Here is a 57,671-nt window from a genome sequence, read left to right on the forward strand (position 1 = left end):
GAACCCGGCCCGCGTGCTCAGCGAGGTCCGTCGCGTACTGGCGCCGGGCTCGCCGATCTACATCACCGAGGTGATGAACTCCTCGTTCCTGCTGCATCCGTATTCGCCGAACACCTGGCGCTACTGGATGGCGTTCAACGACTTCCAGTACGACAGCGGCGGCGATCCGTTCATCGGCGCCAAGCTGGGCAACCTGCTGCTGGCCGGCGGCTATCGCGACGTGGTGACGGAGATCAAGACCGTGCACTTCGACAACCGCGAGCCGGCACGGCGCAAGGACATGATCGCGTTCTGGGAAGAACTGCTGCTGTCGGCGGCCGATTCGATGGTCGACGCCGGGCGCGTCCCGCAGGATGTGGTGGACGGCATGCGCAACGAGATGCGCGACGTGCAGAACGATCCGGATGCGGTGTTCTTCTACGCCTTCGTGCAGGCGCGCGCGACGGTCTACTGACGAAGGTATACGCCGCGTAAACATGACCGCAGTCACCGTGCTTTCCGGCACTGGGGCCCGCCTGCGCGCAGCGTGAGGATGACCACGCCGGTTCCCCGCCGGCCTGCGATCCCCCGCAGCAGCAAGCGGTAATCACCTCCCGAGGAGGATGTCATGAACGTAAGAACCGCACTCGTCGTCGCCCTGTTGGCCGCGCCCTTCTCCGCGCAGGCCGGCGACACCATCCGGCAACTTTCGGAACATACCGGCCTGAGCGAACGCAAGGTGCAGATGATCCTGGGCAACCGCACTTCGTTTGCCGAGTATCCGTACACCTACCAGCGCTCGGCGGAACAGTTCCGCCATGCACTGGGTGAAGAGAACTACCAGCGCCTGATGAATGGCCAGGCCGTGGTACTGCAGGACGCGCCGGGCAAGGACGAGGCCATCCGCGTGGCACGCGAGGACGCCAGCGCACGCGCGAAGGACGTCCAGAAGCAAACGGTCACCGGCTCCTGAGTTGGGCGGGCGTGGAAGCCGCGCCCACCCACCGACGCGGCACACGATGCCCGGGCACGCTGCCGCGGTCCGGGCAACGCGTCAGAACGAACGCACCTGGCAATGCCCCTTTCGGTCGGACGCCATACGGCTCACGCCGACGCCATCCGCGGCGGCTAGCCGAGCGACGCGCGCACCGGTTCGCGCGTGGGTTCCCGGATGCGCTTCCACATGGCGGCCATGAGCGCCCGCACGCCCGCCATGCCGGAGACAGGAGCCGTCCACGGCTGCTGCACGGGGGCAATCGCCTGCCAGCCATCGCCGCGCCGGGTCGCGACTTCGAAGCTGAAGTTGTAGTCCGGCTCCAGCCCCATCCGCAGGTCCGACAGCACCAGCCGATCCTCCTGCACCTGCGCGCGCATGAAGCCGCGGTTGAACCATGCCAGGCGTTTCACCGTGGCAATGTCGCGCGCCTCGGCCAGCGCCTGCACGTTGGACGGATAGCCACGGAAATGCAGCGGGCCGTCGTCGACCAGCACCGAGCGCTCGGCTTCGACATAGCCTGACGGCGTCATCGCCACCACGCGCCACAGCAAGGTGTTGAACGGCATCGGCACCGAGAAATACGGCGCATCGCCCAGTCCCATCGAAGCGAGCGTCCGCTCGGCCTCGCGGTCCACCATCGACTTGGCCAGCAGCGACCACCCCAGGTAGGCGCTACTCAGCACCAGTCCGACCGCCAGCGCACGCTGCGCGGCCACGCGCTCGCGCAGGCACCATGCCGCGATGCACGCGACCAGCAGCCATATCGTGTAGAGCGGATCGATGATGAAAACGCTCGACCACATCGTCGGCGGCGGCGCCAGCGGCCACCACAGCTGCGTGCCGTAGACGGTGAAGGCGTCCAGCAGCGGATGCGTGACCAGCGCCAGCTGGATCGCCCAGAACCACCGCACCGGCGAGGCCGCCACGCGTCCGTTGCCGAAGCGCCTGAACAACCACCAGACCAGCCAGCCCACCAGCGGCAGCACGAACAGCGAATGGCTGAAGCTGCGATGCACGGTCATCAGCGTGACCGGATTGTCGGAGAACAACGCGATGGGCAGGCTGTCGAGATCCGGCAACGTGCCGAGGGCGGCGCCGGCGAGCAGGGCGGCGCGACGATGCGCGGCGGGGGCGATGAGGGCGGCGACGGCGCCGCCGAGAACGATCTGGCTGAGGGAATCCATCCGGCGATCCTAGCAGCCGGACGTGCGTTTGCTCACGCGGCGCGTTGGGCGTCCTGCGGCACCAGCCGCAGCCTGGGCGCCACTTCGCCCAGCACCTTGCCGGTGTGCGACAGCAGGCACAGCGTGCCGTCGGCCTCCTCGCTGAGTGCGGTCAGGCTCTCGACCCAGTCGCCGTCGTTCGCGTACAGCAGGCCATCGCGCTGCAGCAGCGAGGCGCGATGGATATGGCCGCAGACGATGCCGTCCAGGCCGCGGCGACGCGCATCGTCCAGGCCCGCCTGCACGAAGCGGCCGATGTAGCGCTCGGCGGCGTCGCTCTGCCGCTTGAGGTATTCCGCCAGCGACCAGTAGCGCAGGCCGAGGCGGCGGCGCAGCTGGTTGGTCAGGCGGTTGCCGGTGAGGATGCGGTAGTACAGCCAGTCGCCGAACTTTTCCTGCAGGCCGCCGAAGTGGGTGACGCCGTCGTAATCGTCGCCGTGCGTCACCAGCAGGCGGCGACCATCCAGCGTGGTGTGGATGGCACGCCGGCGCACCTGCATGGCCGGCAGCATCAGGCCGCAGAAGCGGCGGATCGGGCGGTCGTGATTGCCGGGCACGTAGATCAGTTCGGTGCCGTTGCGCGCCAGCGCATGCAAGGCCTCCACCACCCGGTTGTGGGCCGCATCCCAGGAGGCACGACGCTGCGCCATCCACCACAGGTCGATGATGTCGCCCACCAGGTAGAGCCGCTTGCACTGCAGGCCGGCGAGGAAATCGGCGAACTCGGCCGCGTGGCAATGCTTGGAACCCAGATGGACGTCGGAGACGAAGACCGCGCGCCGCATCGGCGATGGCGCGGCCCGCGGGCTCATGCCGCCGCCTCCACCGGGCGCCACGCATCGCCGAGGTAACGCTCCCGCTTTCGCGGCCGGATCCGGTGCAGGTCCACTTCGATCAGACCATCGAGGGAATCGCTGAAATCCGGATCCACGCCGAACGCGAGGAAACGCGCGCCGCCGGGTTCGCACAGGTCGGTGTACTGCTTGTAGAGCATCGGCACGGTCGCCCCCAGCGTATCGAGGTTGGTCTTCAGCACGCGGAAAGCGGTCTCGGCATCCAGCGCATCGAAGCACGGCGGCGTCGCCGTGTAGCGGAACGGATGGCGCGACCGCGCCTCGCCGCTCGGGTCGCCGTAGTAGTGCGCGTAGTACGCGACGATCTGTTCGCGCGCATCCAGCGGCAGCGCGGCACTCATCGACACCGCCCCGAACAGGTAGCGCACGCGCGGATGCCGGCGCAGGTAGGCGCCGATGCCCTGCCACAGGTAGTCGATGCTGCGGCTGCCCCAGTATTCGGGCACCACGAAGCTGCGGCCCAGCTCCATGCCGGCGGCCAGCCGCGGCAGCGCATCGTCGGCGTAGTCGAACAGCGACGCGGTGTAGAGCCCCTTCAGCCCCTGCGCGGCCAGCACCGGCGCGCCGCGGGCGATGCGGTAGGCGCCGGCGATCTTCCGCTGCGCCGCGTCCCACAGCACGATGTGCTCGTACCAGGTATCGAAGGCGTCCACGTCCATGCGCTTGCCGGTGCCCTCACCCACCGCACGGAACGTCAGTTCGCGCAGGCGGCCGATCTCGCGCAGCAGCGGCGAGCCGCCGGCCAGCCTTCCCACGCAGATGCGCTTGCCGTCGGTGGTCTCGCCCAGCACGTCTAGCGTGTCGATGCAGGCCGCCAGGACGTCCGGCGCCAGCGCGCCCACCAGCGGTTCGGCGGTGTCGGCCGGTTCCGGTGACGCCGCCTTCGCGGGCCGTCCGAGCGCATACAGCGCCGAACGCACCCGCTCGATCACGGTGACGGCGGCTTCTTCCGCATCCACGCGCAGCACCTGGCCGACATGCAGATGCAGGCGCCGCTGGCTGCGGCGGAACATCTCGCGTGCCAGCAGCGCGGTGCCGGCCGGCTTGAACAGCGCCGAGGCGCCGTAGAACAGCGGGGAGTTGCGCGCCTGCACCCGGATCGGCAGCACGGGTGCCCCGGTCGCCCGCGCGAAGCGCAGGAAGCCGCGGCGCCAGCGCGTATCGCGCACGCCACGCGGCCCCAGCCGCGACACCTCGCCTGCGGGGAACACGATCACGCACTGCTCGGCCTCCAGCGCCCGCTCGACGGCGCGCACGCTGTCCACGCCCGGCGCGCCGCCCAAGATGCGCACCGGCAGCAGCAGTTCGGCCAGCGGCGCGATGTCCATCAGGAAGTCGTTCGCCACGATCCGGACGTCGCGGCGCACGCGGCCGACCAGTTGCAGCAACGCCAGGGCATCGAGCGCCCCGGACGGATGGTTGGCGACGATCAGCAAGCGGCCCTGCGCGGGAATGCGGCGCTCGCCTTCGGGTTCGACGGTCGGGCGCAGGTTGAGGTGGTCGATGGCGGCGTCGACGAAGGCCAGCCCTTGCAGGTGACCGTGGTCGGCGAGGAAGGCATAGGCCTGGTCGAGCTTCGACCAGCGCCCCAGCGTGCGCAGCAGCGGCTGGGTCAGCCGGGCACGACGGCCACGGAACCAGTGGGGATAGCGTTCGGCGATCTGGCGTTCCAGCGGGTGCATGGCAGGGGCCGGCGGCGGGGTTTCGCCGCGCAGCCTGCGCGCGTCCGGCGACAGCCCGGTTGCCGTTTTCTGGCAATCCGGTGACAGCAGGCCGTGACCCGCGCTTAACCCGCGGCGACCCTGAACGACGCAGAATGCACGCACCCTCCGCGGCGTGTATCATGCGCGCCCATCTTTTCATCCGAATCAAAGGATATAAGCCCGATGTCCAGCTACCTGTTCACCTCCGAATCGGTCTCCGAAGGCCATCCGGACAAGATCGCCGACCAGATTTCCGACGCCGTGCTGGACGCGATCCTGGCCCAGGACAAGCGCGCGCGCGTGGCCTGCGAGACGCTGGTGAAGACGGGTGCGGCCATCGTGGCCGGCGAAGTCACCACCACCGCATGGGTCGACATCGAGTCGCTGGCGCGCAAGGTCATCAACGACATCGGCTACGACAATTCGGACGTCGGCTTCGACGGCCACACCTGCGCCATCATCAACATGCTGGGCAAGCAGTCGCCCGACATCAACCAGGGCGTGGACCGCAAGAAGCCGGAAGAACAGGGCGCCGGCGACCAGGGCCTGATGTTCGGCTATGCCTGCAACGAGGCGCCGGAGTTCATGCCGGCCCCGCTGTACTACAGCCACCGCCTGGTCGAGCAGCAGGCCAAGGTGCGCAAGAAGGGCAAGCTGAAGTGGCTGCGCCCGGACGCCAAGTCGCAGGTCACCCTGCGCTACGACGGCAACAGCATCCTCGGCCTCGACGCGGTGGTGCTGTCCACCCAGCACGACCCGGACATCAAGCAGAAGGACCTGATCGAAGCCGTGCGCGCCGAGATCCTGGTGCCGGTACTGCCGAAGAAGTGGCTGGACGCGCTGCCGAAGAACAAGGTGCACATCAACCCGACCGGCAAGTTCGTCATCGGCGGCCCGGTGGGCGACTGCGGCCTGACCGGCCGCAAGATCATTGTCGACAGCTACGGCGGCATGGCCCGCCACGGCGGCGGCGCGTTCTCGGGCAAGGACCCGTCGAAGGTCGACCGCTCGGCCGCCTACGCCGCGCGCTACGTGGCCAAGAACATCGTGGCCGCCGGCTTGGCCGACAAGTGCGAAGTGCAGGTCTCCTACGCCATCGGCGTGGCCGAGCCGACCTCGATCTCGGTCACCACCTTCGGCACCGGCAAGGTCGGCGACGACCTGATCGAGAAGCTGATCCGCAAGCACTTCGACCTGCGCCCGTACGGGATCACGAAGATGCTGGACCTGGAGCACCCGATCTACCAGCCGACCGCCAGTTACGGCCACTTCGGCCGCAAGCCGAAGGAGATCAGCTACACCGACGGCGCCGGCAAGAAGCACACCGCGACCGCCTTCTCCTGGGAGAAGACCGACCGCGCCGAAGCCCTGCGCAAGGACGCCAAGCTGAAGTGACGGTCCGGCGCGCCTGCGCACGCGCAGGCGCCTTTGCCGGCCCGTCATCCCCGCGAAGGCGGGGATCCAGCGTCTTGCCTCTTCGCTCCAGCTCCAAAAAAACGGGCCGCTCACGCGGCCCGTTTGCCTTTCCGCAGTAGCGCAGAGCTCGCTCCGCTGCTTGCACGCACGTCCCCGCACCCCATCAGCCAAGCAAGCCCGGCTCTACAACGCAGGTCGGTGCGACGTGGACGGAATGCGTTAGCCTGCCCACCAGTTCCCCCGCGAACCCACGCCATGGACACCCTGAAAAGCCACCAGCTCACCATGACCGTGCTGATGACCCCGGACATGGCCAACTTCTCCGGCAAGGTCCACGGCGGCGCCATCCTCAAGCTGCTCGATCAGGTGGCCTACGCCTGCGGCAGCCGCTATGCCGGCAAGTACGTGGTCACCCTGTCGGTGGACCAGGTGATGTTCCGCCAGGCCATCAACGTGGGCGAACTGGTGACCTTCCTGGCCTCGGTCAACCACACCGGCACCTCGTCGATGGAAATCGGCATCAAGGTGGTGGCCGAGGACATCCGCAAGCAGAGCGTGCGCCACGCCAACAGCTGCTTCTTCACCATGGTAGCGGTCGATGACGAGGGCCGGACCACTCCGGTCCCGCCGCTGGAACCGTCCACGCCGGACGAGGTCCGCCGCTTCGCCGCCGCGCGCCTGCGCCGGCAGTTGCGCGAGGAAATGGAACGGCGGCACGCCGAGCTCGGCAGCCTGGCGGCGGAAAACGCCTGATCGGCCGCTGCGACCGGCGCGCGCCGGCTACAATGCGCGCATGTCATTGATGCAATTCCAGCGGGTCGACTTCAGCGTCGGCGGGCCGCTTCTCCTCGAACACGTCGACCTGTCCATCGAAGCCGGCGAGCGCGTCTGCATCGTCGGCCGCAACGGCATGGGCAAATCCACCCTGATGCGGCTGATGGCCGGCGAACTGAAGCCGGACGACGGCGAGATCCGCGTGCAGAACGGCGTGGTGGTCGCGCGCATGGCGCAGGAAGTGCCGCAGGACACGCAGGGCACGGTGTTCGACGTGGTCGCGCAGGGCCTGGGCGACCTGGGCCAGTTGCTGGCGCGCTACCACCACGCGCTGCACGACGGCGACATGGACGCGATGGGCGAAGCCCAGGCGCAGATCGAGGCCCAGCACGGCTGGGACCTGGACCTGCGCGTGCAGCAGGTGCTGACGCGTCTGGAACTGCCGGAAGAGACCGACTTCGCCGCGCTGTCCGGCGGCATGAAGCGCCGCGTGCTGCTGGCGCAGGCGCTGGTGCGCAACCCCGGCATCCTGCTGCTGGACGAACCGACCAACCATCTCGACATCGAGGCGATCGCCTGGCTGGAAGGCTTCCTCAAGTCCTTCGGCGGCAGCATCGTGTTCGTCACCCACGACCGCAGCTTCCTGCGCTCGCTGGCCACGCGCATCCTGGAGATCGACCGCGGCCAGCTGACCAGCTGGCCCGGCGACTACGACAACTACCTGCGCCGCCGCGAAGAACGGCTGCATGCCGAAGCGCAGGAGAACGCGCGCTTCGACAAGCTGCTGGCGCAGGAAGAAGTGTGGATCCGCCAGGGCATCAAGGCGCGCCGCACCCGCAACGAAGGCCGCGTGACCGCACTGAAGGCGATGCGCCGCGAGCGCGCGCAACGCCGCGACCTGTCCGGCAACGTCAGGATGGAAGCCGCGGCGGCGCAGTCGTCAGGCAAGAAGGTCATCGAGGCCACCCACATCACCCAGGCCTACGACGGCCGCGTGCTGCTGGACGACGTGTCGGCGACGATCATGCGCGGCGACCGCGTCGGCATCGTCGGGCCCAACGGCGCCGGCAAGTCGACGCTGCTGAAGATCCTGCTGGGCGAACTGGCCCCGCAACACGGCGAGGTGAAACTGGGCACCGGCCTGCAGATCGCCTACTTCGACCAGCACCGCAGCCAGCTGGACGACACCCGCACCACGCTGGAGAACGTGGCCGAGGGCAGCGATTTCGTCGAGATCAACGGCAGCCGCAAGCATGTGATCGGCTACCTGCAGGACTTCCTGTTCTCGCCCGAACGCGCCCGCGCACCGATCACCCGCCTGTCCGGCGGCGAGCGCAACCGGCTGCTGCTGGCCAAGCTGTTCGCGCAGCCCTCCAACCTGCTGGTGATGGACGAACCCACCAACGACCTGGACGTGGAAACGCTGGAACTGCTGGAAGAGCTGCTGCTGGACTACAAGGGCACGCTGCTGCTGGTCAGCCACGACCGCGATTTCCTCGACAACGTGGTCACCAGCACGCTGGTACTGGAAGGCGAAGGCCGGCTGGGCGACTACGTGGGCGGCTACTCCGATTGGCTGCGCCAGCGGCGCACGCCTGCCGCAACCTCCGCCACGCCTGCCAAACCGACGCTGTCGCACCAGCCCGAACCCGCCGCCGCCAAGCGCAAGCTCGGCTTCAAGGAAGCGCGTGAGCTGGAACTGCTGCCCTCGCGCATCGAAGCCCTGGAAGGCGAGGTCGCCAAGCGCACCGCCGCGATGAACGACCCGGCCTACTACCAGCAATCCCCTGCCGACCTGCAGCGCGCCAACGACGAACTCGCCGCCAAGCAGGCCGAACTGGACCACGCCTATCAGCGCTGGTCGGAGCTGGATGGGTGAGCAGTGGCTTCACTGTAGGAGCGACGTGAGTCGCGACCGCACGCACTGACGGCCGACCAACGTCGACGCATCTGCCGACCCCGCCAACCTGCATTTCGCCACCTCGCTCCATCGCGACCGGACAACGTGCGGTCGCGACTCACGTCGCTCCTACAACGGGCGGCAGCAGCGCGATCACCCGGTGTTCTGCACACCCTGCGACACGCCGTTGATGCTGGCGACCAAGGCATGCAGCAGCGTGTCGTCCTCGCGGTCGCTGTCGCGCCAGCGCTTCAGCAGGTCGGCCTGCATCACGCTGATCGGGTCGATGTAGGGGTTGCGCAGGCGGATCGACAGCGCGAGGCGCTGGTCGTGCTGCAGCAGCCATTCGTTGCCGTTGAGCGCCAGCACCCAGCGCACGACGGTGGCGTGCTCCTGCTGCACCTGCGGGAAGAACTCATCGTGCAACGCGCCGGACATCCTTGAATACATCTCGGCGATGCTCAGGTCGCCCTTGGCCAGCACCATCGACACGTCGTCGAGGAAGGTCTTGAAGAACGGCCAGTCGCGGGCCATTTCCGCCAGCGCGTCTTCGCCATACGCGTCCACCGCCGCCTGCAGGCCGGTGCCCACGCCGTACCAGCCGGGAATCACCGCGCGCGCCTGGCTCCAGGCGAAGACCCACGGGATGGCACGCAGGTTGCCGAGCGCGGCGTCCTGCCCCAGCCGCCGCGAGGGCCGCGAGCCCAGCGTCATCCGTTCGATCACGTCGATCGGCGTGGCGCTGCGGAAGTAGTCCATGAAGCGCGGCGACTGCACGAAGGCGCGGTACGCCTGCGAACTTTCCTCGGCCACCCGCGCCATGATCTCGCGCCAGCGCGCCTCGCGCGGCTCCGGCGGGCGCGGCCGCAGGCTGGACAGCAGCACCGCGCCGACCGACTGCTCCAGCGAGCGCAACGCCAGCGCACGGATGCCGTACTTGCGGTGGATCACCTCGCCCTGCTCGGTCACGCGCAGGCGTCCGTCCACGCTGCCGCGCGGCGCCGCTTCCAGCGCGCGCGAGGTCTTGCCGCCACCGCGGATGATGGAGCCGCCGCGACCATGGAAGAACGTCAGCTTGATGCCCAGGTCCTGCGCGGCGTCGACCAGGTCCACCTGTGCGCGCTGCAAGCCCCAGCGGGAGGCGGCGATGCCGCCGTCCTTGCCGCTGTCGGAGTAGCCGAGCATCACCATCTGCACGTTGTCGCGCGCGGCCAGGTGGGCGCGGTAGACCGGATCGGCCAACAGATCGCGCAGCACCTCCGTGCCATGGCCAAGGTCATCGATGGTTTCGAACAGCGGCGCGATGTCGAGCGGCACCTGGCCGGCGTCGTCGACCAGGCCACCGCGCCGCGCCAGCGCCAGTACAGTCAGCACGTCGGCGCGGCTGTGCGCCATGCTGATGATGTAGGTGCCCAGCGCATCGGTGCCGTGGCGCGTGCGTGCATCGGCCAGCGCGCGGAACACGGCATCGAGTCGGTCGTTGCCCTCTTCGCTGCTGGCCGGCAGCGTCGCCGCACCGCTGGCGTGCGGACCCAGCAGGGCCGCGCGCTCGACGGCGTCGCGGTCTTCCCACTGGGAATCGCCCAGTGCGGCGGCGACGGCACGCGCGTGCACGCTGGACTCCTGGCGCACGTCCAGCCGCGCAAGATGGAAACCGAACGTGCGCACGCGCCACGCCAGCCGGCGCACGGCGAACCAGCCGGCATGCAGGCCGCGGTTGGCTTCCAGGCTGTGCAGGATCAGATCGATATCGGCCGCCAGTTCCGCGGGTGAGGCGTAGCCTTCGGGGCGATCGTCCAGCGTGGCCTGCAGGCGCGCGCGCATCAGGTCGTTGAGCAGGCGGTACGGCATGTCGCCGTGGCGCGGGCGCGATTTCTTCGCCGCCTCCGGCATCAGCGCGCGGTAGGCCTCCACGCGCGCGGTGACCTCGGGCGACACGCCGATGATGGCGCTTGACTGGCTGAGCAACGTGGTCAGCTGGCGCAGTTCCTTCAGGTAGCGCGTGAGGATGGCGCGGCGCTGCGCGTCCAGCGTGGCGCTGACCGTGCGCGCATCCACATTCGGATTGCCGTCCATGTCGCCGCCGACCCAGGTGCCGAAGCGCAGCACGCGCGGCAGGTGCGTGGTGACCTCCGGTGCGGGACCGTAGACGTCGGTGATCGCGCTTTCCAGCGTTTCGTACAGCACCGGGATGACGCGGTAGAGCACTTCGATCAGGTAGAAGCCGACGTGCTCGCGCTCGTCCTCCACGCCCGGGCGCACCGGCGACGAATCGGCCGTCTGCCAGGCCGAGGTCAGCGCCATGCGGAAGCGCGCGGTGTCGGTCGCCAGTTCACCCGGCGTGCGCGTGCCGTCCAGCCCGTTGATCAGGCTGGCCACCATCAGTTGTTCCTTCTCCAGCAGCGCGCGGCGCACGGCTTCGGTCGGATGCGCGGTGAACACCGGTTCCACATCGATGCGCGGCAGCCACTGCGCGAGTTCCTGCAGCGTCACGCCCTGTGCCTTCAGCTTGGACAGCGTGTCGTGCAGGCCGTCCGGCTGCGGACGGGTGCTGCCGGCACGCTGGTACTCGCGCCGGCGGCGGATGCGGTGCACGCGCTCGGCGATGTTGACCACCTGGAAGTAGGTGCTGAAGGCGCGGATCAGCGATTCGGCCTGCGCCGGGGCCTGGCCCTCCAGCAGGCCGGCCAGCGACTGCGGCGGATCGCCGGCCTGCCGACGGGCGATGGCGGTGGTGCGCACGCGCTCCACCTCGGCCAGGAAGGCCGGCGAGACCTGTTCGGCCAGCATGTCGCCGACCAGCGCGCCGAGCCGGCGCACGTCTTCACGGAGAGGGACATCGGGCGGAGCGAATTCGAGGCTGCGGGGGCTGTTCATGCGTGGCGCGGGGTCCCGTCGTTCATTGGGCCTGGATTGGTATGGTCGCAAAGGGCAACTGGTCTGCTGCAAGGCAGCAATCCGAAGCCTACCCGATCACGTGAACGGCGGCGTCATCGTTTCATCCGGAACAAGCGATATAATGGCCGCCCTTCGCCGAGGGGCGCTGCGACCGTGACATGTGCGGATCCTTCCGCAAGAGCCTGCACATCCCTGTGCAGACTTTCCACATAGTCCGGCCAGGCTCGGCGGAATGAACCTGCAACGGCGCCCGGATACCCTGCGACCCTGATCGCACAGACCGGAGCAACAGCCATGAACGCAGTACGCACGTTTTCGACCGAAGGCGACTACAAGGTCGCCGACATCTCGCTGGCCGATTGGGGCCGCAAGGAACTGGACATCGCCGAGCACGAGATGCCGGGCCTGATGTCGATCCGCCGCAAGCACGCCGCCGCCAAGCCGCTGAAGGGCGTGCGCGTGACCGGCTCGCTGCACATGACCATCCAGACCGCGGTGCTGATCGAGACGCTGAAGGACATCGGCGCCGACGTCCGCTGGGCCTCGTGCAACATCTTCTCGACCCAGGACCACGCCGCCGCCGCGATCGCCGCGACCGGCACGCCAGTGTTCGCCTGGAAGGGCGAGACGCTGGAGGAGTACTGGGACTGCACGCTGGACGCGCTGACCTTCACCCTGCCCGACGGCACCCTGACCGGCCCGGAGCTGGTGGTGGACGACGGCGGCGACGTCACCCTGCTGATCCACAAGGGCTACGAGCTGGAACAGGGCGACACCACCTGGGTGAACAGCGCCGCGGGCAGCCATGAGGAGCAGGTGATCAAGGACCTGCTGAAGCGCGTGGCCAAGGAGCGTCCCGGTTACTGGACCCGCGTGGTCAAGGACTGGAAGGGCGTGTCCGAAGAGACCACCACCGGCGTGCACCGCCTCTACCAGATCGCCGAGCAGGGCAAGCTGCTGGTGCCGGCGATCAACGTCAACGACTCGGTCACCAAGTCCAAGTTCGACAACCTGTACGGCTGCCGCGAGTCGCTGGCCGACGGCCTGAAGCGCGCGATGGACGTGATGCTGGCCGGCAAGGTCGCGGTGGTCTGCGGCTATGGCGACGTGGGCAAGGGCTCGGCGCATTCGCTGCGCGCCTACGGCGCCCGCGTCATCGTCACCGAGATCGATCCGATCTGCGCGCTGCAGGCGGCGATGGAAGGCTTCGAGGTCAACACGGTCGAAGACAGCCTGGGCCAGGCCGACATCTACGTCACCACGACCGGCAACAAGGACATCATCACCCTCGAGCACATGAAGGCGATGAAGGACCAGGCCATCGTCTGCAACATCGGCCACTTCGACAACGAGATCCAGGTGGACGCGCTGTACGCCTCTGAGGCCAAGCGCATCAACATCAAGCCGCAGGTGGACAAGTTCGTGTTCCCGAACGGCAATGCGATCTTCCTGCTGGCCGAAGGCCGCCTGGTGAACCTGGGCTGCGCCACCGGCCACCCGAGCTTCGTGATGTCCAACTCGTTCGCCAACCAGACGCTGGCGCAGATCGACCTGTGGGCCAACAAGGACGTGTACGAGAAGACCGTCTACCGCCTGCCCAAGCAGCTGGACGAGGAAGTCGCGCGCCTGCACCTGGAGAAGATCGGCGTGAAGCTGACCACCCTGACCAAGGACCAGGCCGACTACCTGGGCGTGGCGGTCGAAGGCCCGTACAAGCCGGACCACTACCGCTACTGATCGCCTCCGCGGTCACGATGCAAAGGAACGGGCGCCCCAGGGCGCCCGTTCCTCATTGCGTGACGGGCATCCGCTCCTGCCACCGCGCAGACGCGCCTCTGCGCTTGCCTCACCGGCGCGATCATCGCAAGCTTGGCCGCCGTTCCGATCGCCACCGGCCAGCGCTCCGCGCGGCCCGTCGCACCACGGAACACTCCGGGAGTGGACATGCCACGCGATGAAGGGAGCGCGGACACCGCGCGCGCCGCCAGCCGCACGACCGATGCCGCGGCGCCGCGCCTGCGCGAGAAGGTCGGCTACGGGATAGGCGATTTCGGCTTCAACCTGTACTGGGCGAACATCTCGGCGTTCCTGCTCATCTTCTACACCGACGTGATGGGCCTGGCCGCCGCCGCGGTCGGCACGATGATGCTGGTCACCAAGCTGGTGGATGCCATCACCGACCCACTGATGGGCGCGCTGGCCGACCGCACGCGCAGCCGCTTCGGCCGCTTCCGTCCCTATCTGCTCTACGGCGCGTTGCCGCTGGCGCTCACCGGCGTGCTGACCTGGACCGTGCCCGACCTGGGCGATGGCGGAAAGCTGGTGTGGGCCTATGCGACCTTCACCCTGATGATGCTGGCCTATACGGTGCTGAGCATTCCGTACTCCGCACTCTCCGGCGTGATCACCGCCGACAGCCAGCAGCGCACGCAGCTGATCAGCTTCCGCTTCATCGCTGCCTTCGCCGGCACCATGGCGGTCAACTGGCTGACGATGGACCTGGTGCGCTGGCTGGGACGCGGCGACGAGGCGCTGGGCTGGCAGCTGACGCTGTCGCTGTACGGCGTGGTCGCGGCGGCGGCGTTCGTCACCGTGTTCCTGACGACGCGGGAGCGCGTGCTGCCGCCGCCGCAGCAGCGCAGCGCGGTCCGCCAGGACATGCTGGACCTGCTGCACAACCGGCCGTGGATGGTGCTGTTCGCGCTGGCGCTGATCATCATGGTGACCATCGTGATGCGCGGCGGCTCGCTGGCGTACTACCTGAAGTACCACCTCGGACGTCCCGAGCTGACCGGCCTGTTCCTCGGCACCTACGCGCTGGCGCTGGCGGTGGGCGCCGGCCTGACGCCGCTGATGACCCGCTACGTGGACAAGCGCCGCCTGATGGCGTGGCTGATGGCCGGCGTGGGCGTGGTGAGCTGCGCCATGTTCTTCGTTCCCGCGGAATCGCTCTGGACCATGTTCGCCCTCAACCTGCTGGTCGGCCTGATGCTGGGGCCCAAGTCGCCGCTCGCGTTCTCGATGTACGCCGACTGCGCCGACTACACCGAATGGAAAACCGGCCGCCGCGCCACCGCGATGACGTTCGCCGCGGCGACGTTCTCGCAGAAGCTCGGCGGCGCGCTGGCCTCGGCGACCATCGCGTGGATCCTGGCGGGGATGGGCTACGTAGCCAACGAAGCGCAGTCGGATGCGTCGCGGCTCGGCATCGTGCTGCTGCTGACGGCCATCCCCGGCGGCGTCGCCCTGCTGGCGGCGTGGGTGATGCGGTTCTATCCGCTGGATGACACCGCGCTGGCGCGCATCCAGGCCGACCTGCATGCGCGACGGGAGGCGTCGGCATGACGGACGTACCCTACGGTTTCGAGGAACAGGGTCGCCGCTTCGTGCTGACCAGCCCCACGGCGATGCCGGCCGCGTCGACGTTCCTGTGGAACCGGCAGATGCTGCTGCAGCTCAACTGCCGCGGCTTCGCCACCGCGCAGTTCATGCAGCCGGAACCGGCCAAGTACGCGCATGCGCCGACGCTGGAGGCCAAGACCTTCATGCAGCCGGAACAGCCCTACTACGCGCACCACCCCGGCCGCTTCTGCTACGTCAAGGACGAGGAAGACGGCGCGCTGTTCTCCGTGCCGCACGAACCGGTGCGCCGCACGCCGGAGGCGTTCGCGTTCTCCGTGGGCCTGGCCGATGTCGCGTGGCGGGTGTGCTGCGACGGCATCGAGGTGGAGATGGGCGTGGTGCTGCCAGTCGACGACGTGGCCGAGCTGTGGACGGTGCGCGTGCGCAACCGCTCGGGGCGACGACGACGGATGAGCCTGTATCCGTATTTCCCGGTCGGCTACATGTCGTGGATGAACCAGTCCGGCCGCTACCGTGACGACCTGGGCGGGATCGTCTGCGACAGCATCGCGCCGTACCAGAAGGTCGAGGACTACTTCCGCCAGCGCGACTTCAAGGACCGTACCGTGCTGCTGCACGAGCGCACGCCGGACGCCTGGGAAGCGAACCAGGCGCAGTTCGAGGGCGAAGGCGGGCTGCATGCGCCGCACGGCATCGTCGGCGGCGAACACCTGGGCGGTGACGAGGCGGCCTACGAAATGCCGACGACCGTACTGCAGTACCGTGTGGCGCTCGACGACGACGAGGTCCAGGAATACCGCTTCCTGTTCGCGCCCGCGCGTGACGACGACGAGATCCGGCAACTGCGCGCACGGCATCTGTCGCCCGGGGGATTCGCTGCCGCGCATGCCGGCAGCGCTGCGCACATCGACGTTGGCGCGGGCTGCCTGCGCATCGAGACGCCCGACCCGTGGCTGGATGCGTTCGCCAACCACTGGCTGCCGCGGCAGGTGTTCTACCACGGCGACGTCAACCGCCTGACGACGGACCCGCAGACACGCAACTACCTGCAGGACCACATGGGCATGGCCTTCCTCCGTCCCGAGGTGGCGCGGGCGGCGTTCCTGCATGCGTTGTCGCAGCAGGAGCCGTCGGGTGCGATGCCGGACGGCATCCTGCTGACCGAAGGCGCGGAGCTGAAGTACATCAACCAGATCCCGCACACCGACCACGCGGTGTGGCTGCCGGTCTGCCTGCGCGCCTACCTGGACGAGACCGGCGACGACGCCCTGCTCGATACCATGGTGACCGACCGGGAGGGCCATGCCGCCCCGGTCGGCGAACGCATCAGCCGCGCCATGCGCTGGCTGCTGCAGGCACGCGATGAGCGCGGGTTGAGCTACATCGCCCAGGGCGACTGGTGCGACCCGATGAACATGGTCGGCTGGCGCGGACGCGGCGTATCCGGCTGGCTGACGCTGGCCAGCGCGTACGCGCTGACGCAATGGGTGGCGATCTGCGTGCGACGCGGCGACGATGCGCTTGCCGGCGAATTCCGCGCGGGCGCGGATGCCTGCAACGCCGCCATGAACACCCACCTGTGGGACGGCGACTGGTACGGCCGCGGCATCACCGACGACGGCGTCGCCTTCGGCATCAGTGCGGATCGCGAAGGCCGCGTCTTCCTCAATCCGCAGACCTGGGCCCTGCTCAGCGGTGCGGCGGACGACGACAAGCGCGCGCGCATGCTGGCCGCCGTCGACGCGCACCTGGTGTCGCCGTACGGCGTGACCATGTACGACCCGCCGTACACGCGCATGCGCGAGGACGTGGGCCGGGTGACGCAGAAGTTCCCCGGCAGCGCCGAGAACGGCGCGGTCTACAACCATGCGGCCGCGTTCTACCTCTACAGCCTGTACCAGGTGGGCGATGCCGACCGCGCCTGGCAGGTGCTGCGCGCGATGCTGCCATCGCCGGCGCCGGACGATTGCCTGCAGCGCGGCCAACTGCCGGTGTTCGTGCCCAATTACTATCGCGGCGCGTGGCGCCTGCACCCGCGCACCGCCGGCCGTTCCAGCCAGCTGTTCAACACCGGCACCGCCGCGTGGCTGTACCGCTGCCTGGTGGAGGAACTGTTCGGCCTGCGCGGCGACGGCGATGCGTTGCGGATCGCACCGCAGCTGCCCTCGCACTGGCCGTCGGCGCGCGCATCGCGGCGGTTCCGTGGTGCAACTTTCGAGGTGGAGATCGAACGCGTGGCCAGCCTCAAGCAGGCGCGCGTGGCGCTGGATGGCGTCTGGCAGCACGATGCGGTCATCCGTGACGTCGAAGCCGGCCGCACGTACCAGCTGCGGGTGGAAGTGCCGGCATGAACGGGCGCACGCGCGTGGTCGTGGTGATGGGCGTGTCGGGCAGTGGCAAGACCACGCTGGCACGCGCATTGGCCGACGCATGGCCGGCGACCTTCCTCGATGCCGACGATTTCCACAGCGAGGCCGCGAAAACGCGGATGGCCGGCGGCCATCCGCTCACCGACCGCATGCGCGCGCCCTGGGTGCGCCGCATCGCCGCCGACCTGCAGCGCCGCGTGGCAGCCGGCGAACGCGTGGTGCTGGCCTTCTCCGGCCTGCGTCGGCGCCATCGCGACCGTCTGCGCGCGACCGGATTGCCGCTGCGCTTCCTGTTCCTGCAGGGCGACCCGGCGCTGGTCGCCGCACGCATGCAGGCGCGGCAGGGCCACTACATGCCGCCGTCGCTGCTGGACAGCCAGTTCGACGCCTTGGAACTGCCGCAGGCAGAGCCTGACGTGACGCGGATCGCGATGGACGATACGCCCGCCGTGCAACTGCGCCACGCACTGGCGATGCTCGACTGACGACGCGGCCTGCGCGCGCCGGCTACGGGCGCCAGTTGGCGTTGTGTTCCCAGAACGCCACGCTGCGCCGATAGGCCGCCGCATCCAGCGGCACGCCCGATCCACCCTCCTCCACGCCCAGCGCATTGCGCATCATCGTGATGGGCGCCATCGGGATCTCCTCCGGCGTCTGCGTGTATAGGCAACCGACGACGCCCCAGTCGCCGGTGATCGGCGCCTTCTCCTTGGCCAGCTGTGCGGCGCTGTAGAGGATGACGATCAGGTACTCGGCGACCGGCGGTTCGACGCCTTCGAACCAGCGCACCAGCACCGGCAACTCCGCCGACGAGCGCGCTTCATAGCCTGATCGCAGCAGGTGGCGGTTGTCGTCGGTGATGGGCACGGTCAGGCAACGGGTCGAGGTCCAGTTGCGGTGCACATGCAGGCGGCAGAACGGCGCATAGCCATCGAGGACGTGCAGCGGCGCCTCCGCGTTGAGGCGCTGCTCGAAGGCCTGCGGCGTGCAGTCCTGGATGGCATTGCGGCGCCGGTCGGCCGGGAACAGGCGGGTGCGGGCGAACGGGGTCAGGACGATGGTCATGCGATGGCCGGGGACGGGAGGGCGACAGGGTACCCGCAGCCGAAGCCGGCGGCAGAGGGCGGGCGCTTCCGCCAACCGATGGCGGCCGCCTTGGCGATAAACATTCATCCGGATGAAGCGATACAATGCGGCCTCGACCCGAACGGCGCCGTCCATGCCCTCCATCAGCTTCGAGTTCTATCCGCCCAAGACCGATGAGCAGCGCGCGCAGCTCGACCGCACCGCGGACAAGCTGAAGGCCTACCGGCCCGAGTACGTGTCGTGCACCTTCGGCGCCGGCGGCTCCACGCTGAGCTACACCTCCGAGACGGTCCGCCACCTCAACCAGCACCATCGCTTCGATGCGGCGCCGCATCTTTCGTGCGTGGGCGGCAGCCGCGAGGAAATCCGCGAACTGCTGCGCCTGTACCGCGCCCTGGGCTGCAAGCGCATCGTCGCGCTGCGCGGCGACCTGCCCTCCGGCATGGGACATCCCGGCGACCTGCGCTATGCCTCGGAACTGATCGAATTCATCCGCGCCGAACAGGGCGACACCTTCCACATCGAAGTCGGCGCCTACCCGGAAACGCATCCGCAGGCCGAGAACGCGCTGACCGACCTGCGCCACTTCAAGGCCAAGGTCGATGCCGGCGCCAATGGCGCGATCACCCAGTACTTCTACAACCCCGACGCCTACTTCCACTTCGTCGATGCGGTGCGCAAGCTCGGCGTGGAGATCCCGATCATCCCCGGCATCATGCCGATCTCGAACTTCTCGCAGCTGCGTCGTTTCTCCGAAGCTTGCGGCGCGGAGATCCCGCGCTGGATCGGCAAACGCATGCAGGCGCTCGGTGATGATGCCGAGGCGATCCGCGACTTCGGCGCGGACGTGGTGGCGAACCTGTGCGAGCGTCTGGTCGCAGGCGGCGCGCCGTCACTCCACTTCTACACCCTCAATCTGGCCAAGCCGACCCAGTCCGTGCTGTCGCGCCTGGGCTGGTCGGCCTGACCCGCCAGCGGTTCCGTTCGTCCGGCAGGTGAACGATCGCCGATTCCGTGCGCGCGTGCCCTGACCCGGGTGCGCCCGCCGGATTAGGCTGGCGGCATGCGCTCCCTTTCCCTCTCCGTCCTCGTCTGCCTGCTTGTCTGCGGCGGTCTGCGGCCCGCCATCGCGCAGGCGCAGCAGCAGGGCGTGCAACGCTGCACCACGATGTCCGGCGACACGGTCTATACGGACAAGCGCTGCGAAGACGTCGGCGCGATGGATCGCCTGCCCTCGCCCTCCACCACCACGGCCGCGACCGGCGCGCTGTATCGCGGCGGCTGTTCACGCACGCTCAGCGACCTGGTGATGCAGGTGTCGTCGGCGATCCAGGCGGGCGACGTGAACCGTCTTGCCGGCGTCTATCACTGGGCCGGCACCTCGGATGCCGGCGCGTTGCGCATCCTCGACCGGCTGGACGTGGTGGCGCAGCGTCCGCTGGTCGATATCGTCCCCATCCGGCCGGCACCCGCACCGGTGCTCGACGCCGCCGGACAGGTGGTCGACGCCAACCGGGATGGCTACTACCCGCAGACGAGCACGCAACGGCAGCGCCCCGTCGGCCTGCGCATCGTGCAGACGCTGAAGAACAGCGCCACGCCCGCCGACACGACGTTCGGCCTGCGCCGGGCCTACAACTGCTTCTGGATCACGCTCTGACGGTGTCCTGGGCGCTCAGGCGCCCTGCGTGGACCCGCTGAGCGGTTCGTCGGGCATCACGCCGCGTTCGGGAGAGAAGCGCAACGTGGCCACCACGCCCTTCGGTTCGCCCGGGCGTACACCCACCTGCCAGCCGTACAGCGCGCACAGGCGGCTGACGATCGACAGGCCGATGCCACCGCCCTGCGAGTGGCCGGCGTGCGTGCCGCGGTAGCCGCGCTCGAACAGCCGCGCCGCGTCTTCCTTGCTGAGGCCCGGCCCGGAGTCGACCACTTCCACCGCATCCGGCAGCAGGCGCACGACCACCTCGCCTTCCTTGGTGTACTTCACGGCGTTGCCGATCAGGTTGCCCAGCGCCACCGACAGCGCGGCCTCGGGCGAATCGACCGTCACGCCGCCCTCGCCTTCCACGCGCAGCACCAGCGGCTTGCCGCCCAGCGTGGCGCGGTGCGCATCGAGCAACTGGTCGACCACCCGCGCGACATCGGTATTGCCGTGGCCGCGCTCGTTGCGCGACAGCAGCAGCAGCGCGCTGATCAGGTCGGTGCACTGCTGTTCGGCGCGCTGGATGCGCTGGATGCGCGTACGGGTCTTATCGTCCATGTCCGGACGCGACAGCATCAGCTCGACCGAACCGCGGATGATGGCCAGCGGCGTGCGCAGTTCGTGGCTGACGTCGGCGTTGAACTCGCGGTCGCGCTGGACCACGTCGGTCAGGCGCACGGAGTAGTCGTCGAGCGCCTTGGCCAGTTCGCCCACCTCATCCTCGGGGAAGTGCGGCGCCAGCGGACGCGGGTTGCTGCTACCGCGGTAGGCGCGCAGGCGTGCGGCCAGTTCGGAGACCGGACTCATGACGCGGGAGGCGGACCACCAGCCGATCAGCAACGAGATGCCCGTGAAGACGATAACGACGCCAACCAGTGCATTGTTGAACTTGCTTTTCGCCTTGACGGATTCCGTCTTGTCGTACGCGAGGAAGAACCAGGCTTCGGGCGTTTTCTGCACGGCGAGCCAGTAGGAAAACGGGGATCCGTCCTCGTCGGTGCCGCTTACGGTATGGATGCCGTTGGGAAGCTCATACCACTCCGGCTGGTCGATCTTGAGCTGGGCGAACTTGTCCGGGGCGAATGCATAAGCCCTCATCGTCTGGACGCGCAGATCGCGCTCCCGCCCATCACTCTCGACATACCGGCGCTGATACTCCGCGATGTTCTGGCTGATCGCATCGACCACCAGGTCTTCTTCGACACGGTTGCGGACCCAGTTGGCCGAGAACGCGAGCAGCAGCGTCAGGCCAAACCCCAACAGCACGAACGACAGGATGATGCGGGTACGCAGCCGCCGCCGGAAACGGCGGTGGCGGCGGGGTTTCGACGACTCAGCTGCTGGCATCGGGTGCGGCGATGCGGTATCCGATGCCATGACGGGTCTGGATGTAGGGCGAGTCGAACGGCTTGTCCACCACGGCGCGCAGGCCGTGGATGTGCACGCGCAGGGAATCCGAGTCGGGCAGCTCCTCGCCCCAGACGCGCGTTTCCAGTTCCTGCCGGGTCACCACGGCGGGCGACGCCTCCATCAGCGCCTGCAGGATCTTCAGCGCCGTGGGGTTGAGCTGCAGTAACTTGCCCTGGCGGCGGACTTCCAGCGTGTCCAGGTTGTATTCCAGCTCGCCCACTTCCAGCACGCGCGTCTGCACGCCCTTGCCGCGGCGCGACAGGGCGTTCAGGCGGACCTCGACTTCCTGCAGCGCGAACGGCTTGATCAGGTAGTCATCAGCACCGGAGTCGAAGCCGGCCAGCTTGTTGTCCAGCGAATCGCGCGCGGTCAGCATCAGCACCGGCGTCTGCTTGCGCGCCTCGTTGCGCAGCTTGCGGCAGACCTCAAGCCCGTCCATGCCGGGCAGGTTGAGGTCGAGGACGATCGCATCGAACTCGTGCACGACGGCCAGGTGCAGCCCGGTCACGCCGTCGGCGGCGAAGTCGACGGTATGGCCCCGCTCTTCGAGGTAGTCGCCGAGGTTGGCGGCGATGTCGCTGTTGTCTTCGATCACGAGGATACGCATCACGTGTTCCTTCAGCGCTGGGACGAAGTGGCCGAATCGCTCAAGTCCTTGCGGGCCTGCTCCGACTGGCGATTGCGCTGCAGCGCGGTCATGCATTGGGTCGTGGTGCGGTTGGAGCCGATCTGCTTTTCGCGACGGCAGATGAGCCGGCTGTCCGCGGCGGCCTGGGACAGGAGGGAATTGACCAGTTCCTGGTCGTTGAATACCCGCACCTTCTGCGCCTCGTCCAGCGCGGCCACGCCGCCCGCCTCATGCAGCAGGTTTCCCATCCTCTCCAACGCACCGGTCACTTTGGCCCGGTCACTGTCGGAAAGCTCGCTATAGGTCTTGCCGTTCGCCAGATCGGCTTCGATCGACTGCCGCTGCGCATCGAACGACTGGTGGACATCCATCACCGTGCGCTCACCGCGCGTGCTGTTCCCGGAACCGATACTGGCGACTGCACTGGCCGATACCAGCAACAAGGCCAACGCGGGAGTCCATGCGAACTTGTACATCCATTACCTCTCGTGGGGTGGGGTGCGAAGGCAGAGAGTAACAGCCGTTGCGCAATCAACGACGCTAGGCCCTGCGTTCCGGATTCTGACATGCCGCACGCGGGGGACATCGGCCAAAGGTCACCGACAAAAAGGCCCAGGCGGGTGGTTGCCCGCCTGGGCCAAACTAATGCCCCGATTACCGTAATCCTGTGCTTCCAGAGGTATCCACCGGAGGGACGCAGAGCTGCGGTCCGGGGAAGGCTACGCGGTTTTCGATTAAACCACCGTTAAAAACCGCGTTAAATCCATGTGAAATCAGCGCATACCGATACCCGGCGCCCGGGTCGCCGCTATTCAGCCTGCGCCGCCAGATGCTCCACGATGCACCCGGCCACGTCCACGCCGCAGACGGACTCGATGCCTTCCAGCCCCGGCGTGGAATTGACCTCCAGCACCAGCGGACCGCGCTGGGCCCGGATCAGGTCCACGCCCGCCACGCCCAGCCCCAGGACCCTGGCCGCGCGGATCGCCACGGCGCACTCCTCTTCGGTGGCGATGGCGTGCAGCGCGGTCCCGCCACGGTGCAGGTTGGAACGGAAGTCGCCCTCGGGCGCCTGCCGGCGCATCGACGCCACCACCTGGTCGCCCACCACGAAGCAGCGCAGGTCGGCGCCCTCGGCCTCGCCGATGAACTCCTGCACCACGAAGCTGGCATACAGGCCGCGCAGCGCTTCCACCACGCTGCGCGAGGCCGACGGCTTCTCGGTCAGCATCACGCCGGCGCCCTGCGCGCCCTCGTTCAACTTGATGACGTGCGGCGGCGGGCCGAGCATCGACAGCAGGTCGCTGGTGTCGTCCGGGTTGTCGCCGAAGACGGTGACCGGCAGGTCGATGCCCTGCGCCGCCAGCAACTGGTGCGCGCGCAGTTTGTCGCGCGCGCGCAGGATGGCGTCGGACGGATTGGGGCTGTACGTCCCCATCAGCTCGAACTGCCGCAGCACGGCGGTGCCGTAGCGGGTGATGGACGCACCGATGCGGGGAATGACCGCGTCGTAACCGGCCAGAGACCGGCCCTTGTAGTGCAGTTGGAAGCCGCTCGACGCGATGCGCATGTAACAACGCAGGGGATCCAGCACGCGGACGGTATGGCCACGCTGTCGCGCGGCCTCGACCAGGCGGCGCGTCGAGTACAACTTGCCGTTGCGCGACAGGATGGCGAGCTTCATGGGGAGTCGGTCACGGGAGGCAGGCACAGCATGCCACGCCCGCGGTGCGGGACGATGACAGGATCAGGGAAGGAAAGCGGAATGGAGCGGGTGATGGGAATCGAACCCACGCTAGCAGCTTGGGAAGCTGCAGTTCTACCATTGAACTACACCCGCACGATGGCGCGAGTCTATGCCGCGGCACGCGGCAAGGCAATGCGGCGCCATCCTCCGGCGCCGCATTGCCCGGCATGCATCAGAAGCCGCCGCTCAGGGTCATGAACGCGGTGGTATTGGTGCCGCCGCCCTGGTTGACCGTGGTGTTCACGCCGAGGTTGGCGTCGAAGCCGAACAGCTTGGTGCGCGCACCCAGCAGCAGCGTGCCGTAGCTGTCGTCGGTATCCAGACCCGGCACTGCGTAGGGCGCGGTGCCCGGCAGCGACAGCGACTGGGCGAACACTTCCGCCGCCGGATCCTCGAACTCGCGGTCGACCGTCAGGCGCGCATACGGCGCCAGGTGATCGTTGATCGCGTAGCTGACCTGCCAGCCGGCGCTGCCGATCAGCGAGTCGAAGTCCTGGTCCGGGTAGGCCAGCGCGGTCGAGTTGAGGTTGCTTTCGCTGTAACCATCCATCTCGATGGTCTGCGACACCACGCTGACCACGGGACCATGGCGGAAGGCGCCGTCGCCGAACTCGTAACCGGCGCTCGCGCCGACGGTCAGGTTGGTGCCGTCCGGCGAGCCGCTGTGCCGGCGCGACACCCCGCCCAACTGGACTTCGCGGTCAACGTCGTACGAGAGCCAGCTGTAGCTGACCTGCGCGTTCGCCCACAGGTGATCGCCGTACCAGCCGGCGAAACCGCCGAGGGTCGCATCGGATTCGTCGAAGCTGCCGCGGCGCAGGCCGAAGTCGTACTTCGCCCGGCCATAGCCGGCGAAGGCGCCGTAGACCCAGGAGCCGCTCGACCAGTCCACGCCGAAGGTGCCCGCAGGGCCGACGCCGTCGTACAGGTCGCCGTCGCCGTAGCGCAGGAAGTCGCCGCGCACGTCGCCCCACCAGCGCATGCCGTCCGCCTCGGGCTTGCCCGCCACGTGCGACGCCACGCGGTCGGCACGGGCGCGGCCGTGCACCGACGCGGTGTACGGCAGCAGCGCGATCTGGCGCGGCCCCTCCAGCATCGCCTGCGCGTACTGGGCCAGGATGCCGTGCGCCTTCGACGAGGGATGCACGCCATCGGCGAACGCATACACGTCCGGCGCATTGGCCGACGCATAGTTGAGCGGGCTGCAGGTGACCGAGGACGCTGTGATCTGCGGGTTGCAGGCGGTGCCGGTGACGTTGCCGAAGCCGTACTCGGCCGGGCTGGCCACGATCTCGCGCAGCAGCGTGAAGGTATCCAGCGGAATCACGCGCAGGCCGGCCGTGTTGAGCGCGCCGAACAGCGCGCTGTTGTAGGTCGAAGCCAGTTGCGTGCCACCGGCGGCGGCAGTCGGGCCCTGCGCGCGGAACGCCGGCGTCACGCCCAGGTCCGGCACGGTGGGCACCAGGATGTAGCGGGCACCGGCATTCTGCAGCGTGCCGATGATGCCGACCTGCGCGGTCACCGCGCCGCCGATGGTGGTGGCCGGGTCGGCGCCGGCGTTGGTGATGGCGAACAGATCGTTCGCCCCGCCCCAGACCGTGTACAGGGCGTTCGGATCGGCACGGCCGCCATTGGCGGACAGGTAGCTGGTCAGCTGCGTGGTCATCGACGGGATCGGACCCAGCGCACCCGACGTGTTGGTGCCCACGCGCGCGCCACCGACGGCGTAGTTGGTGCCGCCCTGGTTGGCGCTGGTGGCGCCGGTGCCGTAGTACTCGGCCAGGTATTCGGACCAGACCAGGCCGGGATTGGTGGTGAAGCGGCCCAGCAGGGCGCCGTTCGGGCCTACCGCCTGCACCAGCGCCGGGCGGAAATGGCCCGAGTCGGTCAGGCTGTCGCCGAAGAACACGGTCTGGGAATAGGGGCTGTCGCCGGCCAGGGCGGGAGCCGCCGCCACCGCCAGCGCGACGGCCAGCAGGGAACGGACGGGCGAAACGGAACGCTTCATGGGATCTCCGGGGCAAGTGTCGAGGGCTGCGTGCCGGCTCTGCCGTACGGCTGCGCATGGCGCGCATCGTTCCACCAAGCCCGCCGCTGTACACGCTGCAATGCGGCAAGCCGCCGGACCATCGGCGACAATGGCGGCATGGATATCCAGTTGAACGGGCAGCCGCACGCGCTGCCGGAACAGAGCACCATCGCCACCCTGCTCCAGCGCGAGGGGCTGGCCGAGCGTCGCGTGGCCATCGAGGTCAACGGCGAGATCATCCCGCGCGGGCAGCACGCGCAGCACGTGCTGCTGCCCGGCGACCGCGTCGAGATCGTCCACGCGCTCGGCGGCGGTTGAACGCACGACCGCGGCCACATCGGCGGGACGCACCGGCGCGACATGGGCGATAATCGCCGCATGTCCAACACCGCCCCCCATGACCCGCTGGTGATCGCGGGCAAGACCTACCGTTCCCGCCTGCTGACCGGCACCGGCAAGTTCAAGGATTTCGAGGAAACCCGCCTGGCCACCGAGGCCGCGGGCGCCGAGATCGTCACTGTCGCCATCCGCCGCACCAACCTGGGCCAGTCGCCCAACGAGCCCAACCTGCTCGACGTGCTGCCGCCGGACCGCTACACCATCCTGCCCAACACCGCCGGCTGCTACACCGCTGCCGACGCCGTGCGCACCTGCCGGCTGGCGCGTGAACTGCTGGACGGCCACACGCTGGTCAAGCTGGAAGTGCTGGGCGACCAGAAGACACTCTACCCCGATGTCGTGCAGACCCTGGCCGCCGCGGAGACGCTGGTGGCCGACGGCTTCCAGGTGATGGTCTACACCAGCGACGACCCCATCCTCGCCCGCCGCCTGGAAGAGATCGGCTGCGTGGCGGTGATGCCGCTGGCCGCGCCCATCGGCTCAGGCCTGGGCGTGCAGAACAAGTACAACCTGCTGGAAATCATCGAGAACGCCAAGGTGCCGGTGCTGGTCGATGCCGGCGTGGGCACCGCCTCCGATGCCGCCATCGCCATGGAGCTCGGCTGCGATGGCGTGCTGATGAACACCGCCATCGCCGGCGCGAAGCATCCGGTGCTGATGGCCAGCGCCATGCGCAAGGCGGTGGAAGCCGGCCGCGAAGCGTTCCTGGCCGGCCGCATCCCGCGCAAGCGCAACGCTTCGGCCTCCAGCCCGATCGACGGACTGATCGGCTGATGACGGACCCGTTTTCCAGCCCGGGCGCCAAGACACCGCCCAAGCCATTCACCATCAGCGAGGGCAGGCGCGAGATCCGCAGCTTCGTGTTGCGCCAGGGCCGCTTCACCGAGGCCCAGCAGCGCGCGTTCGACACGCAATGGCCGCGCTTCGGACTGGACTACACCGGCGCGCCGCGCGACTACGATGCGGTATTCGGCCGCGCGGCGCCGCGGGTGCTGGAAATCGGCTTCGGCAACGGCGAGGCGCTGCGCTTCGCCGCCGCCCGCGACAAGGACCGCGATTACTTGGGCCTGGAAGTGCATGCGCCCGGCGTCGGCCGGCTGTTGAACGCCCTGGCCGAGGACGGCAGCGACCACGTGCGCGTCTACCACCACGATGCGGTGGAAGTGCTGCAGCACGAGGTCGCCGACGGATCGCTGGATGAAGTCCGCATCTACTTTCCCGACCCCTGGCACAAGAAGCGCCACAACAAGCGCCGGCTGGTGCAGCCCGAGTTCGCCGCGCTGATCGCCCGCAAGCTGCGCCCCGGCGGCCGCCTGCACTGCGCCACCGACTGGGAGGCCTACGCCGAGCACATGTGGGACGTGCTGGATGCCACCCCGGGACTGGTCAACCGCGCCGGCCCGCGCGGCAGCGTGCCGCGCCCCGACTGGCGCCCGCAGACCCATTTCGAGACCCGCGGCCAGAAGCTCGGGCACGGGGTGTGGGATCTTGTGTATGACAAGCCGGGAATGGGGAATAGGGAATGGATGCGATGACCCGTCCACGTCCACCTGCATCTGTCGGGCCGCGGGGCCGAGGCGCCCTCGCCGATTCCCGATTCCCGACTCCCGATTCCCGCCTGCCGTAATGGACAACGCGCTGACGCTGACCAACGACATGAAGCTCGTCCTCGGGCTGGTCGGCTTCACGATGGCGATGTTCCTGTTCGAGCGCATCCGCGCCGACCTGGTGGCGCTGGTGGTGCTGGTGGTGCTGGGCATCACCGGGCTGATCGCGCCGGAGGAGATCTTCGGCGGCTTCTCCGGCAACGCGGTGATGAGCATCATCGCCACCATGATCCTCGGCGCCGGCCTGGACCGCACCGGCGCGTTGAACCGGTTGGCCTCGTGGTTGCTGCGGCGTGGCCATGGCATCGAGCAGCGGTTGCTGCTGATGACCGCCGCCATCGCCAGCCTCAATTCGTCCTTCATGCAGAACCCGTCGGTGATGGCGCTGTTCATGCCGGTCGCCTCGCGCCTGTCCTCGCGTACCGGCCTGTCGATGCAGCGGCTGCTGCTGCCGATCGCCGCCGCCATCGTCATGGGCGGCGCATTCACCATGGTCGGCAACTCGCCGCTGATCCTGCTCAACGACCTGCTGGTGTCGGCCAACAACAACCTGCCCTCCGGCATGGCGACGCTGGAGCCGCTGCGGATGTTTGCGCCGGCACCGATCGGCCTGGCGCTGGTGATCGCCTCGCTGGTGTACTTCCGCTACGTCGGCGACCGCAAGCTGAAGGACCAGGCCCAGGACAGCGACGGCGTGGTGACGCCGGCGCGCACCGAGAGCTACTTCGCCAACACCTACGGCATCGAAGGCGATGTGTTCGAGCTGGTGGTCAGTGCGGAAAGCCCGCTGGTGGGCATGTCGCTGGGCGAAGCCGAGGCCCTGCACAACGCACCCTTGATGCTCGCCCTGCAGACCGGCAACGACACCCGCCTGGCGCCGCCGGCGGACATGCGTATCTGGGTGGGCAGCGTGCTGGGCGTGATGGGCACGCGGCAGGAGATCAGCGATTTCGCGCAGAACCAGTTCCTGCGCATGTCCTCGCGCCTGCGCCACTTCGGCGACCTGTTCAATCCGAGCCGCGCAGGCATTTCCGAGGCGGTGGTGCCACCGACGTCGAAGTTCATCGGCAAGACCGCGCGCGAGCTGCGCCTGCGCAAGCAGAACGGTATCAGCCTGCTGGCGATCAACCGCGACAAGAAGGTCATCCGCGAGAATGTGCGCGAGGAAAAGCTGCGCGCCGGCGACATGCTGGTGTTCCACAGCATCTGGCAGGACCTGGGCCTGGCGGCCGAGAGCCGCGACTTCGTGGTGGTGACCGACTACCCGAAGGGCGAGCAGCGGCCGCACAAGTTCAAGATCGCGATGACCATCTTCGCCATCACCATCATCATCGCGCTGACCTCCAAGCTGCCGGTGGCGCTGACGCTGATGACCGGCGTGGCCGGCATGCTGCTGACCGGCGTGCTGCGCATGGACGAGGCCTACGGCGCGATCAACTGGAAGACCGTGTTCCTGATGGCCGGGCTGATCCCGCTGGGCTGGGCGATGGACAGCAGCGGCGCGGCCGCGTGGGTGGCGGGCCATACGGTGGAGCGGTTGCCCGAAGGCATTCCCATCTGGGTGCTGGAGATCGCCGTGGCGCTGCTGACCACGGCGTTCTCGCTGGTCATCAGCCATGTCGGCGCGACCATCGTGATGGTGCCGATGGCGATCAACCTGGCGCTGGCGGCCGGTGGCAATCCCACTGCGTTCGCGCTGATCGTGGCGCTGTCGGCGTCGAACAACCTGATGACGGCGTCGAATCCGGTGATCTCGATGATCGTCGGCCCGGCGAACTACACCTCGCGCCAGCTGTGGCGCGTCGGCGGGCCGCTGTCGCTGGTCTACACGATGGTGGTGGTGCTCGCGGTGAACGCGCTGTTCTGGTGGAGTGCGCGCGGCGGATGACTACCCCGTCACTGGACTTGTTGCTCCTGCCGGATCGCTACGCGGTCGCGCAACTGCCTGCCGACGCCGCCCTGCCCGTCTGGTGGCCCACCAGCGGCATGCGCCACGCCGGCTGGACCGACGACGAACTGTCGCTGGTCTGCGAGGAAGCGCATGTCCCCGACGATGTCCGCTGCCAGCGCGGCTGGCGTATGTTCAAGCTGCAGGGACCGTTCGACTTCGCCCTGACCGGCATCCTGAAGGCGGTGCTGGATCCGTTGGCAGCGGCAGGCGTGGGCATCTTCGCGATCTCCACCTTCGACACCGACTATGTGCTGGTGCAGGCGCACCAGTTGGAGCCGGCACGCCATGCCCTGATGACCTCAGGACACAGGCTCCTCCCATGATCTCCGGCCGGGCGCTTGCTGGTGCCATCGCCCTTGTTGCCATCCTGGTCCTTGCAGCCTGTCGTGCCCGGGAACCGCAGGCGCCGGTTGCCAATGCCGACGACGCCATGACGTGCCCCGTGTTGAAAGCGAAGGTTGCCTGGGACCTGACCGTACGCTACGGACCTGACTTTCTGGTGTGCGGATACCGTTTCGCCGCGACAAACGAACCTATCGCATCGATTTACGTCGGCAACCATCCCGACACGCCGACGTTGAAATTCGTCGGCTTTCATCCGGACGGTAGCGGCAGCGCATGGTTCGCTGACGCCAACGCGGGACGGGAGTGGCCACGTTCGTACTGGAGTTTTCGAGAAAACCCCTCACGCGCCATGGCAACGACGGTGATCCGCATCGAAGCGAACTCCTACGAAGACCTCAAGAAGAAAGCCCGGGTTGCACAAGCCTTCGAGCGATGAGGTCCTGACGGATTCAGCGCCTGCGCAACACGATCCGCGCCAGCACCGCACCGAAGTGCAACCAGATGGCACCGAACACGCCTGCCCGCGTGAGCGTGCCGCATCGCGCCGCCTCGAACTTGCGGAAGTAGCGCCACAGGCCGCGGTGCTTGTGCCATTCCACGAATACCGGGCGCGCGCGGCTCGATACGCCGCGGATGTGCAGTACACGGATGTCGTTGGCGACGGCGACCAGCGCAGCTTCGGCACGCGCGCGACGACACAGGTCCATGTCCTCGGCGTGCAGGCGATAGCCTTCGTCGAAGCCGCCGATCCTGTCGAACAGCGCGCGCGGCATCAGCATCAGCGCACCGGAGACGATGTCCACCGGCTGCAACACCTGCGCATCATCGACGGGTACGCCCAGTTTCGACGCCGCGCCCGGCGAGCGCAGCATCGCCGCGAACTGCGGATCACGGCGACGCGCGGCGACATCGCGCACGCCGTCTTCGTCGACCAGATCGACACCGAGCACCACCGCGCCCGCCATGTCGCTGGCATGCGCGCGCAGCCGCGACAGCGTGTCCGCTTCCACCATCAGGTCCGGATTGACGAACGCCAGCCACGGCGCGTCGGTGTCGCGCGCACCCTGGTTGCAGCCGACCGCGAAGCCGGGGTTGTCCGGATTGGCGATGAAGCGCAGGCGCGCATCCTGCAGCGCGTGCCGCTGCACGATCTCCATGGTGTCGTCGGTCGACGCATTGTCGACCACGCGGATCTCGTGCACGCCGTGCGCCACCCGCAGCCGCATCAGGCAATCGTCGATGCTGGACGCGCTCTCGTGCGTGACCACCACCGCGACGATGCCGGACATCTCAACCGAAGAGGTCACGCTGGCGCTCCGGTGATCCCGCGTCGGCATACAGGGCGTGCAAGCGCTCGCGCGGCTGGCGCAGCGGGTCGTCCATCAGGAAGGTCGCCAGCCGCGGCGTGAAGGTCGGCCAGCGCGCATTCAAGGCGTCCATGTCGCCGTCGGCGGGACCGCCTTCGCCACCGCGTGCGACGAACGCGGTCTCGCACAGTACGTTGCGCCAGCCCAGGCCGGCCAGGCGCAGCGACAGGTCGACCAGTGCGGCGTACCACGACCCGTAGCTCGCCGCGTCCAGCCCGCCGACGCGCTTGCGCGCGCTGCCGCGCAAGGCGACGGCGTGCGCGACGGCGGCGGGGAGTTCCGGATGCAGCGGCGACATCGCCGCGCAGGCGTGCGCAGTGCGCTCGACATCCGCGGGAGGCGGGCTCACTTCGCCCAGGCGCGGCCAGGCGGCGGCTTCGCCGGCATTGCACCAGGGCGTGGCGGTGGCGATGGCGGCGTCGCGCGCGAAACAGGCGGCCAGCTGCTGCAGCCAACCGGGCAGCGGCTGCGCGTCGGGCGCCAGCACCACCACGTCGGCATCGCCGCAGGCAGCGAGCATCTGGTCCACGTGCGCGACTTCGCCCAGCATGCGCGGGCGCCGCGTGTAGTCGGCCTGCAGGCGGGTGCGCGCCAGCCAGCGCTCGATGATGGCCAGCCCGCGCGGGCCGGCCTGCGCATCATCGGCCAGCCACAGGCGCGTGCCGGCCGGCGTGGCGGCGTCGAGGGCGCCGAGGCAGGCGTCGAGCGCGTCGTCGTCGCTGCCGATCGGCAACAGGACGATGGGCAGGCTCGAAGCGGGCGGCGTCACTTGCGCGGAGCGTTCAGCGGTTCCAGCGCGCGGAAGCGTTTGCCGTACTCGTCGGTCAGGTCGTTCGCCTCCTGCGGATTGCGCACGATGGTCGGCGTGAGCAGCACGATCACTTCGCTGCGCTCGGAGCTGGTGGTCTTCCGGCCGAACAGGCCGCCGATGATCGGAATCCGGCTCAGTCCGGGGATGCCCGCCGAACCGTTGGTGGCGCTGTCGCTGATCAGGCCCGCCAGCATGACGGTGTTGCCCGCCTGCACGGCCGCCTCGGTCTTGAAACGGCGGTTGTTGATGCGGACGTTGCCGTTCTCGTCCGGCACGTCGCCGGGCGTGCTGACTTCCTGCACGATTTCCATGAACACCACGCCGTCCTTGGTCACGCGCGGGCGCACCTTCAGGATGATGCCGGTGTCGAGGTATTGCACCTGGCTGAAGGTGCTGTCGCCGCCCAGCCCGGGATTGACGGTGACCGACGAAATCGGAATGCGGCTGCCGACGTTGAGCGTGGCTTCCGCGTTGTTGCGCACGAAGATCGACGGCGTCTGCAGCAGGCGGAGGTCGCTGACTTCGTCGAGCGCCGTGATGACGGCGGCTGCGTCGTTCTTGACCAGCGTCCACACCGCGCCCGCGCCGCCCACCCCGCCGATGCTGCCGGCCAGCGTGCTCCAGGCACTGGGCCCACCCGCGCCCGGCGCGGCGAAGGGACCCAGGCCGTTGTCGGTCATCGCACGCTCGAGGAACCAGCTGACGCCGTAGCTCAGGTCGCCGGTCAGCGACACCTCGGCGATCTGCGCTTCGATATGTACCTGCATCGGCATCACGTCGAGCTTGTCGACCACCTCGCGGATCGACTGCCAGGCGCTGGGGCTGGCGCGCACCAGCAGCGTATTGGTCTCTTCCACGGCCGCCACGCCGACGCGGCTGCCGTCGACCTCGAGCGTCACCGCGCCGTTGCCGCCGTCGCGCTGGTTGAGCGACAGCGAGCCACCGCCCAGCCCGCCGCTGCTGGAGCCCGTGCCACTGCTGCTGCCGAAATCGACGCTGCCGCCGCTGCTGTTCATGCCACCGTCGTTGATCTGCACGGACTCCGTGCCGGGCATCAGCGACACATTGCCCGGCCCGCCGGTCGAACGGCCGTCGCTGTCGCTGCCGCTGTTGCCGCCGGAGGAACCGAACACCTCCGCCAGCCGCTGCGCGAGTTCGCGCGCCTTGATGTACTTCAGTTCGTACGAGAACAGCCGGCTGCCCTCGCCCGCGCCATCGATGCGCTCCAGCCACTGCTGGATCTGGTCCAGGTACGCCGGCTGCGGCGTAATCACCAGCACGGCGTTCGCACCTTCCAGCGGCATGAAACGGAACATGCCGGCGCTGGGCGTCTTGCTGTCGTTGCCGAACACCTTCTCCAGGTCGGCGACCACGCGGGTGGCGCGGCCGGTCTGCAGCGGGAACACGCCCACCGACATGCCGGACAGCCAGTCGACGTCGAAGATCTCGACGGTGCGCAGGTAGTTTTCCAGCTCGGTCCGCGTACCGGCGAGGGTGATGACGTTGCGGGTGCCATCGACATTGACGATGGCGTTGGGCCGCGCGTACGGCTCCAGCACCTTCTTCATCTCGCTGGCGGAAATGAAACGCAGCGGCACCACGCGCACTTCATACCCGCGGGCGCTGGACGCAGGGCCCGTGCGCGGCGCCACGCTGCCGGCCAGCGCCTGGTCGGCCGGGATGATGTTGTAGCGGCCGCCGCTGTAGACCAGCCGCGCGTTGTTCCAGCCCAGCACCATCTCCAGCAGGTTCAGCGCCTCGGCCGGCGACACCGGCTTGGGTGTGCCCAGCGTGACCGTGCCCTGCACGCCCGGCGCGATCACATAGTTCTGCCCCAGCATGTCACCGAGGATCGCCTTGACCACGGCGTGGACGGACTCGCCTTCGAAGTTGAAGGTGGCCGATCCGCTGCTGGCGCCGCCGAGCGACGGCAGCGGCGACGCCGCCGCGCTGCGGTTGATCATCTGCCCGTTGCCGCGGCGGATCTGCGCCTGCGGCCCGGCGACCGGAGACTCGGCCTCCGGCAGCGGCGTGGTCTGTGCGGTGCCGGCCACGACCTCGCCCGTCTGGGTGCCGGCGGTGCGGCGCACGTCCGGCGACGGCGCGGTCGCGCAGCCGGCCAGCAGGCCCAGGCAGAGGGAAAACAGGATCACACGTAACGTCATGCCGGCACTCTACTGTGTCTTGCCGGGCGCTGCCGGCGGCGTGGTGGGTTGCGCCTGCTGCTGCCGCAGCTGCGCGCGGCGCTGCTCGATGCGCTGGCGGATGGCTTCCATCTGTTCGTCGGCGGTGGCGACCGGCACGGAGGGATCGCTCGACGACGAAGGCGTGGGCACGGCGACCGGCGCGGGTGCCTGCCCGGGCGCGGGCGGCGAGGCCACGGTCGGCATGGCCACCGGCGCGCTGTTGCCGCCGGTGGTACGACCGCCCGGCATCACCGGCGGAGCACCCGCCGCAGCGGGCGGCACCATCGGCGGCACGGTGGCGACCGGGGTCGGCGGCTGCCCGCCGGCGCCGTCGAAGACGCGCAGTTCCAGCTCGCGGCGACCTTCCGGTCCATCGAACACGGCGCGGCGCGGATCCAGTTCCGCCAGTTGCCAGCCGGGGAAGCCCGCCGGCGACTCGCCCACTTTCACCCGCAGCCCTTCGCCGCCTTGCGCGGGCTGCACGATCGCCAGTTGCAGGTACGGCGTGATCAGCACGCTGGTCAGCACCAGGTCGAAGGCCGGTGCCGCGGCTTCTTCGCCGGACAGGAAGAAAGGCTTGGGGCGGCGGTCTTCGGAGAACAGCGGCCGCGCGCCCACGTCGGCGTACTGGTCCAGCGCGCCCAGACGCTCCGGTGGACTCGGCGGCAGCCGCGGCAAGGCCTGCACCAGGGCCGGATCGGCCGGCAACGGCGTGATGCGGCTGCCCAGCCCGAACAGCGCGAGCAACGCGGCCAGCACGGCCCATCCCGCCACGACGGCCAGCAGCCAGGTGCGGACGCTCCAGGCATCAGCGCGCACCGGCAGGCTCCTGATTCACCGCCGGCGAGGGCTTGAGGTAACCGTACAGGTCGAAGTTCACGTCCAGTCCCCCGGCACCGCTCTCGCTGGCCTGGAAGGCATAACGCTGCGGCAGGATGTTGAGGTTCTCGACGAACAGGCGCGGGCTGCCGGATTCGATCTGGTGCAGCACCGAAGCGAGTTCGGGCGCGCCGCAGCGCAGGCGCACCTGCACCACCACGCGCGGGTAGACCTCGCGGCCGCCAACCGCCAGCGGCGACTGGTTGGCGATGGCACAGCTGCGGTTGCCCGGACTGGCCTGCTTGACGATGGTTTCCAGCCGCTGCACCAGGCCGGCGGTGGCCAGTTCCACCGTCGCTTCCGGCAGGAAACCGGGGCGCTGCGCCTGCTGCGCCAGCGCGGCCGCGAGTTCGCGTTGCACCTGCGGGGCCTGCTGCAACTGGGTGCGGATGCGCAGTTCGCGCCCGCGCAGTTCGTCGACGCGCGCACCGACGTCCTGCATCGGCACGGTCCACCACGGATGCACCAGCAGGAAATAGCCGAGCAGCAGCGCGGCCAGCAGCAGCGCCAGCGCCAGCCAGCGGTCGCGGTCAGTCACGGCCAGCGGCATTGGCGTCTCCCTGCGGGTTGGCGGCCGGGTCCTGCTTGCCCAGCAGTTCGGCGGTCAGGGTGAAACGGTCCATGCGCGTGCGCGGATCCGGCTGCAACGCCCCGCTCAAGGCGGGATTGCGCCACAGCGGCGAGCCCTGCAGGCGCGCCACCAGTCCGGAGGCTTCCGGACTGAAGCCGATCAGCGTGAGCCGGTCGCCTTCGATGGCGAGCTTCTCGAGATAGGTGTTGTCAGGCAGGCGCCGGGTGACGTCGTCCATCACTTCCAATGCGGTGGGGCGACGGGCGCTGGTCTGGTTGAGGACGGTTGTGCCGGTGACCAGGTCGACCAGCTGCTGCCGTTGCGCAGCCACCTGGCGTGCGGCGTCGGCCCGGCTGTCGACCTGGGCGGCGAAGGCGTCGGCGGCCGCGCGGCGGTTGTCCAGCACGGCCCAGGCCGCGAACACCAGCGCCACCACCGCCACCGCGGCGAGCGCCAGGTGCAGGCCACGCTGCGGCGCCTGCCGGGCCACGCGCGCGGCCTCGGGCAACAGGTTCAGGCCGAGGATCCCGCCCTCGGCGTCTTCCACATCGGCACCCGCCATGCCGTCCGCCAGTCCCCCCAGACGGGCCAGGCCGCTGGTGAAGGCGACCGTCGGCACCGCCGCCAGTTCGACCTCGAGCTGGCCGTCCTCGCGCACGCCCAGCACGCGCGCATCGAAGCAGGCCTCGTTGGCGGTGAACGGCGTCTGCCGGTCCAGCTCGAACGCCAGCACGTCGCGCAGGCGTTCTGCGGCGGCGGCGGGCAGCAGCAGGCGGCGACGCAAGGCCATGTCCGCCGGCACCAGCCACCAGCGCGGCAAGCCGGCCAGGCGGTTGCCGAGCAGCGCACGCAGTTCGTCCGCCGTGACGGTCGCCGGCAGGCGCGCGAGCAGGTGCCGCTGCGTGCCTTCGAGCCAGCTCATCTCGATCTCGTCCTCCTGCCGCTGGAACAGCAGGCGATCGCCGGTCAGCCCCAGCAGCACGCGCCAGCGCGCCGGCAACCAGGTCGCCAGCGCCTGTCCCCACCACGCCAGGAAACTGCGTGGCCCGGGGCCGAAGCGCGCACGGAAGCGCTGCAGGGTGTCGCGTACGCCGCTCATTGTGGTGACGCTCCCTCCTCCCAGCGCAACAAGGTATAGGCCGAACCCGGCACCGGGCTGGCTCCCGCGCGCACCACCGTCCTCAGCGCCGCCTCGCGGCCATCGGCCAGCCGCGCACGGCTCTCGATACTATACGTGCCGCTCCCGGTGCCGACGAGTTGCGGATTGCCGGCCGCACCGGTGGCGTTGCGCTGCGCCAGCCACGCCGCCGCATCCACGCCCATCGCTTCCAGCACGGGACCCTGCGCGTAGCTCGCGTCCGGTTGCCCGCGTCCCGAGTACAGGGTCAGGAACGGCGCCATCCGTGCGTACAGGTCGGGCGTCATGCCGAGGACCTGTTCGACCTCCGCGAGGGTGTCGAACGGCGCGTCCTTGGCGCCGTAGTCGCGACCGGCCGCCGCGTAGTCGCCGTCCTCGGCGCCGCCCACCGGCTGGCTGAGGTTGTCGGCGTCGCGCCAGTCGACGATCGCCGCCGCCAGTACGTCGCTGACATCGGCAGGCTGTCCGAGCGCCTGCATCAGGCGCGACAGCAGCGGCACGTCGGCCTGGTTCAGATCGACCTTGCCGGTCTCGTCGACGATGCGCACCTGCACCTCGTTGCCATCGAAGCTCCATGCGTAGGCACGGCCGTTGGGTTGCCAGTGGGTTTCCGGATTGCGGTCGGACACGCGCACCAGCGCGTACTCCATGCCGGCGCGCGCCACTTCCTGCGCCACCGCGCCGCGGCTGCCGACGCGCCCCTGCAACGCCTCCATCCGCGCGGTCAGTGCGTACGCGCCAACCAGCGCGGTGAGCAGCGCCACCAGCCACAGCACCAGCAACAGGGCAGCGCCGCGCGCACGGTTCATGGCAGCACCGGATTCGTGCCGCCCGGCAACAGGCCACCGCCGGCGCCGCCCTCGCTGCGCGCCAGCGTCACCACCAGGTCGGGCCAGCGGCCGCCGTGCACCGCTTCCGCTTCCATCTCCACCTTCACCTGCAGCGGCAGCATCTCCGAGGTCTCCCAGCGGTCCTGCCACGGCCCGAGCCGGTTGTCCGCGTCCAGTCCGCGATAGCGGAAGCGCACCGCGCGCAGGCCATCGGCGAGGCGTTCGGCACGCTGGCCGCGGGCGGCGTGCTCCACCTCTTCCAGCGACGCTTCCGGCCGCGCCACGGAGAACGCCACCTGCAACCGCCCCTGGTCGTCGGCGACCAGTTCGTGCAGGTAGGGCCCGCCGTAGCCGAGATAGTCCGGCAGATCCGCCACGAAGCGCATGCGCTGAGGCGAACCGATGAAGCGCGCCTGCCGCAGCGAGCTGCGATCGGTGGCGAACACGATGGGCTGCGCGGAGGCCAGCCGCGCGCGCAGGTAGCCGTGCACCGCGCGCATGCGTTCGCTTGCCTGCGCGATGTCTTCGCCGCGGGTCACCACGGCGGTGGACGAGCGCAGCGTGGCGAACGCCAGCGCCAGCCCGGCCGCCATCAGCACCAGCGCCACCAGCACCTCGATCAGGGTGAAGCCGCGGGCCTGCGCGCGCCTCACGGCACCACCGCCTGATTGATGTCGCGCGGCGCCAGCCGCAGCGTGCGCCATTGCATCGCCTGCCCGCGCTCGTCGCCCCAGCGCACCACCAGCCGCACGTCGAGCAGTTGCGGTGCGCCGGCATCGACCTGCGCGCGCGCCGCCAGCGGATCGGCGAACGGCGCCACCTCGAGGTGCCAGCGATAGCGGTCGCCCTCGAAGCTGCCTTCCTGCCGGCCCGGCTGCAGCACCTCACCCGCGCCCAGCTGTGCGAGCAGCGACTGTGCGTGCAGGGTGGCGCGACTGCTGTCCGCCGACTCCCGTACCTGCCGGCTTGCGCCGGACAGCGAGCCGAGCAACAGGGTCAGCGCGAGCGCCAGCAGGGCGAAGGCGACGATGACTTCGAGCAGGGTGAAGCCGTGCTGGTCGCGGCGTGCCGGCGGCGTCATGGTGCCCGCACCTCGTCGCGCAGCAGCCGGGTTTCACCGGTCAGCCAGGCCACGTCGGCGCTCCATGCCGCCGTTCCCGCCGACAAGGTCACGCGGCCACCGGTGGAGCCGCCATCGGGAAAGAACAGGATCGCGCCCTCGCCCGCACGCAGCTGCGCCTCGCGCACACCGGTGAAGCGGACCGACAGCGACCCGTCGATCTCGCCACGACGGTCGCCGGCGGCTTCCCAGGCATGCGCACGCGGATCGATCCGGAACAGCTGCGGCTGCCCGGTCGCGATGGCGCGCGCCCGCGTGTAGCGCAGCTGCGCCGCGATCTCCTTGGATTCGGAACGCAGCCGCATGCCGTCCATGCCACCGGTGAACACCATCGCCGCCAGGATCGCGGCCGCCGCCATCAGCGTCATGACCAGCAGCGTTTCCAGCAGCGTGAACCCTTCCGCTCGCGCACGCGCGACGGCGCGCCCGGAGGCGGACAGGTGCGCAGGGGCGAAGCGGCGTGCCACGACGGCGGGCGTCGCGCTTATTCGTTCTTGATGTCCGCGTTGACGCTGTCGCCACCGGCCTGGCCGTCGGCGCCCAGGCTGACCAGGTCGAAGCGCTGCGTCTCGCCGGGAATGCGGTAGTCGATCGGGTTCTTCCACGGATCCTGCAACTCGCTTTCCTTCGCATACGGCCCCAGCCAGCCGGGCGCGTTGCCGGGGTTGGTCACCAGGTCGGTCAACTGCGCCGGATAACGTCCGGTGTCCAGCTGGTAGGTTTCGATCTTGCCCGCCAGCGTCTGCACCTGCGACTGCGCCAGCTTGACCTTGCCGCTGTCGGCGCCGCCCATCACGCGGCTGCCCACCAGCACCAGGATGCCGCCGATCAGCACCAGCACGATGATGATCTCGAGCAGGCTGAAACCCTGCTGGGAACGCGGGGAACGGAACGCAGTCATCGAACGCATGCGGGACATGGTGGCGGACTCTCCAGTAAGGCTCAGTTGATGGCGCCGGTCAGATCGTACAGCGGGACCAGCACGGCGATGATGACCACGCCGACCACGGCGGCCAGGACCAGCGTGATGGCGGGGACGAGGGCGGCCAGCATACGGTCCAGCACCTGAGCGGTTTCCTGCTCGAAGGTCTCGGCGGTCTTCAGCAGCATGCCGTCCAGCGCACCCGACTCCTCGCCCACCTGGATCATCTGCAGCGCCAGCCGCGGGAACCGCTTGCTCTTGCCGAGCGAGGCGGACAGGCCATGGCCGTTCTTCACGTCCTCGGCGGCCACATCCACGTCGGCCGCCAGCGCCCGGTTGCCCAGCACGTTGCGGGCGATCCCCAGCGCGGTGAGCAGCGGCACGCCGTTCTTCAGCAGCGTGCCCAGCGTGCGTGCCAGCCGGGCGGTCTCCAGGCGTGCAACCAGCGGCCCGACCAGCGGCCGGCCCAGCAACCAGGCGTCCAGCCGCCCGCGGAAGGCGGCATCGCGGCGGCGGCGGTCGAACCACACCAGCGCCAGCGCCGGCACCGCGATCAGCACGAACCAGAAATCGCGCACGAAGGCGCCCACCCACAGCACGCCCTGGGTGAACCAGGGCAACGTCACGTCCAGGCTCTCGTACATCACCGCGAACTGCGGCACCACGTAGCCCAGCAGGAACAGAAGCGCAAAGCCCACCACCACCAGCAGGATGGCCGGATACACCAGCGCGTTGACCACGCGCCCCTTCAGCGCGCGGCTGCGCTCCAGGTAATCGCCGAGCCGCTGCAGGGTGTCGTGCAGGCTGCCGCCCGCCTCGCCCGCGCGCACCATGTTGATGTAGAGCCGCGAGAACAGGCCATGCTGCCGGTCCAGCGCCGTCGACAACGGCGCGCCGCCGCGCACGGCGTCGCGGATATCGGTGATGACGCGCCGCGCCTTCTCGTCTTCCGGCAGGTCGAGCAGGATGCCCAGTGCACGGTCCAGCGGCTGCCCGGCGCCGAGCAGCGTGGCGAGCTGCTGGGTGAACTGCACCAGCCGGTCGCCGGCGAACGCATTCGGCCGCCACAGCTGCCGCAGGCTGCCGCCGCCACCGGCGGAGGCCAGCGCGGCTTCGACCGGCAGGTGTCCCTGCTCCTGCAGACGCGCCACGACCTCGGCATCGCTGGCGGCGTCCATCTGGCCGTCCAGCATTTCACCGTGCGCGTTGAGGGCCTTGTAGCGGTAGAGCGGCATGCGGCAGGACGGTCGGGGAATGCGCCAACTTACCGTATTCGCCCGTCCAGCGTCATGGGCGGGCATCACGTCGCGACACGAAGCGGCCCCGGTGTCCCGGGGCCGCAGTGCCGTGCACTGCCGTTCGTGTCAGGGCGCGGTGAAGCTGCCCCGCACGCTGACGCCGGCGAACTTCGTCTTGCCCACCAGCGACACGTAGTACGTGCCCGCCTGCGGACTGGCGATGTTGATCACCTCGTTGTTGCCCGGCCGCGCCGACCGCAGGTCGTAGCTGGTCGCCGTGGCCGCGCTGCCGAACTTCACGTAGACATCGGCATTGCCGCTGCCGCCGTAACTGATGAACGACAGGTTGGTGGCGCCGGCCGGTACCACCAGCGCGTACTGCACCACCGCGTCCTTCGCGCCGGTGTTGCCACCGACCGCCACGTTGTTGGTCAGCGGCGTCGCGGTGGGCGGCTCGCCGCCGCCGATGACTGCCTGCACCGCAGCCGCCGCATTGACGATGCCGACGCCGATCGGCCGGTTGGCCGGCGGCGCCACCGGGAACGGACGCGCGGTCGCCTTCAGCGTGGCCAGCACCTGCGCCGGCGTCAACGGCGTCTCGGCGACGCTCTGCATCAGCGCGACCACCGCCGCCACGTGCGGCGCCGACATCGACGTGCCGCCCAGGCCGAAGTAGGTCTCGGTGGTGGGCACGGTGGTGCCCGCATTGCCGGCCGACCACACGTAACCACCCGGGTTGCCGTCGACGCTGCCGCCGCCACCCGGCGCCGAAATGTCCACGCGCGTGCCGTAGTTGGAATACGAGGCGATGCCGCCGGTGATGCGCGTCGCGCCGACGGTGATGACACCGGCGCAGTTGCCGGGCGAGAAACCGGTGACGTTGCTCGCGTCGTTGCCCGCCGCAACCACCACCGTGCTGCCGTTGGCGATGGCGATGTTGAAGGCGTTCTGTTCCGCCGCGCTGCAGGCCCCGGTACCGCCGAGGCTGAGGTTGATGACTTCCGCGGGGTTGGCATTGGCCGGCACGCCGGCGACGGTGCCGCCGGAGGCCCAGATCACCGCATCGGAAATGTCGGAGGTGTAACCGCCGCAGCGACCCAGTACGCGCGCCGGCACGATCTTGGCGTCGAACGCGCCACCGGCCATGCCCTTGGCATTGTTGCTGACCTCGGCGACGGTGCCGGCGACATGCGTGCCGTGCCAGCTGCTGTCCTGCACCGGCGAGCCGGCATAGCACTCGCCCGCGACCGGGTTCCAGTCGCCCTCGTCCTGCGGGTTGGCATCGCGCAGGTCGCCGTCGCGGGAAACGAAGGTGTCGCTGATGAAGTCGTAGCCCGGCAGGATGTTGGCATCCATGTCGCTGTGCGCGGTGATGCCGGTATCCAGCACCGCGACCACGACGCCTGCACCGGTCGCCTCGTCCCAGGCGGCCGGCAGGTTGATGCCGCCGACCGGATCCTTGAAGTGCCACTGATACTGGTTGTAGTAGGTGTCGTTGGGGACCAGGCGCGCATAGCGGCGCGCATCCACCTCGACGAACTCCACATCGGGATCGGTCGCCAACTGGCGCAGCAGGCTCTCGGCTTCCACGCGATCCAGCTTGCGCGAGGTCTTGACCAGTTCCGCACCGATGCCGAGGCGGCGCAGCTTCGCCGCACTGACGGCCTTGCCGTTCGACGGACCCAGTGCCGCGCGCGATACCGCGCCCAGCAATGAGCGCTGCAGCGTGGCGCTGCTGGTGCGCGCCGTGCTGCCATCGCGGTACTTCACGATGAAACGATCGTAGGTTTCGCCGTCGCGCAGACCGGCCTGACTGACATCGCCGGCCGATGCGGCGCCGGCGAAGGCTCCGAAAGCGACGATTGCGGCGAGTGCAGCAACGAGGGGGCGACGACGCGAACAACGGTATGAGGAATTTGAATTCACTTGACCTGCTCCATGTCTACAAGGATGAACGAACTGGTTAACGCGTTTACAACGTGCGTACTCAATGACTTGCGACTTCCCTTTCAAGCGGTGCGTGCAGGTACCCCTGTTTACCTGCCACGACACTCTTCACGCAGCGCATACACCCTCTGCACATGGCTTTAACGCCTTGTTTTCAGCTGTTTCGTCGCGCTGGGTCGAACGTAGCAAATCTCTCGCAAATTGCACAACGCGGATGTAGTGTTCGATCACACGGAGTTGTTTTGCATCATCTCGGGATGAGGGGATGGGGAATGCGGGAATTGTTTTTCGGCGAAGCGTCTTTCTGTTTCGCACCTCCACAAGCACGTCTTTTTCGCGCCGCCTCCGCGTCGTGTTTCCTGCGCCTGCGGCAGCACACCCCGGTGTTGCCGTTCGATGTCCGCACATCCTTCCCCCTCGCTTCCGTTGCTTCGTGCGACCCGGCCCTGCGTCTCCCCTGTCGCAGGCCGCGCTGTCTGTTTCCCTGAGCAGTCCGCCTCGAATCCCCGTGCCGCCTGAAGGCCCGGGTGCTGTCGTATTCCCCCGAAAACACAGAATGAAGGACGTGATCGATGAACAGGATTTACCGCAAGGTGTGGAACCCTTCCCTCGGCATGCTGGTGGTGGCCTCGGAGTTCGCGCGGCGTGCGCATGGCGTGCTGTCGTCCGGCGCGCCCGTGCGTGCGCGCCTGGGCGTGACGCTGTTGGCCACCGCGCTGCTGGCCTGCGTGTCGTCCGGCGCGGCATTCGCGCACGACAAGCAGAAAGGCAAGCCGCAGAACGACAAGCCACAGATCGGAACGGGTCCGGCCTTCTGCACGGATGCGCGCGGCAATCCCATCATCGATGGACGGCCCGGCGAGAATGCGGTGTCCTGCGGTGACGGTGTCGATGCGTCCGGCCGCCATGCGGTCGCGGTGGGCTACAAGAGCATCGCCAACAAAGCCGGCGCCACTGCGGTCGGCGGTCATGCCGAAGCCAAGGGCGTGAACGCGACCGCCGTGGGCTACGACAGCAGCGCGACCGCGCAGGGCGCGACGGCGCTGGGTAGCCAGAGCAACGCGACCGGCACGGATGCCACCGCCGTCGGCACGCAGGCCAACGCGACGGGTGCGGGCGCGAGCGCCGTGGGCACGGGCAGCAGCGCGACGGGTGCGTATGCGGGCGCGTTCGGCAGTGCGTCCTCGGCAACGGGCACGCAGTCGCTGGCCGCCGGCCACACGAGCACGGCGAGCGGCGTGGCGACCGTGGCGGTCGGCGGATTCGCCAATGCCTCGGGCGGTTTCGACACGGCGGTCGGCTATGGTTCCGAGGCCAGTGGCGGCGACAGCACTGCGCTCGGCTCCGGCTCCCTCGCCACCGGCTACAACAGCGTGGCGGTGGGCGGATCGCTGCTTGGCTTCCTGCCGACCGAAGCGTCGGGCGATTTCTCGACCGCGGTCGGCGGCGGCGCGTGGGCGCCGGGCACGAACGCGACCGCCATCGGCAACCTGGCCTCGGCCAGCGCCGACAACAGCGTGGCGCTAGGCGGCGATTCCGTCGCCGACCGCGAAGACACGGTATCGGTCGGCAGCGGCGGCAGCGAACGGCAGATCACCAACGTGGCGGCGGGCACCGAGGGCACCGATGCGGTGAACGTCGATCAGCTCAACGCCGTGGCGGAAGCCTCGGAGAACGCCACGCGCTACTTCAAGGCCAATGGCGCAAATGATGGTACGGACGATGCAGTGGCGAGCGGTGACTACGCCACCGCGTCCGGCTCTGCCGCACTGGCCGAAGGCGTGGGCGCGACCGCGACCGGCTCCGGCGCGTTTGCGTTGGCGAATGGCGCGACGGCGACCGGCTTCAACGCCACCGCCACCGGTGCGAACAGCGTCGCCAATGGTGCCGGCGCACAAGCGTCCGGCGCAGGCTCTATCGCCCTGGGCGGCCAGCGTCAGTTGTTCGACGAGAACGGCGATCCTGTGCTCGATGAAGACGGCAATCCGGTCTATGCCAGCACCGAAGCGACGGCGGACGATGCCACCGCACTTGGTGCAGGTGCGGTCGCCAGCGAGGTCGGTGCGAGTGCCGTCGGCGCGGGGGCGAATGCGTCAGGCGCCTATTCCTCCGCACTCGGCACCGAAGCCGCAGCCTCCGGCACGCAGGCGACGGCGGTCGGCTTCCGCAGCGATGCGTCGGACGATGCCGCTTCCGCCATCGGCAGCTACAGCAGCGCGTCCAACTTCGGCGCGTCCGCCTTCGGCTACGGCGCCGAGGCCAGCGGCAACAGCGCCACGGCGCTGGGCTTCGGCGCGGTGGCCAGCAACTTCGACAGCACGGCGCTGGGTTCCAATTCCATCGCGAGCGGCGACAACAGCGTCGCCGTCGGCGGTGCGTTCTTCGGCTTCATTCCGACCGAGGCCTCCGGCGACTACTCCGTGGCCGTCGGTGGTGGCGCCTACACACCGGGCGTCAACTCGGTCGCGCTGGGCAACCTTGCGACGGCCGAAGCCGACAATAGCGTCGCCATCGGTGGCGACTCCATCGCCGACCGCGAGGACAGCGTCTCGGTCGGCAGCGCCGGCAGCGAGCGGCAGATCACCAACGTGGCGGCGGGCACGGAAGGCACCGATGCCGTCAATCTCGATCAGTTGACCGCCGTCGCCGAAGCGTCCGAAGACGCCACCCGCTACTTCAAGGCGAACGGCGAAGGCGATGGCACCGACGATGCCACCGCCAATGGCGACTACGCCACGGCGTCCGGCTCGGCGGCATTCGCCGAAGGTGTCGGCGCAACGGCAACGGGCTCGGGTGCGTTTGCCCTGGCAGACGGCGCCACGGCGACCGGCTTCAACGCCACCGCAACCGGCAACAACAGCGTCGCCAACGGCAGCAGTGCCGAAGCCAGCGGGGAATCCAGCATCGCCATCGGCGGGCAGGTGGATGCCTTTGATGCCGATGGCAATCCGATCACCGTCAACACCGTGGCGTCCGGCCTGGGGGCCACGGCTGTCGGCTCGGGCAGCCTGGCGTCGGGACTCGGCAGTTCGTCGTTCGGCGTGCTCAGCGAGGCCAGCGGCGAAGCGAGTTCCGCCTTCGGTTACGGCAGCGCGGCGAGCGGTGCCTATGCCTCCAGCTTCGGCCATGCCAGCGGCGCCACCGGCGACTACAGCGTGGCCGTCGGCGGACCGGCGGACCTGATTCCCGGTTTCGGCTTCCTGGTCTACACGCAGGCCAGCGGCTTCAGTGCCGCGGCGTTCGGTGCCGGTGCGATCGCGGCCGGCGACTACAGCCTGGCGGCCGGCAGCCTGGCCGAAGCCTCCGGACTGGAAAGCACGGCGGCGGGCTTCTTCTCCTATGCGCCGGGCGACTACGCCACCGCGCTGGGTGCGGAATCCTGGGCCAGCGGCGACAACAGCACGGCGGTCGGCTTCTACAGCACGGCGCTGGGCGACAACAGCGTGGCGCTCGGCGCCAACTCGACCGCGGACCGCGACAACACGGTCTCCGTCGGTGACGTGGGCAGCGAACGGCAGGTCACCAACGTGGCGGCGGGTACCGAGGGTACGGATGCGGTCAACGTCGACCAGCTCAACGCCGTGGCGGAAGCCTCGGAGAATGCGACGCGCTACTTCAAGGCCAATGGCGCCAATGACGGCACCGACGACGCGGTGGCCAACGGTGACTACGCCACGGCATCCGGTTCTTCCGCACTGGCCGAAGGCGTGGGCGCGACCGCGACCGGCTCCGGCGCGTTCGCACTGGCGAACGGTGCGACGGCGACCGGCTTCAACGCCACCGCCACCGGTGCGAACAGCATCGCCAATGGTGCCGGCGCGCAAGCGTCCGGGGCAGGTGCGATTGCGCTGGGCGGCCAGCGTCAGCTGTTCGACGAGAACGGCGATCCCGTGCTCGATGAAGATGGCAATCCGGTCTATGCCAGCACCGAAGCGACGGCGGACGATGCCACCGCACTTGGTGCAGGTGCGGTCGCCAGCGAGGTCGGTGCGAGCGCGCTCGGCGCGGGTGCGAATGCGTCAGGCGCCTATTCCTCCGCACTCGGCACCGAAGCCGCAGCCTCCGGCACGCAGGCGACGGCGGTCGGCTTCCGCAGCGATGCGTCGGACGATGCCGCTTCCGCCATCGGCAGCTACAGCAGTGCGTCAAACTTCGGTGCCTCGGCCTTCGGCTACGGCGCCGAGGCCAGCGGCAACAGCGCCACGGCGCTGGGCTTCGGCGCGGTGGCCAGCAACTTCGACAGCACGGCACTGGGTTCCAATTCCATCGCGAGCGGCGACAACAGCGTGGCCGTCGGTGGTGCGTTCTTCGGCTTCATCCCGACCGAAGCCTCGGGCGATTACTCGGTGGCCGTCGGCGGTGGTGCCTACACACCGGGCGTCAACTCGGTCGCACTGGGCAACCTTGCGACCGCAGAAGCCGACAACAGCGTCGCCATCGGTGGCGATTCCATCGCGGACCGCGAGGACAGCGTCTCGGTCGGCAGCGCCGGCAGCGAGCGGCAGATCACCAACGTGGCAGCGGGTACCGAGGACACCGACGCGGTGAATCTGGGTCAGTTGAATGCAGTCGCGGAAGCCTCGGAGAACGCCACGCGCTACTTCAAGGCCAATGGCGCGGGCGACGGCAGCGATGATGCCACCGCCAACGGCGACTACGCCACGGCGTCCGGCTCGGCGGCATTCGCGGAGGGTGTCGGCGCAACGGCAACAGGCTCGGGGGCGTTTGCGCTGGCGAACGGCGCGACAGCGACCGGCTTCAACGCCACCGCCACCGGCGCGAACAGCGTCGCCAACGGTGCCGGTGCGCAGGCGGCTGGCGCGGGATCGGTGGCCGTTGGTGGACAGCGTCAGTTGTTCGACGAAAACGGCGATCCGCTGCTCGACGAAGACGGCAATCCCGTCTATGCCAGCACGGAAGCGACGGCCGACGACGCCACCGCCCTCGGCGCAGGCGCCATCGCCGGCGAGGTCGGTGCCAGTGCCATCGGTGCGGGCGCGAACGCGTCCGGTGCCTACGCCACCGCGCTGGGCGCGGAAGCGTCGGCGTCCGAGACGCAGTCCACCGCCGTCGGCTTCCGCAGCAGTGCGGACGGACTGGCCTCCACCACGGTGGGTGGTTACAGCAGCGCGGCGGGCGACTTCGCCTCGGCCTTCGGTTACGGCGCGGCGGCGGGCGGCAGCGGCGCCACCGCGGTGGGCGAAGGTGCGAGTGCGGGCGGCGACGAAAGCACCGCGGTCGGCGGCACCACGTTCTTCGGCCTCATCAACACGCGTGCCAGCGGCACCGGCGGTTCGGCCTTCGGCAATGGCGCCTGGGCCACCGGCGAGTACAGCACCGCGCTGGGCCACAACAGCTACGCCGACGGCGACGACAGCGTGGCGGTGGGCGTGAACTCGGTGGCGGAGGCGAGCAACAGCGTCGCGATCGGTGCCAATTCGTGGAGCGACCGCGCCGACACCGTGTCGGTCGGCGATGTCGGTGCCGAACGCCAGATCACCAACGTCGCCGCCGGTACCGAAGGCACGGATGCGGTGAACCTGGACCAGCTCAACGCCGTGGCCGAGGCCTCGGGGAATGCCACGCGCTACTTCAAGGCGAACGGCGCGGGCGACGGCAGCGATGATGCGACCGCGAGCGGCGACTACGCGACCGCCTCCGGTTCGGCCGCGCTGGCGGAAGGCACCGGTGCGACGGCGACCGGCTCCGGTGCGTTCGCTTTGGCCGACGGCGCGACCGCCACCGGCTTCAACGCCACCGCCACCGGTGCGAACAGCGTCGCCAACGGTGCCGGCGCGCAGGCCTCCGGTGCAGGTGCGATTGCGCTGGGCGGGCAACGGCAGTTGTTCGATGAGGACGGCAACCCGTTGCTGGATGAAGACGGCAACCCGGTCTACGCCAGCACGGAAGCGACGGCGGACGATGCGACGGCCGTGGGTGCGGGCGCCGTGGCCAGCGATACCGGCGCGACCGCGACCGGTGCGGGCGCCACCGCGTCCGGCGCCTATGCCACCGCCACCGGCACCGAGAGTTCGGCGTCGGGCCTGCAGGCCACCGCGAACGGTTTCCGCAGCGACGCCTCGGGCGATGGCTCGGCCGCCATCGGCAGTTACAGCAGTGCCTCCGCCTTCGCCGCATCGGCGTTCGGCTATGGCGCGGAGGCGTCGCAGGAGAGCGCCACCGCGCTGGGCTTCGGCGCCGTGGCGAGCAACTTCGACGCCACGGCGCTGGGCTCGAACGCGATCGCCAGCGGCGACAACAGCGTGGCGGTCGGTGGTGCGTTCTTCGGTTTCCTCCCGACCGAAGCCGCCGGCGACTACTCCGTGGCCGTCGGCGGTGGCGCCTACACGCCGGGCGTGAATTCAGTCGCCCTGGGCAATCTCGCCACCGCCGAAGCCGACAACAGCGTGGCCATCGGTGGCGATTCCGTCGCCGATCGCGAGGACACCGTGTCGGTCGGCAGCGCCGGCAGCGAGCGGCAGATCACCAACGTCGCGGCCGGTACCCAGGCTACCGACGCGGTGAACATGTCGCAGCTGAGCTTCGTCGCCAGTGCGCTGGGCGGCGGCGCCGGTTTCTCCGGCGGCGTGTTCATCGCGCCGAGCTACACGATCCAGGGCACGTCGTACAACAACGTGGGCGCGGCATTCACCGCCGTCGACGCCAAGCTCAACGAGCTGTACGGCATGTACAGCGGATCGAGCAGCGGCGCCACGGCGTCCGCGAGTGCCGCACCGCCGACGCAGGCCAGCCAGGGCCAGGTCGCCGGCGAGACGGGATCCGCGCACAACACAGGCGGCACGGCGTCGACGCCGACCCGCGGCACGGCGACCACCACGGATGCCGCCGGCAGCGGCGCCGTGGCCAGTGGCCAGCCTGCGGTCGCGGCACCGACCGACACCACCGCGGCAGCGGACGTGCCGGCCGCGGCGGCGTCCTACGCCGATGCCGGCGACGCCAACACGCTCAGCAGCGCACAGTCCTATACCGATCAGTCCTCGGCGAGCACGCTGGCCAGTGCGAAGGCGTACGCCGACTTCCAGGTCAAGGCGCTTGAGGACGACTTCAACGCCTTCCGCGGCGATGTGGACCGTCGCTTCTCCGAGCAGGACCGTCGTCTCGACCGGATGGGCGCGATGAGCTCGGCGATGTTGAACATGGCGATCAACGCCGCCGGCAGCCGCAGTCCGCGTGGACGGGTCGCCGTGGGCGCGGGCTGGCAGAACGGCGAGAACGCCTTGTCGGTGGGCTATTCCAAGCCGATCGGCGAGCGTGCGTCCTTCAGCATCGGCGGCGCGTTCAGTGGTGACGAGAAGTCGGCCGGCGTGGGTTTCGGTATCGACCTGTAAATCATCGGCTGCAACGAAGAAGGGCCCGGCATGGCCGGGCCCTTTCTTTTCAGGCAAACCGCCGGCTCAGTCGCAGGCCATGCGGCCCTTCGGCAACACGCGCGGATTGCCCAGCGCGAAGGCCTGGATCGGCCGCTCCCACATCTCGAACGAGGACACGCCCGGGGTGACGCCGCAGCTGCTGGCGTATTCGAACCGTTCGCCGTCTGCGGACACGTAGAGGTCGAACTTGACCGCCACCGGCAGCGTGCTGCTGACCATCAGCGTGGTCTGCGTGGCATCGCCGCTGCGCGCGGCACGCAGGTTGCCCGGCGCATCGCCGGCGGGTGCGGATGCGGTGACCTTGCCATCGAGCACCTCAATCTGCAGTGCCAGCGAAGGCGAGCCACTGCCGATGGCGAACCCGCCAGGCAGGTCGCCGCGTGCCAGCGTCTTCGGCGCAGGCTTGGCGGCCGTTGCGATCACCGGCATCGCGCACATCGCCGCCAGCAGGCATACGGTCAGCATCCTGTTCATCGCCTCACCCCTCCTCGGTCACGCGCAGCACTTCCTCGATGGTCGTCTCGCCGGACAGCGCCTTGATGATGCCGTCCTCGTACATGGTGCGCATGCCGGCGTCGCGCGCGAGCTGCTCGATCTCGCCCATGCCGGCGTGCCGCATGATCGCGCGGCGGACCTCGTCGTTCATCACCAGGAACTCGACGATGGTCGTGCGGCCCAGGTAACCCGTCGGCGCGATCGCCGAGCCGCGCGGGCGGTACAGGAAGATCTCGCCCTGCGGCTGGAAGCGGCGCAGGTGGAACTTCTCGATTTCCTCCGGCGACGCGGCGTACTTCTCCGCATGCATCGGCTCCAGCCGGCGCACCAGGCGCTGGGCGAGGATGCCGTTGATGGTGGAGGTCATCAGGTAGTCCTCCACGCCCATGTCGAGCATGCGGGTGATGCCGCCGGCCGCGTTGTTGGTGTGCAGTGTGGACAGCACCAGGTGGCCGGTCAGCGCGGACTGGATGGCGATGCGCGCGGTTTCCAGGTCGCGCATTTCGCCGATCATGATGATGTCCGGGTCCTGGCGCACGATGCTGCGCAGCGCATGGCCGAAGTCGAGCCCGATCTGCGGCTTGGCCTGGATCTGGTTGATGCCTTCGATCTGGTACTCGACCGGATCCTCGACGGTGATGATCTTGACGTCCGGCGTGTTGAGCTTGCTCAACGCGGTATACAGCGTGGTGGTCTTGCCCGACCCGGTGGGGCCGGTGACCAGCAGGATGCCGTGCGGCTGTTCCAGCACTTTCTGGAACTGCGGCAGGAAGGCGTCGGTGAAGCCGAGCTTCTTGAAATCGAACACCACCGTCTCGCGGTCGAGCAGGCGCATCACCACGCTTTCGCCATGCGCGGTGGGCACGGTGCTGACGCGCAGGTCCAGTTCCTTGCCCTGCACGCGCAGCATGATGCGGCCGTCCTGCGGCAGTCGACGCTCGGCGATGTTGAGCTTGGCCATGATCTTGACGCGGCTAATCACCGCGGCGGTGAGGTTGGCCGGCGGGCTTTCGCCCTCCTCCAGCACGCCGTCGATGCGGTAGCGCACCTTCAGGCGATTCTCGAACGGCTCGATGTGGATGTCCGACGCGCGCAGTTCGACCGCCCGCTGGATCACCAGGTTGACCAGGCGGATGACCGGCGCTTCCGAGGCCAGGTCGCGCAGGTGCTCGACATCGTCGAGGTCGGCGGTGGTCTCGCCATCGGCATTCTCGACGATGGCACCCATCGCACTGCGGCCCTGGCCGTAATAGCGTTCGATCAGGTCGCTGATCTCCGACCGCAGCGCCACCCGCGGCCGCACCGCGCGGCCGGTCGCCAGCCGCACGGCGTCGAGCGCGTAGTGGTCCTGCGGATCGGCCATCAACAGGTCGACGTGGCCCTCGCCTTCGCCCACCGGGCAGACATGGAACTGCTTGAGGAAGCGCAGCGACAGCACCACCGATTCCGGCGGCACATCCGGCGCGTCCTTGGCCACCACCAACGGCAGCTTGAGCACGTCGGCCGCGGTTTCGGCGTGATCGCGTTCGGACACAAGGCCCAGCCGCGAGAGCAACGCCAGCAGGCCGCCACCGGCCTCTTCCTGCAACCGCCGCGCCCGCGCCAGGTCGGCCTCTTTCAGCCGCCCGCGGGCCAGCAGGGCGGCGACGATGCGTTCGTCGTCGGACAGCGTGGGGTCGGATACGGCTGCGTTCACGGAGGCCTCCTGCAAGGCCCGGACTGTATCAGGTGGCGCATTCGCCCGGCGTGGCCCGCGACGCATCGCGGGCCATCGTGCTCATCCCACCCAGACCCGCGCGTTGCGGAACATCCGCAGCCACGGCGAGTCGTCCGGCCAGCCGGCCGGATGCCAGCTGTGGTTGACGCTGCGCGGGGTGCGCTCCGGATGCGGCATCAGGATGGTCGCGCGGCCGTCGTCGCTGGTCAGGCCGGCGATGCCGTCGGGCGAACCGTTCGGATTCAGCGGATACGTGGTCGCCACCGCGCCATCGCCATCCACGTAGCGCAACGCCGTCCGTGCGGCGGTCTGGTCGACCGCGCCGGCGAACGCGGCGCGGCCCTCGCCGTGCGCCACCGCCACCGGGATGCGCGAGCCCGCCATGCCACGGAAGAACACCGACGGCGAGTCCTGCACTTCCAGCAGCGCCACGCGCGCCTCGAACTGCTCGCTCTGGTTGCGCAGGAACACCGGCCAGTGCTGCGCACCTGGGATGATGTCCTTCAGCTGGCTCATCATCTGGCAGCCGTTGCAGACGCCCAGCGAGAACGTGTCGGCGCGGGCGAAGAACGCCGCGAACGCATCACGCAATGCGCTGCGCTCCAGGATCGAGGTCGCCCAGCCCCGGCCGGCGCCCAGCACGTCGCCGTAGCTGAAACCGCCGCACGCGGCGAGGCCGCTGAAGCCGTCCAGCGCCACGCGGCCGCTGATCAGGTCGCTCATGTGCACGTCGAAGGCGTCGAAGCCGGCGCGCGCGAAGGCCGACGCCATCTCGATCTGGCCGTTGACGCCCTGCTCGCGCAGGATCGCGACCTTCGGGCGCTTTCCGGTGGCGATGAACGGCGCGGCGACATCGTCGCCGGCGTCGAAGGACAGCTTCGGCTTCAGGCCCGTGCGACCGAACTGGCGCGCGGTCTCACGTTCTTCGTCGGCAGCGTCCGGGTTGTCGCGCAGCCTCTGCATGGCATGCGTGACCGACCACCAGGCATCGAACAGCTCTTCCCAGCGCCACTCGGCCAGCACCTCGCCATCCTGCTGCACGCGCACCACCGACGCCGTGGTCGGGCGCGCGATGCGCTGTGCGCATTCGGTCAGCGCATGACGCTCGACCAGGTCGGCGAATGCGGCACGATCCTCGTCCGCCACCTGAACCACCGCGCCGAGTTCTTCGGCGAACAGCGTGCGGAAGGCGTCGTCGCCCCAGCCGTCGAGGTTGATGTCCAAGCCGCGATGCGAAGCGAACGCCATTTCGCACAGCGCGGCGAACGCACCACCGTCGCTGCGGTCGTGGTAGGCCAGCAGCAGACCCGATTCGCGCGCATCGGCGATCAGGTGGAAGAAGTCGCGCAGGCGCTGCGGATCGTCGAGATCCGGCACGCTTTCGTCACGGCCATCCCCGGCGAACGCCGGCCAGACACCGTCGCCACCGGAATGCGGATACACCTGCGCCAGCACCGAACCGCCCAGGCGCTTCTTGCCCGCGCCCAGACCGATCAGCCACAGCTCGCTGTCGTCTTCGCGCGACAGCAGCGGCGTCAGTTGCTGGCGTACGTCGGTGACGGGCGCGAAGGCGCTGATGATGAGGGACACCGGCGACACTGACTTGTGCGTTTCGCCGGGAATGGGGAGTGGAGAACGGGGAATGGAAGAAGCGACATCTCCGGTGGCCGACGCTTCCTGCTTCTGCCCACTCCCGATTCCCGATTCCCGATTCCCGACCTGCCACTGCGCCTGCATCGACAGCGAGTCCTTGCCGACCGGGATGCTGATGTCCAGCTCCGGGCACAGTTCCATGCCGACGGCCTTCACCGCATCGAACAGCAGCGCGTCTTCGCCCGGGTGGCCGGCAGCGGCCATCCAGTTGGCGGACAGCTTCACCCGGTGCAGCGATTCGACCGGCGCCGCGCAGAGGTTGGTGATCGCTTCACCGACGGCCATGCGCGCGGCGGCGGCGGCATCGAGCAGCGCCAGCGGCGTGCGTTCGCCGATCGCCATCGCTTCGCCCACATAACCTTCGTAGCCCGTCAGCGTGATCGCGCAATCGGCGACCGGCATCTGCCACGGGCCCACCAGCTGGTCGCGCGCGGTCAGGCCGCCGACGCTGCGGTCGCCGATGGTGATCAGGAACTGCTTGGACGCCACCGTCGGATGCGCGAGCACGCGCAGACCGGCTTCGCGCAGGTCCAGGCCTTCGGTCTGCAGGGCAGGCCACTTCGGCGCCTCCGGGTAGCCGGTGTCGCGATGCATCTTCGGCGCCTTGCCGAAAAGCACGTCCATCGGCAGGTCGATGGGATAAGCCCCTCTCCCTGTGGGAGAGGGGTTGGGGTGAGGGTTCGGCGAGGAAGTACGGAGGGAGGAGTCAGCGGACGCTGCAAAGTCCGCGACGTGCTGTGCTCCCGACTCCGTCGCACCCTCATCCGCCCTTCGGGCACCTTCTCCCGAGGGGAGAAGGGAAGGGTCTGACAGCGCGCCATACCCCACCACCAACCGCTCTTCCTTCGTCGCCACGCCCACCGCCGCAAACGGGCACCGCTCGCGCTCGCAGATCGCCGCGAACTCGGCCAGCCGCGCCTGCGGCACGCCCAGCACGTAGCGCTCCTGCGATTCGTTGCACCACAGCTGCATCGGCGACAGCGAGGGATCGTCGCTGGGCACCTTGCCCAGGTCGATCACGCCGCCCACGCCGGAGTCGTGCAGCAGTTCGGGAATGGCATTGGACAGGCCGCCCGCGCCGACGTCGTGGAACCACAGGATCGGGTTGTTCTCGCCCATCGCCACGCAGCGGTCGATGACCTCCTGGCAGCGGCGCTCCATCTCCGGGTTGTCGCGCTGCACGCTGGCGAAGTCGAGCTCTTCGGCACTCTCGCCGGAGGCGACCGAACTGGCGGCGCCGCCGCCCAGGCCGATCAGCATGGCCGGGCCGCCGAGCACGATCACCGCATCGCCGGGCGACAGGGTCTTCTTCTCCACCTGGATGCGGTCGATCGCGCCCAGTCCGCCGGCCAGCATGATCGGCTTGTCGTAGGCGCGGGTCAGGCCCTCGCCTTCGGGCAGCTCGAAGCTGCGGAAGTAGCCCAGCAGGTTGGGCCGGCCGAATTCGTTGTTGAACGCCGCGCCGCCCAGCGGGCCGTCCAGCATGATCTCCAGCGCCGGCGCCATACGCGGGTTCAGCGCGCGCGGTGCCTCCCAGGGCTGCGGCAGCGTGGGGATGCGCAGGTGAGAGACCGAGAAGCCGGTCAGGCCGGCCTTCGGCTTGCCGCCGCGGCCGGTCGCGCCCTCGTCGCGGATCTCGCCACCGGCGCCGGTGCTGGCGCCGGGAAACGGTGCGATCGCGGTCGGGTGGTTGTGGGTTTCCACCTTGATGCAGAACGCCGAATCCAGGGTCGCTTCGAGGCGGTACTGGCCGCTGCCGTCGGGCCGGAAGCGCGCCGCCGGATAACCCTCCACCACCGCCGCGTTGTCGCTGTACGCGCTGAGCGTGTGCTCCGGCGTCTGCGCGTGGGTGTGCTTGATCATCCGGAACAGCGACCGGTCCTGGTCCTTGCCGTCGATGGTCCAACTGGCATTGAAGATCTTGTGGCGGCAATGCTCGGAATTCGCCTGCGCGAACATCATCAGCTCGACGTCCGACGGATCGCGGCCCAGTTCGGTGTAGCGCTCGCGCAGGTAGTCGATCTCGTCGTCGGCCAGCGCCAGGCCCAGCCGGCGGTTGGCGGCTTCCAGCTGCGCCAGCGGAATGCGTTCCAGCTCGCCACGCGCCGGGGCGGTGAACAGCGCCGACGCCTGCTCGCGCGTGGACAGCAGCGATTGCGTCATCGGGTCGTGCAGCGCCCTGGCGAGCGCGGGCGAGGCTTCGTTCCAGCCTTCCAGATCGATGCGCATCCCGCGCTCGACGCGCTTCACCGGCTGGCCGGCGCCGCGCAGCAGTTCGGTGGCCTTGCTGGCCCAGGGCGACAGCGTGCCCAGGCGCGGGGTGACGAAGCGCGACACCGCCCCCTCGGCCAGTGGCTCGTCCTGCACGTTGGCCTGCAGGATGCGGCGCAGCGTGGCCAGGTCCGGCGTGGCGCCGGCCTCGGGTTCGATGAAATAGACGTGCCAGGCGCCGCGGATGCGAACATCGGATGCAATCGACTGGAGCCTGGATTCGAGCCGCGCGCGGCGGAAGTGCGACAAGGCCGGTTGGCCTTCGAGGACGATCATGTCCGGAACCGTGGGGGCGTGCCGTCAGACAGGGCCCGCTATTGTAGCGAAGCCGGCGCGGGGCCGGCTTCGTTCGGGTCAGGGAGCGGCGCCGGCGGCGGCGGCCGGGGCCCTTTTCGCGGCCAGTTCGTCCAGTTTGGCCCGCAGGGCGGCCGGCGGCAGGTAGCCGCCCAGCTGGACGCCCTCGGCCGAGAAGATGGCCGGGGTGCCGCTGACGCCGATGCGCTGGCCGACGTCGAACTCCATGGTCACCGGGTTCTTGCAGTCGCGCGAGGCGATCGACTTGCCGGCCTTGGCGTCGGTCAGTGCGCGCTTGCGGTCGGGGGCGCACCAGACCGAGATCATGTCCTTGTGGTCCTGGCTGCCCAGGCCCATGCGCGGGAACGCGAGGTATTCCACCGCGATGCCCTGCCGGTTGATCTCGGCGATTTCCTCGTGCAGCTTGCGGCAATAGCCGCATTCGATGTCGGTGAACA

The 57,671-nt window shown here is 69.1% G+C and carries 45 protein-coding genes, 1 tRNA gene and 1 riboswitch (2 of these 47 cut by a window edge); of the genes, 18 read left to right on the forward strand and 28 right to left on the reverse strand.

All coding sequences use genetic code 11. The features are described 5' to 3' along the window. On the forward strand, positions 1-454 hold the 3' portion of the coding sequence (locus tag MMG85_RS01755; protein ID WP_241044366.1) for a methyltransferase domain-containing protein. It extends 368 nt beyond the left edge of the window; only the last 454 of its 822 coding nucleotides appear in the window; its start codon lies beyond the left edge, outside the window; it ends in the stop codon at positions 452-454. A gap of 153 nt (positions 455-607) precedes the next feature. After that, positions 608-952 (forward strand): hypothetical protein, encoded by a 345-nt coding sequence (locus tag MMG85_RS01760; protein WP_241044367.1) that lies wholly within the window; start codon positions 608-610, stop codon positions 950-952. 155 nt (positions 953-1,107) lie between these two features. On the opposite strand, the gene MMG85_RS01765 is transcribed toward MMG85_RS01760, so the two are convergent. From MMG85_RS01765 to MMG85_RS01775, 3 genes are read right to left on the reverse strand one after another with little or no spacing between them, the layout of a single operon-like run. Continuing rightward, on the reverse strand, positions 1,108-2,160 hold the full coding sequence (locus MMG85_RS01765; protein WP_241044368.1) for a metal-dependent hydrolase: 1,053 nt from the start codon (positions 2,158-2,160) through the stop codon (positions 1,108-1,110). A gap of 32 nt (positions 2,161-2,192) precedes the next feature. Continuing rightward, positions 2,193-3,011: a UDP-2,3-diacylglucosamine diphosphatase gene (locus MMG85_RS01770; RefSeq protein ID WP_241044369.1), complete on the reverse strand. Its 819-nt coding sequence runs from the start codon at positions 3,009-3,011 to the stop codon at positions 2,193-2,195. Then, positions 3,008-4,735: a GNAT family N-acyltransferase gene (locus tag MMG85_RS01775; RefSeq protein WP_241044370.1), complete on the reverse strand. Its 1,728-nt coding sequence runs from the start codon at positions 4,733-4,735 to the stop codon at positions 3,008-3,010. The genes MMG85_RS01770 and MMG85_RS01775 overlap by 4 nt, the downstream gene beginning before the upstream one ends. Positions 4,736-4,939: 204 nt before the next feature. On the opposite strand from MMG85_RS01775, the gene metK reads away from it, so the two are divergent. From metK to MMG85_RS01790, 3 genes are all read left to right on the forward strand, one after another. Then, entirely contained in the window at positions 4,940-6,151 is a 1,212-nt protein-coding gene (metK, locus tag MMG85_RS01780) for a methionine adenosyltransferase (protein ID WP_241044372.1), read from the forward strand. A 276-nt stretch (positions 6,152-6,427) separates the two neighbouring features. Beyond that, positions 6,428-6,925, forward strand: coding sequence for an acyl-CoA thioesterase (locus MMG85_RS01785; RefSeq protein WP_241044374.1), 498 nt, complete (start codon positions 6,428-6,430; stop codon positions 6,923-6,925). Between the two features lie 40 nt (positions 6,926-6,965). Then, positions 6,966-8,825 carry an ATP-binding cassette domain-containing protein gene (locus MMG85_RS01790; protein ID WP_241044376.1) on the forward strand — a complete coding sequence of 620 codons (1,860 nt, stop codon included), beginning with the start codon at positions 6,966-6,968 and terminating at the stop codon, positions 8,823-8,825. Between the two features lie 174 nt (positions 8,826-8,999). On the opposite strand, the gene ppc is transcribed toward MMG85_RS01790, so the two are convergent. Continuing rightward, complete coding sequence (gene ppc, locus MMG85_RS01795; RefSeq protein WP_241044378.1) at positions 9,000-11,723, reverse strand: phosphoenolpyruvate carboxylase; 2,724 nt, start codon at positions 11,721-11,723, stop codon at positions 9,000-9,002. 152 nt (positions 11,724-11,875) lie between these two features. Next, a riboswitch (S-adenosyl-L-homocysteine riboswitch) is annotated at positions 11,876-12,003 on the forward strand. Between the two features lie 35 nt (positions 12,004-12,038). On the opposite strand from ppc, the gene ahcY reads away from it, so the two are divergent. The 4 genes from ahcY to MMG85_RS01815 all read left to right on the forward strand — a co-directional run bounded on the left by ahcY (position 12,039) and on the right by MMG85_RS01815 (position 17,961). Beyond that, positions 12,039-13,481 carry an adenosylhomocysteinase gene (ahcY, locus tag MMG85_RS01800; protein WP_241044380.1) on the forward strand — a complete coding sequence of 481 codons (1,443 nt, stop codon included), beginning with the start codon at positions 12,039-12,041 and terminating at the stop codon, positions 13,479-13,481. 207 nt (positions 13,482-13,688) lie between these two features. Then, complete coding sequence (locus MMG85_RS01805) at positions 13,689-15,089, forward strand: MFS transporter (RefSeq protein ID WP_241044382.1); 1,401 nt, start codon at positions 13,689-13,691, stop codon at positions 15,087-15,089. Then, positions 15,086-17,458 carry a glycosyl hydrolase family 65 protein gene (locus tag MMG85_RS01810; RefSeq protein ID WP_241044384.1) on the forward strand — a complete coding sequence of 791 codons (2,373 nt, stop codon included), beginning with the start codon at positions 15,086-15,088 and terminating at the stop codon, positions 17,456-17,458. The genes MMG85_RS01805 and MMG85_RS01810 overlap by 4 nt, the downstream gene beginning before the upstream one ends. Further along, a complete protein-coding gene (locus MMG85_RS01815) occupies positions 17,455-17,961 on the forward strand; it encodes a gluconokinase, GntK/IdnK-type (RefSeq protein WP_241044386.1) in 507 nt (168 codons plus the stop codon). The genes MMG85_RS01810 and MMG85_RS01815 overlap by 4 nt, the downstream gene beginning before the upstream one ends. Before the next feature lie 22 nt (positions 17,962-17,983). Here MMG85_RS01815 and MMG85_RS01820 read toward each other — a convergent pair whose 3' ends face one another. Continuing rightward, positions 17,984-18,541 (reverse strand): DUF3228 family protein, encoded by a 558-nt coding sequence (locus MMG85_RS01820; RefSeq protein WP_241044387.1) that lies wholly within the window; start codon positions 18,539-18,541, stop codon positions 17,984-17,986. 154 nt (positions 18,542-18,695) lie between these two features. Here MMG85_RS01820 and metF point away from each other — a divergent pair, with 154 nt between their 5' ends. Next, entirely contained in the window at positions 18,696-19,529 is an 834-nt protein-coding gene (metF, locus tag MMG85_RS01825; RefSeq protein WP_241044389.1) for a methylenetetrahydrofolate reductase [NAD(P)H], read from the forward strand. A 96-nt stretch (positions 19,530-19,625) separates the two neighbouring features. After that, entirely contained in the window at positions 19,626-20,222 is a 597-nt protein-coding gene (locus MMG85_RS01830; RefSeq protein ID WP_241044391.1) for a hypothetical protein, read from the forward strand. A gap of 15 nt (positions 20,223-20,237) precedes the next feature. On the opposite strand, the gene MMG85_RS01835 is transcribed toward MMG85_RS01830, so the two are convergent. From MMG85_RS01835 to MMG85_RS01860, 6 genes are all read right to left on the reverse strand, one after another. Next, positions 20,238-21,614, reverse strand: coding sequence for a HAMP domain-containing sensor histidine kinase (locus tag MMG85_RS01835; protein ID WP_241044393.1), 1,377 nt, complete (start codon positions 21,612-21,614; stop codon positions 20,238-20,240). After that, a complete protein-coding gene (locus MMG85_RS01840) occupies positions 21,601-22,284 on the reverse strand; it encodes a response regulator transcription factor (RefSeq protein WP_055936695.1) in 684 nt (227 codons plus the stop codon). The genes MMG85_RS01835 and MMG85_RS01840 overlap by 14 nt, the downstream gene beginning before the upstream one ends. 11 nt (positions 22,285-22,295) lie before the next feature. Continuing rightward, the gene (locus tag MMG85_RS01845; protein WP_241044396.1) at positions 22,296-22,781 is read right to left on the reverse strand and encodes a hypothetical protein; all 486 of its coding nucleotides are present in this window, start codon (positions 22,779-22,781) and stop codon (positions 22,296-22,298) included. Positions 22,782-23,113: 332 nt separating this feature from the next. Then, positions 23,114-23,989, reverse strand: a complete 876-nt coding sequence (gene rimK, locus MMG85_RS01850; protein WP_241044398.1) for a 30S ribosomal protein S6--L-glutamate ligase — start codon at positions 23,987-23,989, stop codon at positions 23,114-23,116. A gap of 82 nt (positions 23,990-24,071) precedes the next feature. Next, positions 24,072-24,145 (reverse strand) — tRNA-Gly (locus MMG85_RS01855). A gap of 79 nt (positions 24,146-24,224) precedes the next feature. Then, positions 24,225-26,027, reverse strand: coding sequence for an autotransporter domain-containing protein (locus MMG85_RS01860; RefSeq protein WP_241044610.1), 1,803 nt, complete (start codon positions 26,025-26,027; stop codon positions 24,225-24,227). A 171-nt stretch (positions 26,028-26,198) separates the two neighbouring features. Between MMG85_RS01860 and thiS the strand changes: the two genes are divergently transcribed. From thiS to MMG85_RS01890, 6 genes are all read left to right on the forward strand, one after another. Next, entirely contained in the window at positions 26,199-26,399 is a 201-nt protein-coding gene (thiS, locus tag MMG85_RS01865) for a sulfur carrier protein ThiS (protein WP_241044400.1), read from the forward strand. 60 nt (positions 26,400-26,459) lie between these two features. After that, positions 26,460-27,254 carry a thiazole synthase gene (locus MMG85_RS01870; protein ID WP_162336914.1) on the forward strand — a complete coding sequence of 265 codons (795 nt, stop codon included), beginning with the start codon at positions 26,460-26,462 and terminating at the stop codon, positions 27,252-27,254. Next, a complete protein-coding gene (gene trmB, locus MMG85_RS01875; protein ID WP_241044403.1) occupies positions 27,254-28,015 on the forward strand; it encodes a tRNA (guanosine(46)-N7)-methyltransferase TrmB in 762 nt (253 codons plus the stop codon). Before MMG85_RS01870 ends, trmB begins: the two co-directional genes overlap by 1 nt. A 91-nt stretch (positions 28,016-28,106) precedes the next feature. Beyond that, positions 28,107-29,975 carry an SLC13 family permease gene (locus MMG85_RS01880; RefSeq protein WP_241044405.1) on the forward strand — a complete coding sequence of 623 codons (1,869 nt, stop codon included), beginning with the start codon at positions 28,107-28,109 and terminating at the stop codon, positions 29,973-29,975. After that, complete coding sequence (locus MMG85_RS01885) at positions 29,972-30,361, forward strand: ACT domain-containing protein (RefSeq protein WP_241044407.1); 390 nt, start codon at positions 29,972-29,974, stop codon at positions 30,359-30,361. Before MMG85_RS01880 ends, MMG85_RS01885 begins: the two co-directional genes overlap by 4 nt. Next, complete coding sequence (locus MMG85_RS01890) at positions 30,358-30,819, forward strand: hypothetical protein (RefSeq protein WP_241044409.1); 462 nt, start codon at positions 30,358-30,360, stop codon at positions 30,817-30,819. Before MMG85_RS01885 ends, MMG85_RS01890 begins: the two co-directional genes overlap by 4 nt. A 13-nt stretch (positions 30,820-30,832) precedes the next feature. Here the strand turns inward: MMG85_RS01890 and MMG85_RS01895 are convergent, their stop codons facing one another. The 13 genes from MMG85_RS01895 to MMG85_RS01955 all read right to left on the reverse strand — a co-directional run bounded on the left by MMG85_RS01895 (position 30,833) and on the right by MMG85_RS01955 (position 43,215). Next, entirely contained in the window at positions 30,833-31,672 is an 840-nt protein-coding gene (locus MMG85_RS01895) for a glycosyltransferase family 2 protein (RefSeq protein WP_241044612.1), read from the reverse strand. 1 nt (position 31,673) lies between these two features. Continuing rightward, positions 31,674-32,519 (reverse strand): glycosyltransferase, encoded by an 846-nt coding sequence (locus MMG85_RS01900; RefSeq protein WP_241044411.1) that lies wholly within the window; start codon positions 32,517-32,519, stop codon positions 31,674-31,676. Then, entirely contained in the window at positions 32,516-34,726 is a 2,211-nt protein-coding gene (gene gspD / locus MMG85_RS01905) for a type II secretion system secretin GspD (RefSeq protein WP_241044413.1), read from the reverse strand. Before gspD ends, MMG85_RS01900 begins: the two co-directional genes overlap by 4 nt. Positions 34,727-34,735: 9 nt before the next feature. After that, positions 34,736-35,566 carry a general secretion pathway protein GspN gene (locus MMG85_RS01910; protein ID WP_241044415.1) on the reverse strand — a complete coding sequence of 277 codons (831 nt, stop codon included), beginning with the start codon at positions 35,564-35,566 and terminating at the stop codon, positions 34,736-34,738. Further along, positions 35,556-36,164, reverse strand: a complete 609-nt coding sequence (gene gspM / locus MMG85_RS01915) for a type II secretion system protein GspM (RefSeq protein WP_241044418.1) — start codon at positions 36,162-36,164, stop codon at positions 35,556-35,558. The genes MMG85_RS01910 and gspM overlap by 11 nt, the downstream gene beginning before the upstream one ends. Further along, a complete protein-coding gene (locus tag MMG85_RS01920) occupies positions 36,157-37,296 on the reverse strand; it encodes a PilN domain-containing protein (RefSeq protein WP_241044420.1) in 1,140 nt (379 codons plus the stop codon). The genes gspM and MMG85_RS01920 overlap by 8 nt, the downstream gene beginning before the upstream one ends. Then, positions 37,293-38,144, reverse strand: a complete 852-nt coding sequence (locus MMG85_RS01925; protein WP_241044422.1) for a type II secretion system protein GspK — start codon at positions 38,142-38,144, stop codon at positions 37,293-37,295. The genes MMG85_RS01920 and MMG85_RS01925 overlap by 4 nt, the downstream gene beginning before the upstream one ends. After that, the gene (locus tag MMG85_RS01930) at positions 38,141-38,818 is read right to left on the reverse strand and encodes a prepilin-type N-terminal cleavage/methylation domain-containing protein (protein WP_241044424.1); all 678 of its coding nucleotides are present in this window, start codon (positions 38,816-38,818) and stop codon (positions 38,141-38,143) included. Before MMG85_RS01930 ends, MMG85_RS01925 begins: the two co-directional genes overlap by 4 nt. Continuing rightward, entirely contained in the window at positions 38,815-39,246 is a 432-nt protein-coding gene (locus tag MMG85_RS01935) for a prepilin-type N-terminal cleavage/methylation domain-containing protein (protein WP_241044426.1), read from the reverse strand. Before MMG85_RS01935 ends, MMG85_RS01930 begins: the two co-directional genes overlap by 4 nt. Further along, positions 39,243-39,653, reverse strand: coding sequence for a GspH/FimT family pseudopilin (locus MMG85_RS01940; RefSeq protein WP_241044613.1), 411 nt, complete (start codon positions 39,651-39,653; stop codon positions 39,243-39,245). Before MMG85_RS01940 ends, MMG85_RS01935 begins: the two co-directional genes overlap by 4 nt. Before the next feature lie 116 nt (positions 39,654-39,769). Further along, a complete protein-coding gene (gene gspG, locus MMG85_RS01945) occupies positions 39,770-40,195 on the reverse strand; it encodes a type II secretion system major pseudopilin GspG (protein WP_241044428.1) in 426 nt (141 codons plus the stop codon). Between the two features lie 32 nt (positions 40,196-40,227). Next, positions 40,228-41,442 carry a type II secretion system F family protein gene (locus MMG85_RS01950; protein ID WP_241044430.1) on the reverse strand — a complete coding sequence of 405 codons (1,215 nt, stop codon included), beginning with the start codon at positions 41,440-41,442 and terminating at the stop codon, positions 40,228-40,230. Between the two features lie 129 nt (positions 41,443-41,571). Further along, positions 41,572-43,215, reverse strand: a complete 1,644-nt coding sequence (locus MMG85_RS01955) for a S8 family peptidase (protein WP_345778829.1) — start codon at positions 43,213-43,215, stop codon at positions 41,572-41,574. Between the two features lie 749 nt (positions 43,216-43,964). On the opposite strand from MMG85_RS01955, the gene MMG85_RS01960 reads away from it, so the two are divergent. Beyond that, on the forward strand, positions 43,965-50,741 hold the full coding sequence (locus MMG85_RS01960; protein WP_241044434.1) for an ESPR-type extended signal peptide-containing protein: 6,777 nt from the start codon (positions 43,965-43,967) through the stop codon (positions 50,739-50,741). Between the two features lie 66 nt (positions 50,742-50,807). On the opposite strand, the gene MMG85_RS01965 is transcribed toward MMG85_RS01960, so the two are convergent. The 4 genes from MMG85_RS01965 to MMG85_RS01980 all read right to left on the reverse strand — a co-directional run. Next, positions 50,808-51,257 carry a hypothetical protein gene (locus tag MMG85_RS01965; protein WP_241044436.1) on the reverse strand — a complete coding sequence of 150 codons (450 nt, stop codon included), beginning with the start codon at positions 51,255-51,257 and terminating at the stop codon, positions 50,808-50,810. 4 nt (positions 51,258-51,261) lie between these two features. After that, positions 51,262-52,974 (reverse strand): type II secretion system ATPase GspE, encoded by a 1,713-nt coding sequence (gspE, locus tag MMG85_RS01970; RefSeq protein ID WP_241044438.1) that lies wholly within the window; start codon positions 52,972-52,974, stop codon positions 51,262-51,264. Between the two features lie 81 nt (positions 52,975-53,055). Beyond that, complete coding sequence (purL, locus tag MMG85_RS01975; protein WP_241044440.1) at positions 53,056-57,195, reverse strand: phosphoribosylformylglycinamidine synthase; 4,140 nt, start codon at positions 57,193-57,195, stop codon at positions 53,056-53,058. 78 nt (positions 57,196-57,273) lie between these two features. Further along, positions 57,274-57,671, reverse strand: the 3' portion of a protein-coding gene (locus MMG85_RS01980; RefSeq protein ID WP_241044442.1) for a DsbC family protein. The gene runs 433 nt beyond the window's last position; the window shows 398 of its 831 coding nt (coding positions 434-831); its start codon lies beyond the right edge, outside the window; the stop codon is at positions 57,274-57,276.

It is taken from the genome of Pseudoxanthomonas sp. LH2527 (assembly GCF_022539275.1).
Classification (GTDB): domain Bacteria; phylum Pseudomonadota; class Gammaproteobacteria; order Xanthomonadales; family Xanthomonadaceae; genus Pseudoxanthomonas_A.

Bases quoted from the DNA above. Each gene is read 5' to 3' on its own strand.
- MMG85_RS01760 (WP_241044367.1), top strand. From the start codon at position 608: ATGAACGTAAGAACCGCACTCGTCGTCGCCCTGTTGGCCGCGCCCTTC.
- MMG85_RS01765 (WP_241044368.1), bottom strand. From the start codon at position 2,160: ATGGATTCCCTCAGCCAGATCGTTCTCGGCGGCGCCGTCGCCGCCCTC.
- MMG85_RS01770 (WP_241044369.1), bottom strand. From the start codon at position 3,011: ATGAGCCCGCGGGCCGCGCCATCGCCGATGCGGCGCGCGGTCTTCGTC.
- MMG85_RS01775 (WP_241044370.1), bottom strand. From the start codon at position 4,735: ATGCACCCGCTGGAACGCCAGATCGCCGAACGCTATCCCCACTGGTTC.
- metK (WP_241044372.1), top strand. From the start codon at position 4,940: ATGTCCAGCTACCTGTTCACCTCCGAATCGGTCTCCGAAGGCCATCCG.
- MMG85_RS01785 (WP_241044374.1), top strand. From the start codon at position 6,428: ATGGACACCCTGAAAAGCCACCAGCTCACCATGACCGTGCTGATGACC.
- MMG85_RS01790 (WP_241044376.1), top strand. From the start codon at position 6,966: ATGTCATTGATGCAATTCCAGCGGGTCGACTTCAGCGTCGGCGGGCCG.
- ppc (WP_241044378.1), bottom strand. From the start codon at position 11,723: ATGAACAGCCCCCGCAGCCTCGAATTCGCTCCGCCCGATGTCCCTCTC.
- ahcY (WP_241044380.1), top strand. From the start codon at position 12,039: ATGAACGCAGTACGCACGTTTTCGACCGAAGGCGACTACAAGGTCGCC.
- MMG85_RS01805 (WP_241044382.1), top strand. From the start codon at position 13,689: ATGCCACGCGATGAAGGGAGCGCGGACACCGCGCGCGCCGCCAGCCGC.
- MMG85_RS01810 (WP_241044384.1), top strand. From the start codon at position 15,086: ATGACGGACGTACCCTACGGTTTCGAGGAACAGGGTCGCCGCTTCGTG.
- MMG85_RS01815 (WP_241044386.1), top strand. From the start codon at position 17,455: ATGAACGGGCGCACGCGCGTGGTCGTGGTGATGGGCGTGTCGGGCAGT.
- MMG85_RS01820 (WP_241044387.1), bottom strand. From the start codon at position 18,541: ATGACCATCGTCCTGACCCCGTTCGCCCGCACCCGCCTGTTCCCGGCC.
- metF (WP_241044389.1), top strand. From the start codon at position 18,696: ATGCCCTCCATCAGCTTCGAGTTCTATCCGCCCAAGACCGATGAGCAG.
- MMG85_RS01830 (WP_241044391.1), top strand. From the start codon at position 19,626: ATGCGCTCCCTTTCCCTCTCCGTCCTCGTCTGCCTGCTTGTCTGCGGC.
- MMG85_RS01835 (WP_241044393.1), bottom strand. From the start codon at position 21,614: ATGCCAGCAGCTGAGTCGTCGAAACCCCGCCGCCACCGCCGTTTCCGG.
- MMG85_RS01840 (WP_055936695.1), bottom strand. From the start codon at position 22,284: ATGCGTATCCTCGTGATCGAAGACAACAGCGACATCGCCGCCAACCTC.
- MMG85_RS01845 (WP_241044396.1), bottom strand. From the start codon at position 22,781: ATGTACAAGTTCGCATGGACTCCCGCGTTGGCCTTGTTGCTGGTATCG.
- rimK (WP_241044398.1), bottom strand. From the start codon at position 23,989: ATGAAGCTCGCCATCCTGTCGCGCAACGGCAAGTTGTACTCGACGCGC.
- thiS (WP_241044400.1), top strand. From the start codon at position 26,199: ATGGATATCCAGTTGAACGGGCAGCCGCACGCGCTGCCGGAACAGAGC.
- MMG85_RS01870 (WP_162336914.1), top strand. From the start codon at position 26,460: ATGTCCAACACCGCCCCCCATGACCCGCTGGTGATCGCGGGCAAGACC.
- trmB (WP_241044403.1), top strand. From the start codon at position 27,254: ATGACGGACCCGTTTTCCAGCCCGGGCGCCAAGACACCGCCCAAGCCA.
- MMG85_RS01880 (WP_241044405.1), top strand. From the start codon at position 28,107: ATGGACAACGCGCTGACGCTGACCAACGACATGAAGCTCGTCCTCGGG.
- MMG85_RS01885 (WP_241044407.1), top strand. From the start codon at position 29,972: ATGACTACCCCGTCACTGGACTTGTTGCTCCTGCCGGATCGCTACGCG.
- MMG85_RS01890 (WP_241044409.1), top strand. From the start codon at position 30,358: ATGATCTCCGGCCGGGCGCTTGCTGGTGCCATCGCCCTTGTTGCCATC.
- MMG85_RS01895 (WP_241044612.1), bottom strand. From the start codon at position 31,672: ATGTCCGGCATCGTCGCGGTGGTGGTCACGCACGAGAGCGCGTCCAGC.
- gspD (WP_241044413.1), bottom strand. From the start codon at position 34,726: ATGACGTTACGTGTGATCCTGTTTTCCCTCTGCCTGGGCCTGCTGGCC.
- MMG85_RS01920 (WP_241044420.1), bottom strand. From the start codon at position 37,296: ATGAGCGGCGTACGCGACACCCTGCAGCGCTTCCGTGCGCGCTTCGGC.
- MMG85_RS01925 (WP_241044422.1), bottom strand. From the start codon at position 38,144: ATGAACCGTGCGCGCGGCGCTGCCCTGTTGCTGGTGCTGTGGCTGGTG.
- MMG85_RS01935 (WP_241044426.1), bottom strand. From the start codon at position 39,246: ATGACGCCGCCGGCACGCCGCGACCAGCACGGCTTCACCCTGCTCGAA.
- MMG85_RS01940 (WP_241044613.1), bottom strand. From the start codon at position 39,653: ATGACGCTGATGGCGGCGGCCGCGATCCTGGCGGCGATGGTGTTCACC.
- gspG (WP_241044428.1), bottom strand. From the start codon at position 40,195: ATGCGTTCGATGACTGCGTTCCGTTCCCCGCGTTCCCAGCAGGGTTTC.
- MMG85_RS01950 (WP_241044430.1), bottom strand. From the start codon at position 41,442: ATGCCGCTCTACCGCTACAAGGCCCTCAACGCGCACGGTGAAATGCTG.
- MMG85_RS01960 (WP_241044434.1), top strand. From the start codon at position 43,965: ATGAACAGGATTTACCGCAAGGTGTGGAACCCTTCCCTCGGCATGCTG.
- MMG85_RS01965 (WP_241044436.1), bottom strand. From the start codon at position 51,257: ATGAACAGGATGCTGACCGTATGCCTGCTGGCGGCGATGTGCGCGATG.
- purL (WP_241044440.1), bottom strand. From the start codon at position 57,195: ATGATCGTCCTCGAAGGCCAACCGGCCTTGTCGCACTTCCGCCGCGCG.